61 protein-coding genes and 1 other annotated feature are annotated in these 57,671 nt (G+C 36.1%); of the genes, 56 read left to right on the top strand and 5 right to left on the bottom strand.

Annotated features, from left to right (window positions below):
- The first annotated feature begins 163 nt into the window (after window positions 1-163).
- From HNQ80_RS04440 to HNQ80_RS04395, 10 genes are all read left to right on the top strand, one after another.
- Window positions 164-1,396: a serine hydroxymethyltransferase gene (locus HNQ80_RS04440; protein WP_184308565.1), complete on the top strand. Its 1,233-nt coding sequence runs from the start codon at window positions 164-166 to the stop codon at window positions 1,394-1,396.
- A gap of 110 nt (window positions 1,397-1,506) precedes the next feature.
- Window positions 1,507-2,904, top strand: coding sequence for a sigma-54 interaction domain-containing protein (locus tag HNQ80_RS04435; RefSeq protein WP_184308564.1), 1,398 nt, complete (start codon window positions 1,507-1,509; stop codon window positions 2,902-2,904).
- A 244-nt stretch (window positions 2,905-3,148) separates the two neighbouring features.
- Window positions 3,149-4,195, top strand: coding sequence for a 2,4-diaminopentanoate dehydrogenase (gene ord / locus HNQ80_RS04430; protein WP_184308562.1), 1,047 nt, complete (start codon window positions 3,149-3,151; stop codon window positions 4,193-4,195).
- A 9-nt stretch (window positions 4,196-4,204) separates the two neighbouring features.
- Entirely contained in the window at window positions 4,205-4,513 is a 309-nt protein-coding gene (gene ortA, locus HNQ80_RS04425) for a 2-amino-4-oxopentanoate thiolase subunit OrtA (protein ID WP_184308560.1), read from the top strand.
- Window positions 4,506-5,921, top strand: coding sequence for a 2-amino-4-oxopentanoate thiolase subunit OrtB (gene ortB / locus HNQ80_RS04420; protein WP_184308558.1), 1,416 nt, complete (start codon window positions 4,506-4,508; stop codon window positions 5,919-5,921). Before ortA ends, ortB begins: the two co-directional genes overlap by 8 nt.
- Before the next feature lie 95 nt (window positions 5,922-6,016).
- Window positions 6,017-6,394 (top strand): ornithine aminomutase subunit alpha, encoded by a 378-nt coding sequence (locus tag HNQ80_RS04415; RefSeq protein ID WP_184308556.1) that lies wholly within the window; start codon window positions 6,017-6,019, stop codon window positions 6,392-6,394.
- Entirely contained in the window at window positions 6,394-8,607 is a 2,214-nt protein-coding gene (gene oraE / locus HNQ80_RS04410) for a D-ornithine 4,5-aminomutase subunit OraE (protein WP_184308554.1), read from the top strand. The genes HNQ80_RS04415 and oraE overlap by 1 nt, the downstream gene beginning before the upstream one ends.
- 16 nt (window positions 8,608-8,623) lie before the next feature.
- Window positions 8,624-9,982: a GlmL-related ornithine degradation protein gene (locus tag HNQ80_RS04405; RefSeq protein WP_184308552.1), complete on the top strand. Its 1,359-nt coding sequence runs from the start codon at window positions 8,624-8,626 to the stop codon at window positions 9,980-9,982.
- A gap of 54 nt (window positions 9,983-10,036) precedes the next feature.
- Complete coding sequence (gene orr, locus HNQ80_RS04400) at window positions 10,037-11,101, top strand: ornithine racemase Orr (RefSeq protein ID WP_184308550.1); 1,065 nt, start codon at window positions 10,037-10,039, stop codon at window positions 11,099-11,101.
- 112 nt (window positions 11,102-11,213) lie between these two features.
- Window positions 11,214-11,486: a DUF3343 domain-containing protein gene (locus HNQ80_RS04395; protein ID WP_184308548.1), complete on the top strand. Its 273-nt coding sequence runs from the start codon at window positions 11,214-11,216 to the stop codon at window positions 11,484-11,486.
- A 57-nt stretch (window positions 11,487-11,543) separates the two neighbouring features.
- Here HNQ80_RS04395 and HNQ80_RS04390 read toward each other — a convergent pair whose 3' ends face one another.
- The gene (locus tag HNQ80_RS04390) at window positions 11,544-13,067 is read right to left on the bottom strand and encodes a hypothetical protein (RefSeq protein WP_184308546.1); all 1,524 of its coding nucleotides are present in this window, start codon (window positions 13,065-13,067) and stop codon (window positions 11,544-11,546) included.
- A 186-nt stretch (window positions 13,068-13,253) separates the two neighbouring features.
- On the opposite strand from HNQ80_RS04390, the gene HNQ80_RS04385 reads away from it, so the two are divergent.
- Complete coding sequence (locus HNQ80_RS04385) at window positions 13,254-14,066, top strand: hypothetical protein (RefSeq protein WP_184308544.1); 813 nt, start codon at window positions 13,254-13,256, stop codon at window positions 14,064-14,066.
- Window positions 14,067-14,129: 63 nt separating this feature from the next.
- Here HNQ80_RS04385 and HNQ80_RS04380 read toward each other — a convergent pair whose 3' ends face one another.
- Window positions 14,130-15,623 (bottom strand): hypothetical protein, encoded by a 1,494-nt coding sequence (locus tag HNQ80_RS04380; protein ID WP_184308542.1) that lies wholly within the window; start codon window positions 15,621-15,623, stop codon window positions 14,130-14,132.
- Window positions 15,624-15,866: 243 nt separating this feature from the next.
- Here HNQ80_RS04380 and HNQ80_RS04375 point away from each other — a divergent pair, with 243 nt between their 5' ends.
- The 27 genes from HNQ80_RS04375 to HNQ80_RS04245 all read left to right on the top strand — a co-directional run bounded on the left by HNQ80_RS04375 (window position 15,867) and on the right by HNQ80_RS04245 (window position 43,327).
- Window positions 15,867-16,826 carry a glycosyltransferase gene (locus HNQ80_RS04375; RefSeq protein WP_207726856.1) on the top strand — a complete coding sequence of 320 codons (960 nt, stop codon included), beginning with the start codon at window positions 15,867-15,869 and terminating at the stop codon, window positions 16,824-16,826.
- Window positions 16,827-17,080: 254 nt separating this feature from the next.
- A complete protein-coding gene (locus tag HNQ80_RS04370) occupies window positions 17,081-17,845 on the top strand; it encodes a glucose-1-phosphate cytidylyltransferase (protein ID WP_184308538.1) in 765 nt (254 codons plus the stop codon).
- Entirely contained in the window at window positions 17,845-18,834 is a 990-nt protein-coding gene (locus HNQ80_RS04365; protein ID WP_330602759.1) for a GDP-mannose 4,6-dehydratase, read from the top strand. The genes HNQ80_RS04370 and HNQ80_RS04365 overlap by 1 nt, the downstream gene beginning before the upstream one ends.
- Before the next feature lies 1 nt (window position 18,835).
- A complete protein-coding gene (locus HNQ80_RS04360; RefSeq protein WP_184308536.1) occupies window positions 18,836-19,780 on the top strand; it encodes a hypothetical protein in 945 nt (314 codons plus the stop codon).
- 21 nt (window positions 19,781-19,801) lie between these two features.
- The gene (locus HNQ80_RS04355) at window positions 19,802-20,728 is read left to right on the top strand and encodes a hypothetical protein (protein WP_184308534.1); all 927 of its coding nucleotides are present in this window, start codon (window positions 19,802-19,804) and stop codon (window positions 20,726-20,728) included.
- Between the two features lie 199 nt (window positions 20,729-20,927).
- Window positions 20,928-21,377: an RrF2 family transcriptional regulator gene (locus HNQ80_RS04350; RefSeq protein WP_184308532.1), complete on the top strand. Its 450-nt coding sequence runs from the start codon at window positions 20,928-20,930 to the stop codon at window positions 21,375-21,377.
- Between the two features lie 17 nt (window positions 21,378-21,394).
- A complete protein-coding gene (gene nifS / locus HNQ80_RS04345) occupies window positions 21,395-22,576 on the top strand; it encodes a cysteine desulfurase NifS (protein ID WP_184308530.1) in 1,182 nt (393 codons plus the stop codon).
- Entirely contained in the window at window positions 22,573-23,013 is a 441-nt protein-coding gene (nifU, locus tag HNQ80_RS04340; protein WP_456298208.1) for a Fe-S cluster assembly scaffold protein NifU, read from the top strand. Before nifS ends, nifU begins: the two co-directional genes overlap by 4 nt.
- A gap of 75 nt (window positions 23,014-23,088) precedes the next feature.
- Window positions 23,089-24,192 (top strand): tRNA 2-thiouridine(34) synthase MnmA, encoded by a 1,104-nt coding sequence (gene mnmA / locus HNQ80_RS04335; protein ID WP_184308526.1) that lies wholly within the window; start codon window positions 23,089-23,091, stop codon window positions 24,190-24,192.
- Between the two features lie 97 nt (window positions 24,193-24,289).
- Entirely contained in the window at window positions 24,290-24,814 is a 525-nt protein-coding gene (locus HNQ80_RS04330) for a PRC-barrel domain-containing protein (RefSeq protein ID WP_184308524.1), read from the top strand.
- 35 nt (window positions 24,815-24,849) lie between these two features.
- Complete coding sequence (locus HNQ80_RS04325; protein ID WP_184308522.1) at window positions 24,850-25,029, top strand: YtxH domain-containing protein; 180 nt, start codon at window positions 24,850-24,852, stop codon at window positions 25,027-25,029.
- 135 nt (window positions 25,030-25,164) lie between these two features.
- Window positions 25,165-26,307 carry an AI-2E family transporter gene (locus HNQ80_RS04320; protein ID WP_207726855.1) on the top strand — a complete coding sequence of 381 codons (1,143 nt, stop codon included), beginning with the start codon at window positions 25,165-25,167 and terminating at the stop codon, window positions 26,305-26,307.
- A gap of 82 nt (window positions 26,308-26,389) precedes the next feature.
- Window positions 26,390-26,615 (top strand) — a binding site (T-box leader).
- A 90-nt stretch (window positions 26,616-26,705) separates the two neighbouring features.
- Window positions 26,706-29,345 carry an alanine--tRNA ligase gene (gene alaS / locus HNQ80_RS04315; protein ID WP_184308518.1) on the top strand — a complete coding sequence of 880 codons (2,640 nt, stop codon included), beginning with the start codon at window positions 26,706-26,708 and terminating at the stop codon, window positions 29,343-29,345.
- A gap of 185 nt (window positions 29,346-29,530) precedes the next feature.
- Window positions 29,531-29,788, top strand: coding sequence for an IreB family regulatory phosphoprotein (locus HNQ80_RS04310; protein ID WP_184308516.1), 258 nt, complete (start codon window positions 29,531-29,533; stop codon window positions 29,786-29,788).
- Window positions 29,789-29,800: 12 nt separating this feature from the next.
- Complete coding sequence (locus HNQ80_RS04305; RefSeq protein WP_184308514.1) at window positions 29,801-31,963, top strand: hypothetical protein; 2,163 nt, start codon at window positions 29,801-29,803, stop codon at window positions 31,961-31,963.
- Window positions 31,964-31,966: 3 nt separating this feature from the next.
- Window positions 31,967-32,917 carry an aldo/keto reductase gene (locus tag HNQ80_RS04300; RefSeq protein ID WP_184308512.1) on the top strand — a complete coding sequence of 317 codons (951 nt, stop codon included), beginning with the start codon at window positions 31,967-31,969 and terminating at the stop codon, window positions 32,915-32,917.
- A 17-nt stretch (window positions 32,918-32,934) separates the two neighbouring features.
- Window positions 32,935-33,354: a Holliday junction resolvase RuvX gene (gene ruvX, locus HNQ80_RS04295; RefSeq protein ID WP_184308510.1), complete on the top strand. Its 420-nt coding sequence runs from the start codon at window positions 32,935-32,937 to the stop codon at window positions 33,352-33,354.
- 10 nt (window positions 33,355-33,364) lie between these two features.
- A complete protein-coding gene (locus HNQ80_RS04290; RefSeq protein WP_184308508.1) occupies window positions 33,365-33,637 on the top strand; it encodes a DUF1292 domain-containing protein in 273 nt (90 codons plus the stop codon).
- A 104-nt stretch (window positions 33,638-33,741) separates the two neighbouring features.
- Window positions 33,742-34,467, top strand: a complete 726-nt coding sequence (sfsA, locus tag HNQ80_RS04285) for a DNA/RNA nuclease SfsA (protein WP_184308506.1) — start codon at window positions 33,742-33,744, stop codon at window positions 34,465-34,467.
- 359 nt (window positions 34,468-34,826) lie between these two features.
- A complete protein-coding gene (locus tag HNQ80_RS04280) occupies window positions 34,827-35,270 on the top strand; it encodes a Fur family transcriptional regulator (RefSeq protein ID WP_184308504.1) in 444 nt (147 codons plus the stop codon).
- 275 nt (window positions 35,271-35,545) lie between these two features.
- On the top strand, window positions 35,546-37,213 hold the full coding sequence (locus tag HNQ80_RS04275; protein WP_184308502.1) for a ribonuclease J: 1,668 nt from the start codon (window positions 35,546-35,548) through the stop codon (window positions 37,211-37,213).
- Window positions 37,214-37,360: 147 nt separating this feature from the next.
- Window positions 37,361-38,401, top strand: coding sequence for an endolytic transglycosylase MltG (mltG, locus tag HNQ80_RS04270; RefSeq protein ID WP_184308500.1), 1,041 nt, complete (start codon window positions 37,361-37,363; stop codon window positions 38,399-38,401).
- A 76-nt stretch (window positions 38,402-38,477) separates the two neighbouring features.
- Entirely contained in the window at window positions 38,478-39,143 is a 666-nt protein-coding gene (locus tag HNQ80_RS04265; protein ID WP_184308498.1) for an O-methyltransferase, read from the top strand.
- Complete coding sequence (locus HNQ80_RS04260; RefSeq protein ID WP_184308496.1) at window positions 39,131-40,372, top strand: peptidase U32 family protein; 1,242 nt, start codon at window positions 39,131-39,133, stop codon at window positions 40,370-40,372. The genes HNQ80_RS04265 and HNQ80_RS04260 overlap by 13 nt, the downstream gene beginning before the upstream one ends.
- Complete coding sequence (udk, locus tag HNQ80_RS04255; protein ID WP_184308494.1) at window positions 40,365-41,015, top strand: uridine kinase; 651 nt, start codon at window positions 40,365-40,367, stop codon at window positions 41,013-41,015. The genes HNQ80_RS04260 and udk overlap by 8 nt, the downstream gene beginning before the upstream one ends.
- 76 nt (window positions 41,016-41,091) lie before the next feature.
- Window positions 41,092-42,795, top strand: a complete 1,704-nt coding sequence (locus tag HNQ80_RS04250) for a peptidoglycan D,D-transpeptidase FtsI family protein (protein ID WP_207726853.1) — start codon at window positions 41,092-41,094, stop codon at window positions 42,793-42,795.
- 94 nt (window positions 42,796-42,889) lie between these two features.
- Complete coding sequence (locus HNQ80_RS04245; RefSeq protein ID WP_184308490.1) at window positions 42,890-43,327, top strand: sigma factor; 438 nt, start codon at window positions 42,890-42,892, stop codon at window positions 43,325-43,327.
- Here the strand turns inward: HNQ80_RS04245 and HNQ80_RS04240 are convergent.
- Window positions 43,264-44,913, bottom strand: coding sequence for a recombinase family protein (locus HNQ80_RS04240; RefSeq protein ID WP_184308488.1), 1,650 nt, complete (start codon window positions 44,911-44,913; stop codon window positions 43,264-43,266). The genes HNQ80_RS04245 and HNQ80_RS04240 overlap by 64 nt on opposite strands.
- 293 nt (window positions 44,914-45,206) lie before the next feature.
- Here HNQ80_RS04240 and HNQ80_RS04235 point away from each other — a divergent pair, with 293 nt between their 5' ends.
- From HNQ80_RS04235 to HNQ80_RS04210, 6 genes are all read left to right on the top strand, one after another.
- Window positions 45,207-46,127 carry a DNRLRE domain-containing protein gene (locus HNQ80_RS04235; protein WP_184308486.1) on the top strand — a complete coding sequence of 307 codons (921 nt, stop codon included), beginning with the start codon at window positions 45,207-45,209 and terminating at the stop codon, window positions 46,125-46,127.
- 173 nt (window positions 46,128-46,300) lie between these two features.
- A complete protein-coding gene (locus tag HNQ80_RS04230) occupies window positions 46,301-46,585 on the top strand; it encodes a DUF4183 domain-containing protein (RefSeq protein ID WP_184308484.1) in 285 nt (94 codons plus the stop codon).
- Between the two features lie 365 nt (window positions 46,586-46,950).
- The gene (locus HNQ80_RS04225) at window positions 46,951-47,424 is read left to right on the top strand and encodes an Lrp/AsnC family transcriptional regulator (protein WP_184308482.1); all 474 of its coding nucleotides are present in this window, start codon (window positions 46,951-46,953) and stop codon (window positions 47,422-47,424) included.
- Window positions 47,425-47,428: 4 nt separating this feature from the next.
- Complete coding sequence (locus HNQ80_RS04220; RefSeq protein ID WP_334297382.1) at window positions 47,429-48,154, top strand: AzlC family ABC transporter permease; 726 nt, start codon at window positions 47,429-47,431, stop codon at window positions 48,152-48,154.
- Window positions 48,151-48,486, top strand: a complete 336-nt coding sequence (locus tag HNQ80_RS04215) for a branched-chain amino acid transporter permease (RefSeq protein ID WP_184308478.1) — start codon at window positions 48,151-48,153, stop codon at window positions 48,484-48,486. Before HNQ80_RS04220 ends, HNQ80_RS04215 begins: the two co-directional genes overlap by 4 nt.
- Window positions 48,464-49,180, top strand: coding sequence for a flavodoxin family protein (locus HNQ80_RS04210; RefSeq protein ID WP_330602755.1), 717 nt, complete (start codon window positions 48,464-48,466; stop codon window positions 49,178-49,180). Before HNQ80_RS04215 ends, HNQ80_RS04210 begins: the two co-directional genes overlap by 23 nt.
- Window positions 49,181-49,636: 456 nt before the next feature.
- Here the strand turns inward: HNQ80_RS04210 and HNQ80_RS04205 are convergent, their stop codons facing one another.
- A complete protein-coding gene (locus HNQ80_RS04205) occupies window positions 49,637-49,816 on the bottom strand; it encodes a hypothetical protein (protein WP_207726852.1) in 180 nt (59 codons plus the stop codon).
- 22 nt (window positions 49,817-49,838) lie between these two features.
- Between HNQ80_RS04205 and HNQ80_RS04200 the strand changes: the two genes are divergently transcribed.
- The 9 genes from HNQ80_RS04200 (at window position 49,839) to HNQ80_RS04160 (ending at window position 53,796) form a co-directional block, all read left to right on the top strand.
- Window positions 49,839-50,069, top strand: a complete 231-nt coding sequence (locus HNQ80_RS04200) for a helix-turn-helix domain-containing protein (protein ID WP_184308474.1) — start codon at window positions 49,839-49,841, stop codon at window positions 50,067-50,069.
- 146 nt (window positions 50,070-50,215) lie between these two features.
- Window positions 50,216-50,824, top strand: coding sequence for a hypothetical protein (locus HNQ80_RS04195; RefSeq protein ID WP_184308472.1), 609 nt, complete (start codon window positions 50,216-50,218; stop codon window positions 50,822-50,824).
- Between the two features lie 56 nt (window positions 50,825-50,880).
- Complete coding sequence (locus HNQ80_RS04190) at window positions 50,881-51,087, top strand: hypothetical protein (RefSeq protein WP_184308470.1); 207 nt, start codon at window positions 50,881-50,883, stop codon at window positions 51,085-51,087.
- A 78-nt stretch (window positions 51,088-51,165) separates the two neighbouring features.
- Window positions 51,166-51,303 carry a hypothetical protein gene (locus HNQ80_RS04185; protein WP_184308468.1) on the top strand — a complete coding sequence of 46 codons (138 nt, stop codon included), beginning with the start codon at window positions 51,166-51,168 and terminating at the stop codon, window positions 51,301-51,303.
- 76 nt (window positions 51,304-51,379) lie between these two features.
- Entirely contained in the window at window positions 51,380-51,679 is a 300-nt protein-coding gene (locus HNQ80_RS04180) for a hypothetical protein (protein WP_184308466.1), read from the top strand.
- 1 nt (window position 51,680) lies between these two features.
- The gene (locus HNQ80_RS04175; RefSeq protein WP_184308464.1) at window positions 51,681-51,821 is read left to right on the top strand and encodes a hypothetical protein; all 141 of its coding nucleotides are present in this window, start codon (window positions 51,681-51,683) and stop codon (window positions 51,819-51,821) included.
- Window positions 51,802-52,002: a hypothetical protein gene (locus HNQ80_RS04170; protein ID WP_184308462.1), complete on the top strand. Its 201-nt coding sequence runs from the start codon at window positions 51,802-51,804 to the stop codon at window positions 52,000-52,002. The genes HNQ80_RS04175 and HNQ80_RS04170 overlap by 20 nt, the downstream gene beginning before the upstream one ends.
- 370 nt (window positions 52,003-52,372) lie before the next feature.
- Entirely contained in the window at window positions 52,373-52,597 is a 225-nt protein-coding gene (locus HNQ80_RS04165; protein WP_184308460.1) for a hypothetical protein, read from the top strand.
- Between the two features lie 635 nt (window positions 52,598-53,232).
- Window positions 53,233-53,796, top strand: a complete 564-nt coding sequence (locus tag HNQ80_RS04160) for a cysteine hydrolase family protein (protein ID WP_184308458.1) — start codon at window positions 53,233-53,235, stop codon at window positions 53,794-53,796.
- A 177-nt stretch (window positions 53,797-53,973) separates the two neighbouring features.
- Here the strand turns inward: HNQ80_RS04160 and HNQ80_RS26615 are convergent, their stop codons facing one another.
- Complete coding sequence (locus HNQ80_RS26615; protein WP_408626300.1) at window positions 53,974-54,444, bottom strand: CBO0543 family protein; 471 nt, start codon at window positions 54,442-54,444, stop codon at window positions 53,974-53,976.
- Between the two features lie 749 nt (window positions 54,445-55,193).
- Here HNQ80_RS26615 and HNQ80_RS04155 point away from each other — a divergent pair.
- The 3 genes from HNQ80_RS04155 to HNQ80_RS04145 form a co-directional block, all read left to right on the top strand.
- Window positions 55,194-56,258 carry an alanine/ornithine racemase family PLP-dependent enzyme gene (locus HNQ80_RS04155; protein WP_184308456.1) on the top strand — a complete coding sequence of 355 codons (1,065 nt, stop codon included), beginning with the start codon at window positions 55,194-55,196 and terminating at the stop codon, window positions 56,256-56,258.
- A 342-nt stretch (window positions 56,259-56,600) separates the two neighbouring features.
- A complete protein-coding gene (locus tag HNQ80_RS04150) occupies window positions 56,601-57,227 on the top strand; it encodes an HAD family hydrolase (RefSeq protein ID WP_184308454.1) in 627 nt (208 codons plus the stop codon).
- 227 nt (window positions 57,228-57,454) lie between these two features.
- Window positions 57,455-57,671: transposase (locus HNQ80_RS04145; RefSeq protein ID WP_184308452.1), on the top strand; the 217-nt coding region annotated here is incomplete at its 3' end.

The raw sequence follows: 57,671 nt of genomic DNA, 5'->3' as shown, positions 1-57,671 counted from the left end.
CGATGTAGAAGAAAATAGAAATGAAAGTAAAAGTTGCTATAAATGTTTTTTAAAAATATAATATAGTTAGGTAAAAAACGGGTATATTGACAATAGATCATTGAAAACCAATGACATATATGATTATTAAAACAATAATTTCCTTATGAAAGGGGAATGTAAGATGAATTTTGAACATTTGAAAACATCAGATCCAGAAATATTCGAGGCTTTAGACAAGGAGATTCATAGACAGCAAGATAAAATTGAATTGATTGCCTCCGAAAATTTTGTTAGCTATCCAGTTATGGAAGCTATGGGCAGTCAGTTAACAAACAAATATGCGGAAGGATACCCTGCGAAAAGATACTATGGTGGTTGCGAACATGTAGATATTATTGAAGATCTAGCTAGAAACCGGTTAAAGGAATTATTTCATGGGGAGCATGCTAATGTACAACCTCACTCAGGTGCCAATGCAAATTTGGCAGTCTATTTCGCCATACTAAATCCAGGGGACACTGTATTAGGCATGAATTTATCTCATGGCGGCCACTTAACCCATGGAAGTCCAGTGAATTTGTCAGGAAAGTATTATAATTTCGCAGCCTATGGTGTAGATCAATCTACAGGTCTCATTAATTATGATGAAGTAAGAACTACTGCTATCAATGTGAAACCGAAGCTAATTGTTGCCGGTGCCAGTGCATATCCAAGAAAAATTAATTTTAAGAAGTTTAGAGAAATTGCCGATGAGGTTGGTGCATACCTTATGGTAGATATGGCTCATATCGCTGGATTGGTTGCTGCAGGGCTCCACGAAAATCCTTGTGATTATGCCCATTTTGTAACAACAACAACCCATAAGACATTAAGAGGTCCTAGAGGTGGCGCAATACTCTGTAAGTCAGAGTTTGCTGAAAAAATAGATAAGGCAATTTTCCCAGGAATCCAAGGCGGACCATTAATGCATGTGATTGCAGCAAAGGCTGTAAGCTTTAAAGAAGCAATGGATGAATCCTTTATTGTTTACCAGAAACAAATCGTAGCCAACGCGGCTAAGCTTGCAGATGAATTGATAAAACATGGATTTCACCTCGTATCAGGCGGGACGGATAATCATTTGATGTTAGTTGATCTAAGAAATAAGGACATTACTGGTAAGGATGCAGAAAAATGCTTAGATGAAATTGGTGTAACTGTCAATAAAAATTCGATTCCATATGATCCGCAAAGTCCCTTTGTTACCAGTGGAATTAGAATTGGAACACCAGCTATTACGACTAGAGGCATGAAAGAGCCAGAAATGGTGGAAATTGCAGAAATTATTTCTTTGGCTATAGAAAATAGAGCCCCGATACAGGAAATAAAAGAAAAGGTCCAAAGATTGTGTGAAAGATTTCCTTTATATCGGTAAGCTGCTGAAAGATAAGGCTCTGAATAGATTTTTAATTCAGAGCCTTTCCTTGGAATATGGAAACTCAATATAAAAGTACAGGAAGTTAAAAATGAGAAGGGTGAGGACATATGCAACCATATATCTATGAGATTCTAAAGATTGTTTTACAGACAATAGATGAAGGCGTGCATGTAATCGATGAAAATGGCCGAACGATTATATACAATAAGGCCATGGCGGAGCTCGAGGGTATGGATGCAGACGAAGTGGTGAATAGGCCTCTTTTAGATGTTTTTCCCAGCTTAGATCAGGATAGCAGTACTTTGCTTCGCGTATTAAGAACGGAGGAAGAATTGATCGATCGACCTCAAACCTATTTGAATAATCATCATAAGGAAATAACGACCATAAATACTACGGTACCCATCTATTTTCAGGGAAATAAAGTGGGTGCCTTGGAAATTTCCAAGAACATTACGAAAATCAAACAATTGTCTGGGCAAATTATGACACTTCAGCTTCAGTTATCAAAGCCTGATAAAAAAGAGACAGAGAAAATTAGAAAGTTTACCTTTGAAAGTATCATAGGCAACAGTACCGAATTTATAAAGGCAATCCACTATGCCAAAAAAGCAGCGTACTCATCTTCAAGTGTCCTTATTTATGGAGAGACAGGCACCGGTAAAGAATTGGTTGCTCAAAGCATTCACTATGGAAGTCATCGGGCTGTAGAGCCTTTTATCCCTCAAAATTGCGCTGCTCTTCCTGAGTCTTTATTGGAGGGAATTTTATTTGGAACGTCAAAGGGAGGATTTACTGGCGCTATCGACCGACCAGGTCTTTTTGAACAAGCCAATGGAGGAACTATTTTTTTGGATGAAATGAATTCCATGGGACTACAGCTTCAGTCCAAATTATTAAGAGTATTGCAAGAAGGTTATGTTCGAAGAGTAGGAGGCATAAAAGATATTCCAATCGATGTAAGAATCATTGCCAGTACCAATCAAGATCCCTATGACGCCATAGATAAAGGAACCCTAAGAAAAGATTTGTTCTATAGGTTAAACGTGATTCCTATTATTTTACCTCCTTTAAGAGAGCGAAAAGATGATATTCGCTTGCTGTCAAGCTGGTTTATACAAAAGTATAACAGAAAGCTAAGCAAAAATGTACAAACTATTGATCCTTTAGTCTTGGATGCATTTCAAGAGTATCGATGGCCTGGAAATGTAAGAGAATTGGAAAATACGATTGAAGGTGCTATGAATATTATTGAAAAAGAAGAAATTTTAAGAAAAGAGCATTTTCCACCACAGACAAATGCAAAAATATTTGCACTTTACCAAAACCAAGATACTTTTCCTGTGGAGGATTTAACCAATACACTTACAAAAATAGAGAAGGATTTAATCCTTCGAGCCCTTAAAGACTGTAATAATAATATTAGCAGAGCATCTGAAAAGTTAGGAATTAAGCGACAAACCCTTCAGCATAAGTTAAAAAAATTTAATATTGATCTTTCATAAAGCGCAAAAATATTTGCACATCAATGCAAATATTTTTGCGCTTTTAGGCAATTTTTGCTATCTATTGTTTTTCTATAGATATTTTGGATTTAAAATGAGTATAAACATACATAACTACATCAATGTATGCATAAATTTTGAATAATTAATGGATATTTCCAAAGATCTATCAAAAAATATTGGCAGAGATTTTGCATATAAAGAATATGTTGATTAATTAAAATATTTTGGAGGTGTCCTTTCAATGAAGAACGTAAGAGTAGCAATTTGGGGATTTGGTGCAATGGGTAGCGGTATGGCAAAAATGCTTCTAAAGAAAAAAGGTGTTGATATCGTAGGTGTGTGCGATAGAAATCAAGCTAGAGTTGGAAGAAGCATGTATGATGTATTAGGCATGGAAAGAGGAGATCGTCCTGAGGTAATCATCAATCCAAATATTGATGAAGTTGTTACTGAGGGAAGCTGTGATGTATGTCTTTGTGCAACTGATTCATTTACAAAAAGTGCTTTTCCAAGACTTAAGACAGTATTAGAAAAGAAAGTAAACGTTATTTCAACAGCAGAAGAGATGGCTTATCCGCAAGCACAGAATCCTGAGTTAGCTGCTGAACTAGATAGAATCGCGAAGGAAAACGGTGTCTCTATTCTTGGAACTGGAATCAATCCTGGACTTATGATGGATTTATTGGTTGTTTGCTTAACAGGCTGCATGGTAGATGTAGAGCATATTGAAGCAAAACGTGTAAATAGTTTATCTCCATTCGGACCAGCTGTAATGGAAGAGCAAGGTGTTGGCATAACCGTTGAAGCGTTTGAAAAAGGTGTTAAAGATGGTACTTTAGCTGGACATGTTGGCTTTGCAGAGTCAATCAGAATGATTGGAGATGCCATTGGTTGGAAGGTTGAAAAATTCGAGCAGCAAATGAAGCCCATCGTTACGACTATAGACAGAAAGTCTCCTTATGGATTTGCAGCTGCAGGTAACGTAGCTGGCGTCAATATGACTGGCCAAGGTTATGTAGATGGGGAAGTTAAAATTGATATGATTCACCCTCAACAAATCGAGCCGGAAATGGAAGGTACAGAGACAGGTGATTATATCACAATTAAAGGAACACCAGCAATTCACATGGCCAATAAGCCTGAGGTTGAAGGCGGACTTGGAACCATTGCTATGTGTGTAAATATGATTCCTCATGTAATCAACGCTGATCCAGGATTAAAAACAATGTTAGATTTACCAGTGCCAAGAGCGATCATGGGCGACATGAGAGATTTAGTAAAAAGGTAGGCGAATTTTATGAAGGCCAAAAGAGGAGATTGGGTTAAAATTTATAATATTGTCCTGACAAGTGAGGAAAGAGCTCCTCAAGTCCCTGAAGATACTAGAAAAGTACCTTTAGAATCCTGGGTAAAGGGCTTTATTCAAACAGATGCCGAAATCGGTCAATCTGTTGAGGTGATTACGATTACTGGACGAAGTGTTGAGGGTGAACTTGTAGAAATTCACCCGGCATATACCCATAATTATGGGAAGTTCGTACCAGAACTTCTGCAAATAGGACTTCAGGCAAGAGCTATCTTAGCAGGAGGTGAAGTTCATGAGTAAAGATATGAGCTACCAAGGGCTGATGGCAAGAAGAAATGAGATTATGAAGCAGGCTGTTGGCATTGACTATGCTATATTTGAATCAGGCTCCATCGCTTTTGACTACGAAAAAATGATGAGAGAAACTGGATATACCCTTGAGGAGATGCAGAAAATTCAAGGTGCTACAGGAGTAGGAAATACACCTATTTTAGAGTTAAAAAACCTAACCGCTTTAGCAAGAAAGATGGCGCCAAAAGGCAAAGGAGCCAGAATCTTTATAAAAGATGAAGCGTCGAATCCATCTGGAAGCTTTAAAGCAAGACGGGCAGCAAATGCTGTATATCATGCCAAAAAACTTGGCTACAAAGGTGTTATTGCAGCAACCAGCGGCAATTATGGTGCTGCGGTCGCAAGTCAAGCGGCCATGCATGGGCTGAAGTGTATCATTGTACAAGAGTGCTATGACAGCAGAGGTGTAGGACAACCTGAAATCATTGAAAAAGCAAGAAAATGCGAGGCTTATGGGGCAGAAGTTGTACAACTGACCGTTGGTCCAGAACTGTTTTATACCTTCTTAAAACTATTGGAGGAAACAGGATACTTTAACGCTTCATTATATACACCATTCGGCATCGCAGGTGTTGAAACTCTTGGGTATGAATTAGCAATGCAGTTCAGAGAGAGGATTGGTAAGGACCCAGATGTTGTCGTATGTACCAATGCTGGTGGCGGTAATTTGACAGGTACTGCTCGAGGATTAATAAAGGCAGGTGCAGAGAGTGTAAGTGTTGTTGGTGCTAGTGTAAACCTACAAGGCCTTCACATGGCATCTGATGAACAGTTCAACAGGAAATCCTTCACTACAGGTCATACAGGGTTTGGCATGCCGTTTTCTACATGGCCAGATCGTTCTGACGTACCGAGATCAGCTGCTAGACCATTACGATATATGGATCGATATGTAACGGTATCCCAAGGCGAGGTATTTTATATGACAGAAGCTTTAGCACAACTTGAAGGCTTGGAGAGAGGCCCCGCAGGAAATACTTCCTTGGCCGCGGCTTTCAGTATTGCTCAGGAGCTAGATGAAGAACAGATTATTGTCGTACAGGAAACTGAGTATACAGGGGCAGGAAAGCATATTCAGGCACAGCTGTCCTTTGCCCGAGAAAATGGTATTGAGATTCGATTTGGAAATCCTGAGGAAGAGATCCCTGGAACAAGCATTATACTTCCTGAGCATCCAAGACTTATAAAAGCTAGAGATTTTGATATGAATAAAATCAGGAAATCATATATAAAGAATTGTCTAGAAATCCGTGAAATTGAAAAAATCACTGAAGCAGATATAGAATTTTTAGTGCAAGAAACAAAATCTTCTTATGATTTTGTGAAAGAGGTTTTAAAAGAAAGAAATATTGAATGATAGGTATATTGTGAATAGGTGAAGGGAGTAATAACAGAAAGTTATTTGCTCCCTATATCACTGACAAGAACTTACGAGAACTAGGAGGGAAATGAATGAAAGGTTATATTGTAAGGGAAGACGATTTCCAAGAGAGAAGAAAACACCTGGCCTCATTATCTGATGAAGCCTTAAAGCAAAGATTTTGGGAGCTTATGGAACAAGTCGTAGATCCATTGGTAGATTTAGCTAGAAAAAACACCACGCCAGCCATCGAACGATCTGTATTGCTTAGAATGGGTTTTTCAAGCTTAGAAGCAAAAGCAATTGTAGATGGAACTATGGATCGAGGATTAATGGGAAAAGGTGCTGGTCATGTTGTATACAAAGTTTCTAAGGAAAAAAATATTCCTCTTCGGCAGGCAGGTCTCGAACTAATGGAGGGTAAGCATTGGGACGAGGTTGTAAACATGTTTAAAGGAGGGGATAAATAATGGAGCAACTAAAAATTAATGAAAAAATCAATGTTAGAGAAGTCTTGAAAGATCTTGATAAATACACACCAAAAAGAAGGGGCTGGACTTGGAGAAAGAAAGTTAAAAATCTTCAAATGGGACCATTCACATATAATGATTGTTCAGAACCTTTAAAAAATTCTATCCCAATTCCATCAGCTGCCTATATGGGTAATATTGATCCTCAACCAATTTACACAATTACTACTGAAATTGCTTCAGGAAGATTTGAAGATGATATTCGTAGAATGAGAATGGCAGCATGGCATGGTGCGGACCATATCATGGTTATTCGAACTGCTGGACAATCCCACTATGATGGTTTAATTGAAGGAACACCTCAGGGAATTGGTGGAATACCTGTTTCAAGAAAAGTTGTAAGAGCCCAAAGAAAAGCCCTTGATTTAATTGAAGAAGAAGTAGGACGTCCTATTAACTACCATTCTTATGTAAGTGGTGTAGCGGGTCCTGATATTGCAGTTATGTTTGCTGAAGAAGGAGTTAACGGCGCCCATCAAGATCCACAATATAACGTACTATATAGAAACATCAATATGATTAGATCCTTCGTGGATGCTGCAGAAGCAAAAAGTGTGATGACTTGGGCAAATATGGCGCAAATTGATGGTGCTCATAACGCTAACGCAACAGCTAGAGACGCTTGGAAGGTTATGCCCGAGCTAATGGTACAGCACGGTATCAACTCCCTATATTCCTATAAGGTAGGAATGAAGAAGGAGAATATTTGCTTATCCACTGTACCGCCAACAGCTGCACCAGCTCCTAGCTTAAAGTATGATTTACCTTATGCTGTTGCCCTCAGAGAACTCTTTGATGAATATAAGATGAGAGCACAAATGAATACAAAATATATTACTTCGTCTTCGAGGGAAGCGACTGTAACTCACGTATTGAATATGCTCTTATCAAGATTAACAAGTGCTGATATTCAATCAACGATTACTCCAGATGAAGGTAGAAATGTTCCATGGCATATGTATAATATCGAAGCATGTGATACAGCCAAACAAACGTTAACAATTCTTGATTCCCTAATGGAAATGGTAGAATTGAGAAAAGAAGGCTTCTTAAGAGACAAGGTGAGAGAATTAAAGGAAAGAGCTGTGCTATACCTTGAAGAAATTATTCAAGAGGGCGGCTACTTCCAGGCTGTAGAAAAAGGATTTTTCGTAGATTCTGGTATGTATCCTGAAAGACATGGGGATGGAATCGGTAGAAAGATCGATGGCGGTTTAGGGTTTGGTAGTGTATTTGAAAGAGATGAAGATTACTTGGCACCAGTCACTGCTCACTTCGGCTATAACAATGTGGCCCAGTATGATGCAAGTGCTGTGGAAAATCCGTCTAAGCTAATTGATGGTAGTACCTTTGAGAAACCTGAAAAAATCGTATTTATTGATGAATTAGATGAAAGCGATAGTGTATATACAAGATTAGATGATTCTGAAAAGTACAGAGGAACATCCCTTATCAAACCTGAAGTTCAATGGTTGGGCGATGGTATTGTTCAAGTGGAAGTACTTTTACCAACATCAAGAAGGGTCGCTGAGTATGCTGCGATTGAGGTAGGTAAAAAGCTTGGATTAACCGATGTAGAAGTTATTCATATCGAAGAGATGCATCCTTCCGAAGCTACAAGAGTTCAGTTAAAAGGTACTGTTGGCTTTGATATTGACTTAAATACCATTGTTGTGCCTGACGAACCAGAAGTAATGTCCAATGAAGAATTATGGGAAGAAATTAATGGAAAGCCTATGAAGGTAGTTGCTGCCACTGTCGGAGAAGATGAACACTCCGTAGGTATGCGAGAAGTTATCGATATCAAGCATGGTGGCATTGAAAAATGGGGTATTGAGGTTGAATATCTTGGAACTTCATGTCCGATAGAAAAGCTTGTAGATGCTGCTATTGAAATAAATGCAGATGCAATATTGGCTTCAACGATCATCAGCCATGATGATATCCATTACAAAAACATGAAGAGAATTCATGACTATGCTGTAGAAAAAGGTGTCAGAGATAGAATCATGATCTGTGCAGGCGGTACCCAAGTAACGCCTGAAATCGCTGTGAAGTATGGAATGGATGCTGGGTTTGGAAGAGGAACAAAGGGAATTCATGTGGCGACATTCCTAGTAAAGAGAAGAAATGAGATATTAGCAAATAAGTAGGAAACGAGGCATTAACATGAAAATTAATGTATTAGTTGCTGAGATAGGAAGCACTACAACAGTAGTAAACGCTTTCGCTGATATTCATACGGATCACCCTAAATTTCTTGGTCAAGGCCAGGCTCCCACAACAGTTTTAGAGGGGGATGTGAATATTGGTCTGCAGGGTGCAATTGATGATCTAAAAAGAAAACTTGAAATAGAAGAAATATCCTATGATGAAATGCTGGCAACCAGTAGTGCGGCTGGAGGATTAAAAATGACAGTCCATGGTCTCGTCTACGACATGACAGTTCGGGCTGCAAAAGAGGCTGCTCTGGGAGCAGGCGCCATCATTCACAATGTTACTGCTGGAAAACTGAGAAGGACTGATCTTAATAAAATCAAGGAAATCCGTCCAAACCTCATTTTAATTGCTGGTGGAGTAGATTATGGTGAAAGGGATACCGCTCTCTATAACGCTGAGCTTATCGCTGATATGGATACCCATGTACCCATCATCTATGCTGGCAACATTGAAAACCAAGAAGAGATCAAAGAAATCTTTAGGAATAAACCAAATAAGCTATATGTTGTGGAGAATGTTTATCCTAAAATTGATCAGCTTAACATTGAACCAACCAGAAAGATTATTCAAGATGCCTTTGAGGACCACATCGTTCATGCGCCAGGTATGACAAAAGTTCGAGAATTGGTTACAGGACCTATCATTCCTACACCAGGTGCAGTGATGGAGGCGTCTAAACTTTTGAAAGAAGCCATTGGAGATCTGGTCACTCTTGATGTTGGTGGCGCTACTACCGATGTACACTCGGTTACTGCAGGCAGTGAAGAGGTGAATAGAATTCTGATCAGTCCCGAACCTGAAGCCAAGAGGACTGTGGAAGGAGATTTGGGTGTCTATGTAAATATGCCGAATATTGTGGAAAGAATTGGGAAGGATAAGCTTTCCCAACAAATGAACTGCGATATTGAGGAAGTAATGGGCAGGCATAAACCTATACCCGACACTGATGAATTGAAGCGATTTGTGGAAATTCTTACTTTGGAAGCAGTATTGACAGCTATGGATCGTCATGTAGGAAAATTCAGGCATCTCTATGGACCAGCAGGCAAGAAAACCCTTGCAGAAGGGAAGGATCTTACTGATATTAAGTGGATTGTAGGCACTGGTGGTGCCCTTACGAGATTACCAGGAAGAGTTGAGATTCTGAAACAGATTGCACAGCACAACAAGGGTGATAGCTTACTTCCTACAAAAAAAGCTCAGATATTGATAGATAATGATTACATCATGGCATCCCTTGGTGTATTATCGAAAAGATATCCAGAAGCTGCCCTAAATTTGATGAAGCAAAGTTTGAACATAGATTAACTGTTAGCCGGGATAAAATTCCCGGCTATAGATTTAGGATTAGGAGGAGATTGTATGCAGATTTGTCCAAGATTAGAGATTGATATCAATAAAATTAAGCATAACACCCTCACATTGACCAAATTATGTAAAGAAAAAGGAATTGATACGGCTGGCGTAACGAAGGTCTTTTGTGGAATTCCTGAAATTGCCCAAGTTCTTGTTGATAATGGGGTTACAATGCTAGCCGATTCCAGAATTGAAAACCTTGTAAAACTGCAGGGGATAAATGCTCAAAAGCTATTGTTAAGATTGCCCATGATAAGTCAAGCAAAGGAAACAGTACGATATGCTGATATAAGCTTAAATTCTGAAATAAAAACCATTGCTGCTTTGGATGCAGCCGCTAAAGAATTAGAAAGAATGCATAATATCATATTAATGATTGACTTAGGTGACCTGCGGGAGGGTGTATGGCAGGATCATATAGAGCATACCATTGGTGAAATATTAAAATTTGAAAATATTAATTTATTGGGTATTGGTACGAATCTAACTTGCTACGGCGGTGTCATCCCTAATAAGACGAATTTGAGTCGATTGGTTGAGTTTGGGGAAATCATTGAAGCTAAATTTGATATATCCTTAACCATTATATCAGGAGGAAATTCAAGCAGTCTTTACCTCTTGGAAAAAGGAGAAATGCCTGATAGGATTAATCACCTGCGATTGGGAGAATCTATTGTTTTAGGCAGAGAAACAGCCTATGGGGATCCAATACAAGATACGTATCAGGATGCCTTTACACTGGTCACAGAAATAGTCGAACTAAAAGAAAAGCCATCTGTACCTATTGGTGAAATAGGAATGGATGCCTTCGGTAATAAACCAGTCTTTGAAGATAAAGGATTACGGAAAAGAGCTATTCTAGCCGTAGGAAGACAGGATATGTCTGTTCAGAATATAATCCCATTGGATCCAAATATGACAATTCTAGGTGCGAGTAGTGATCATCTCATTGTAGATGTTACAGATTGTACAGAAAATTATGCAGTTGGAGATGAAGTTCGGTTTAATATCGAATATGGCTCATTGCTTCAGCTCATGACATCAGAATATATATATAAACATGTGAAATAGTGAAATAGCCTCGGGAATGCCCGAGGCTATTTCTATCTTTATTAATATATGTTCCTTATTACAAGCAGTCGAATAGTATGATAATAAAGAATGAACAAGGAGATGATTGCTTGTGCAGCATGAGGAAAGTTACATTTTCGTTTTTTCATCAAATTATCATGGATATTATATTGAAGAGCTCCTACGAAGACATAATATTAAAAGTACATTTAGAAAAGCACCAAGGGCTGTTGGCAAATCATGCAATACTGCCATCTATATCTCCGAAAAAGATTTAGACAGCGCGATCAAACTCATCAAGCATGCAAAGATCAACTATCAAGGGCTCTATAAAATATCTAAAACGGAAGAAAATAAAACAGAATATATAAAAGTGAACAGATAGGAGAATAAATGTGAAGAAAGGAATGTTATGTTTTCTTAATAACATTCCTTTTATGATTTAACTAAAAATCTTCCGAAAAAAGCCAGCCTGCTGAAGGGTTTCTACAGCTTCTCTCAACTCTTTATTCGACGTCAAACACTCCAAAACGTCCGATCTGTTTTTTTGTATTTCTTGTGAGAGCATCTCTAGTTTTCTTTTTAGCTCTGAGGTGTCCAGTTGAGACAATCTACTTTCAAAGATTTGATTATGTTGGTTTAAGAGCTCATGAAGCTTTTTATACTTGTCTGTAGTATCATTCAAAAGCTGGATACTTTTTTTATGCTGATCCTGAAGAACCCTTATTTCTTCCTTCATGAAGGATACTTCTCCTTGTAAAGATTTTACAAGACCTTGATTTATTTCGATCTGTTGATTTTTCTTAAACAATTCTGCTTTGTATCGAAGAAGGTCTTTGTTTTCGTCAGAATAGCTATCTAAAGACTCCAGATGATTTTTCTTTACAATATGATCTTGAATTTCCATGTTTTGATGATTAGTTAGTTTAATAAAATCATTTTTTGATGATTCCTCAATTTCATCTATCTGTATAGGACGATAGTCATCTTCAGTGCTTGTAAGTATGAAATTTGCTAAATAACCTTTTTTATTTCCCAAAGATCTATATAGTGTCAAATGGTCATAATCGAAGTCTAATTCTATCGGCTGTTGCCATTTTGAAAGCCCTAAAGTATTTTTTAACTGTTTAGAAGTTCTATAGACACGATCCTTTATAAAGCCATAGATATGAATAGACTGCTGTGACATGTAAAAATGACTCCATATAAGGGGCTCGGTAAATTCCATGATAATAGAGGGATTTGACTGGGTTCCTTTTAAGGATCCACGGTAGGTATATTTGATACAGTAGTTCTTTTTATACTTATCAATCCATATCAAATGAATCCCCCCAAGGGAATCAATCAAGGAATCCATATGAAAGTACTTAATAAATATACAATTGCTTAGGAAAATTGGATCAGACCATGTCTGAGATTGTTGATGAAACACTTTAAGGTTTATATCATATACGATATTATGATTACTTAAATACACAAGGTATAGATTGTCTTTTCTATCCTTTGTAATCGTATAGGGTACAACATTCGCACTTAAATATACTTTCGTAAGTATCGTTTTCTTCCAATTCTTCTCAATCTTCTGAAAGATGCTGATCGACCACTGATTTGAATTTGAATGACTGCGACTGGAAAAAATAACGATTGGATCGTTCATTGAAAATCGGATCCGCAGGTCCTTGATCTCTTCGAACAGAAGGTTAAAGTGATGTATATCATAGGTACTCCATTTGCGACCGTCATAAAAAAAATAATACAATTTTCCAGCATTGTCTAACAACGCCATGCCCAAATTCCCCTGTTCGTCCATATCCATATCGTATTCTATGATATTGCCATCAAATAGACTAACTGAGTTTTCATCGTCCATATTTCGGTATTCAACACCTTTGTGATTATGGGAAAAAAACTTCATGGTTTTCATAGATGAGGTTAAGATCATATCTAAATTATTCCACTGAATCATTCACATCACCCGCCTTAATTAAATATATTATTACAGGGAAGACAATATGTTAGACCAATTTACGAGAGAATTAAATTTTTTATCACCAAACAGATAAGCAATACATAATATACAATTAGAAAAGACAATTGTAACTGCTAAAGAGTGTGTTTTATCAAATTTTATTAAAAAGAAGGGGGAAAATGTATGTACAGACAAACTCCATCAGGTTGTGGAATTAGTTTATATACGCCTGGTGTTATTCCAGAAGAACTAAGAGAGCAGTTTGGAAATGCATGTGAACTTGTATGCGTTCAAATTCCAAAAGTATATGATTCTTGTCTATTAAGACTATGTCTAGTTGGCGATTGTGAACAAGAAGATCTAGACCAAGGAATAGTTTTCGATCCAAATCTTCGTTTTAGAATTGACTGCAGCGCTGATGACATTATTAATGCGAGAGTAGAAGGACTTGTTCCTGGATCATTCAGAGTAATTAGCCGAAGATCTATACCTGGCGATACAAATAGAAAATTAATCAGCTATACCTACCAGTTAAGAATCCTATATGATGTAGTATTTGATGATGGTACAGTATCTACAGATAATGAGCTGCTGTTAAGAAGAAGTGAAACTGTTGGTCCATTATACTGTCCAGAACCAGCTGCTATCATTAGGGAAACTGGCAGAGAAACTATTGATGAAGAAATCATCAAGTTAGAAATCGTAGCAAGAGTATTGGATGCAAGAGTAGCCAGAGAAGATTGCAACTCATGTGATGCATATGATCCATACGAAAATGTGTGCTGCGCTGAATTTACAGTAGGTATTTATAATGTTATCAAGTGTGAGCTAGAAGTACAGTTAGTTATCCCTGCATTTGGCTTCTGCCCACCGCCAGCTCCATGTGAAAGAAGACCAGACAGACCAGTATGCGAAGATTTCAACGAAGAATTGCCACCAGCATTCTTCCCACCACAACTGGATGACTTTATTACTGGACCTGGCATAGGCTTCTAAAAAAAAAAGATGTTCTCAATGAGAGCATCTTTTTTTTTACAAAACTCTTCGTAATTTTCGAAACTATTTGAACCAGCGAAATAGTCCCATTTTTTCACTGCGCATAGTAGTCATATCCTCTTTCAACTGAAAGCCTTGCTGATTTAAGGAAAATAGGATTGGCTCTATCTCCTCTATCTTCTCCGTTAAAAATGTCAACTGGCTATATATATTCTCAAGTCTCTCTTCTATTTCACTGATCTTTATCATTAAATCTTGTCTAGTATCTTTTATGCTATTTGACTCAAAAATTGTTTTTATAGAAAGATCGCTGAAAGTTTGTATTTCATTTTGAACTAAAACTTGAGATTTGTCTTTTTGACTTCCTGTGGATAGCAGCATCCTAGGAGATATCCGTGAAGTTGCTTTCGAGGGAAAATTGTCACCTGACCCATTTCGTATAGAGCGCTCTTCATCCAGATTTGGGTTTTCAGAGGAAGAAGGCTCATGATATAGATGACGATCACTAAGGAATGCGCTATCATTTTGTATGTCATCTAGTCCTAAAATATAGATATCTTTATCTCTAGCAAAGCCATATCCTAAAGTCAGTTTTACAGACTGATATAATTTGTATTTGCTGCCTATGACGGATATGAGAAAAAGTTTTCTATCAGGATCAGTAGACAGGAGAATAGGTGCATTTATCGTGCTCTCTTTGGAGTTGAGACTTCCTATATAATAATCATTATTTTGTCTCCACAAGATTTTTAATTCATCATTACGTTGTAATAAAAGGGGGTGGGTACAATTCGAATCTTCTGAAGTAAGGTTAGTGACTTCAGACCAAACAGATTTTATAGCAGAACTGTTTTGATGATGTCTATAGAGGATTTTATAGCTACCATTCTCCAAACAAGACCATACCAGATGTAGCCTATTTTCATGATCACAGAAAATAAAAGGATGATTGTTTTCTTGAGTAGAAATGTTTATTTTTTGCGGTGTACTCCACATATTATGTGCCATGTTAAATTTACTATAAAAAATCTGATTTTTTTCATTCTGTCTTGACTTATAAACAATATGAATATGATCATTCGTATCGATATCTCCTTGGAAAGGATTATCATATTTTCCACAGTTCATTTCACATACCTTTTTGTTATGCCATACCGTATTGTTCCAATAGTGGTGCTTTAGGATCCACTGTTCAGGATTTAATTCATTCGCTACAGCCAAGAGTATGTGAATCTTTTGATGACAAAGAAAAATCTTTAATCCCTTAAATTGATAAAAAGAACTATCATACTTTGTTAAAATTCTGTGATACCATTTTAATTCTTGGTTTTTCCAATACACTAGCTCTCCATTCATTGCTAGGCAAACAAGATGGAATATACCAAATTCATCTATTTCAACAGCAAACTCCATGACATTATCTGATATTTTCTTATTTGAAAACTCGTTATTATCTTTAAGTATCTTTACATATAATTCATTATCGATCCTATAAAAAACATAGACATATTCAGATGAGTGAAAATGAATATATTGATACACTGGGTTCTTCTTCACATCGATCACCTCAATTTATAATAGTGTCCCATTTATAATGTATAAAAGAAAAGTACAAAAAATAACTAGATTGTATCATTTCTGTTCAAATATCTTTAAAGTATTTATATTAAAAATAAGTAGCAGGATAAATTATTGTTTCATAGCTTAATATAAGGGATTCGTTTTATAATGAGAAGAATTAAAATCTTAATGAGATTAGGTGATTAAATGAAAGTATTGTACCAAATTCGAAAGGATTTTATGGATAATCTCGCTGGTGATAGTATTGTATTTCTAAATCTAAGAAAACACTTACAAGACCAAGGAATAAAAATTGATATCTGTACAGATGAAAACATCAATATAAAAAGTTATGACCTTGTCCATATATTTAATACTATTAGAACGCGGGAAAGCTACGGCTTTATGAAAAATGCAAAACAGCATAATAAGAAAGTTGTCTTGACTCCTATTTATTGGGATTTAAGAGACTATTTTACTCAAACCGATCAGATCGTAAAAAAAGAAGCGTGGGAAAAGAGTGAGGATAAAAGAAAATACTTATTTGAAAATTGCGATATGTACTTACCTCACTGTGAGGGAGAAGCAGAACTTATCAGGAATAACTACCGAGTAAACACAAAATATGTAATCATTCCCTATGGCGTCGATGAGAGTTTTAAGAACGGCAATAAGAATTATATAAGAGATAAATACGGTGTTGAGGAGTATATACTTTGCGTAGGAAGAATTCATCACCAGAAAAATCAATTGAATCTTATGAAAGCAATGTCTAATGAAAGAATCCCAATAGTATTGGTTGGATCAATTAATGATAAACGCTATTATCGGGACTGTATGAGTCAAAAGAAAGAAAATATCATGATTTTACAGGACGTAAAAAGAGAAGCATTAAAATCTATCTATAAAGGGGCATTGTTGCACGTACTTCCTAGTTGGATTGAATATCCTGGCTTAGTAAGCCTGGAAGCTGGTATAGCAGGTTGTAAAGTCGTATCGACTGAAATCGGCTCGGCTAAGGAAGTACTGGCCGATTATGCAGATTATTGCAATCCGTCCAATATTGATTCAATTTATAATGCGATTATGTCTGCACTTCACAAAACATCTACAACGGATTTACGCAATTATATTGAAGAAAATTACACATGGCATAAAATTGCTAAAAAGGCTATAGAGGCATATCACTCTCTTATATAACCTCAATTCTAAAAATTATGATACAGCGGTTTGATTGACAGGATAAAATTTTAAAAGACCTGTCAATTTTCTTTGAAAGGACATTTCTTGAAAGAATTCTCCTGGGTAGCTAGTTTTAACTTCTCTTGGATAAAAGTATAGATTTTTCAGTAACAAAAACTCACTTGTCTACATAATTTGAATTGAGAAGGTTGGACGAAGAATTGGTAGGAACGAATGTATTATTAAAAATGTCTATTGGGGGGAGTCTGTACATGAAAGTCGTAATTCTTTGTGGTGGAAAAGGTTCTAGAATGAGAGAAATCACGGATGATGTCCCTAAGCCATTAGCCATGATTGGGAATAAGCCAATCCTTTGGCATATAATGAAGATCTATGCCCACTATGGGTTTAATGATTTTATACTTTTGCTTGGATACAAGGGAGATAAGATAAAAGAGTACTTTATGGACTATGCCTGGAAGAATCATAATTTTGTACTAAACAGCGGCACAGGTCAATATGAATTATTAGAGCAGCCTGAACAATGGAAAATAACATTCATTGATACTGGTTTTGAGACCATGACGGGCGGGAGAATTAAGAAGGCTCAACCCTATATTGAAGGTGATTCCTTTATGCTAACCTACGGTGATGGTTTGGCAAATATCGATATCAACAAATTGGTGGATTATCACAAACAAAGTGGACGCATCGCAACCGTTACGGGTGTGCCTAGAATAAGCCAATATGGCACAATGGTTGCAGAAAACGGGATAGTCCAGATTTTTCAAGAAAAATCACAAACAGAAGGAATCATCAATGGCGGTTTCTTTGTGTTCAATAGGAAAGTATTTGACTACTTGGAGAATGACAGCAGTTGTATTCTTGAGCAAGAGCCCCTGCGTAAGCTCACAGAAGCGCGTCAACTCAGTATCTATCTACACGACGGATTTTGGACTGCTATGGATACCTATAAAGATATATTGACTGTAAATGAAATGTGGGAAAGTGATCATTGTAAATGGAAGGTATGGTGATGGAAATGAAGGTCGAATTCTGGAAGGGAAAAAATGTATTGGTGACAGGATGTACTGGTTTTCTAGGCAGTTATCTTGCAAAAGAACTTGAAAACAGAGGTGCTAATGTTGTGGGGTTGGTTCGTGATCTCGTACCAAACTCCAATTTATATAGTGAGCCTAAAATATCAAATATGTGCATGGTCAACGGATCTCTAGAGGATTTGGAAATTATAGAGAGGGCATTAGGAGAGCATGAAATTGACACTGTATTTCATTTAGCAGCCCAAGCAATTGTGGGTGTTGCCAACCGGAATCCTATCTCAACCTTCAAAGCAAATATTATGGGAACATGGAATATCTTAGAGGCCTGTCGAAGAAGTCCTTTGGTAAAACGTGTTATTGTGGCTTCCAGTGACAAGGCCTACGGGGATCAAGAACAACTGCCTTATGATGAAAACATGCCACTACAGGGCAATCATCCCTACGATGTTTCAAAAAGCTGTGCAGACTTGATTGCACAAGCTTACTATCATACCTATGGTTTACCAGTGTGTATCACAAGATGTGGAAATCTATATGGTGGAGGAGATTTGAATTTTAATCGAATTATCCCCCAAACAATTAAGTCCATTCTTGGAGGAGAAGCACCCATCATACGGAGCGATGGCACCTTCATCCGAGACTATTTTTATGTTGAAGATGCAGTATCCGCATACCTTTTGTTGGCTGAAAAAATGGAATCATTGCAGTTGTTTGGAGAAGCATTCAATTTTAGCAATGAAATTCAGATGAATGTTAAAGAACTTGTTGAAATGATTCTTCATCTCATGAATAGCGACCTAGCACCTGTTATTTTAAACAAAGGTGAAAATGAAATTAAGCATCAATACCTATCGGCGAAAAAAGCCCGAGATCTATTGGATTGGAGTCCTAGTTTTAGTGTCGAAGAAGGTTTGAAAAAAACGATTAGGTGGTATGAAAATTTCCTAGATAAAGGATTGAGATAATATGGATATGCAGTCCGCAGCAAATCAAAATTCAAATCATGCATACTGTATGATATTAACAAAATATCGAATATACCAGGGTGTAGCACTATATCGATCTTTGATTCACAATGCTGGTATATCAAGGGTTTTTATTTTATGCATGGATGAAGAAACAGAAAGCGTTTTAGGCCAAATGGATCTACAAGGAGTTACTCTGATTCCAGTAAATGCCCTAGAAGATCAGTTTGTTCTATCTTTAAAATCTATAAGAAGGATAAATGAATACTGTTGGACCCTAAAACCTTCTTTCTTATATTTTATTTTGAGTAATTTTTCCAACGAAATACAGCGAGTTACTTATATGGATGCAGATGGGTGTTTTTTTGCAGATCCAAAGGTCATATTTGAATCACAAAAGGATTGCTCTGTATTATTATCAAAGCATAATTATAGTCGCAATTTAAAATTTGTAGAAAAGGACGCAGGTATATATAATTCAGGATTTATCAGTTTTTTAAATGATGACAACGGAATAAGTACCCTTACATGGTGGCGTGATCAGTGTCTTCATTGGTGCTATGACAGGGTGGAAAAAGGCAAGTTTGGAGACCAAAAGTACCTAGAAACAATGCCTCAAATATTTAAAAATGTCTGTGATATTACAACGCCAGGTGTAAATATTGGTCCTTGGAATGATTTTTCATATACGCCCCATATTACCGATGGCAAAGTGTATTTAGACAATGATCCCCTTATATTGTATCATTTCGCAGGTCTACGTATTACAGATGCGCAAGAAATATTATATGTGCTAAACTTTAACAAAACACTTAAGGAGCCTGTTTATAATCCATATATTAATGTACTGAAGGCGGTCATCTGCGATATTCAAAAAATTGATCCCAACTTTTCTGGTTTTTATAATCGCAATGAGTTAAATAGAAAAAAATATAAAAAGCTGTAAAATAAAAAAGGGGAAGGGTTAATGGACAGAATTCACTTTTCTACAGTTGTATCTTGCAAATATATTTTTAAATTTGTTGTTATGTATCAAAGTCTCATTTATCATTATGATAACTTTCATATATATGTGCTGTGCATTGATGACTGGACCTTTCGGATTCTCTCTGCTATAAATTTCGATAAGGTTACTCTTTTAGGATTAGAGGATATTGAAAATGAAGACTTAAAGAGAGTGAGAAAGCAAAGAATTTTTCATGAGTATGCATGGACAGTAAAGCCGGCAGTACTATATTATGTAATGACAAATTTTCCTAGCGCTTTATATTTTGCTCATATTGATGCTGATTTATGTTTTTTCTCCAGTCCGTTTGATCTTTTTTCTGAAAATCCTAATGCGAAGTTATTTTTGACAAAGCACCACTATTCACATATGTTTTCAAACCATATTGACGGGGGTATTTATAACACAGGCTTTGTTGGCTGTAGTTCACAACCTGAAGCATACCAAGCTATTGCGTGGTGGCGGAAAAAATGCATCGAGGACTGTCCCCTGAAGATAAATAAAGAAAAACAGATCTATGGTGACCAACGGTATGTGGAGGATTGGGAAACTTTATTCGGTGGGGTACATGTAGTGCAGTCAAAAGGTGCAAATGTGGCTGTTTGGAACATTGATAGCTATGGTCTATCGATAAGAGATGAGGAATTATATGTAAATGATGATAAACTAATCTTTTATCATTTTTCTCACTTCAGCATCTATGATAAAAGAGCCTTTAATCTAACAAATTTTCATAAACTTAGCGATCAAGTGATTCAATTTATCTATACACCCTATATGATACTCATATCGAAGGCAATCGAAAACATTCATAGGATATGTCCAGAATTCAAAGATGGGTATGTCTCTCATCATAGAAGATCAGGCAATCAGTACCATGAAATATAGATTTGATCTAAGAACAGTATAGAAGAGCTCGGTTATGGGGAAAGTAACTGGGCTTTTGTTTTTTTGTTTTTAGTTCTAATATTTTTGTGACAAAAATAACAAAATATAATTATTTTGAATGTTGACAAAAATAGTGGGGTATAATATACTTAAATTGAATTCTGAGCAAATTACTTGGAATTTTGAAGGGAGTGACGAAATGAGACTTTCTACAAAGGGAAGATATGGGCTTAAGGCGATGTTCGATTTGGCACTTAATGTGGGAGAGGGACCCGTAGCATTGAACAGTATCGCCGAGCGTCAAAATATTTCAGTACACTATTTAGAACAATTGTTTTCAAGCTTAAGAAAGGCTGGACTTGTAAAGAGTGTTAGAGGTGCTCAAGGCGGATATATTTTATCAGATCAACCTCATAACATCACAGTGGGTGATATCATCCGAACTCTAGAAGGTCCTTTAGCACCTACAGAATGTGTTTCCAGTGAGGAGAACAGTGAGTGCTCTAAAGCTGACTGTTGTGTGACAAGAACCATTTGGGAGAAAATTAGGGATAGCATCAATAATGTTGTGGATTCGATAACCCTTCAGGATATGTTGGATGATTATAAAAAGCTGCAGGATAGCGATTCTTTTATGTACTATATATAATTTAAGGAGATGATTGGATGAACCAAAGAGTATATCTCGACTATTCGGCTACTACTCCAATGAAGCAAGAAGTATTAAATGAAATGCTTCCCTATTTCACAGAGAAGTTTGGAAATCCTTCTAGCATACATGCATATGGTAGAGAAGCAAAGCAGGCTGTTGATGTAGCTAGAGATAGACTAGCAAAGGCAATGGGAGCAAAACAGGATGAAGTTTTTTTCACTGGCGGTGGTTCAGAAGCTGATAATTGGGCGATAAAAGGTATTGCCTATGCCAACAAACAAAAAGGAAATCACATCATTACGACAAAGATTGAACACCATGCTGTATTACACACATGTGAATATTTGGAAAAAAATGGTTTCGAGGTTTCTTACTTAGATGTTGACCAATATGGAATGATTGATATTAATCAGTTGAAAAACGCGATTACAGATCGGACCATATTAATTACATTAATGTTCGCAAACAATGAAATTGGTACCATTCAGCCTATCAAAGAAATCGGTGCCTTGGCAAAAGAAAAAGGTATTTATTTTCACACGGATGCGGTACAGGCATTTGGTAATGTAAAAATAGATGTAAATGATTTAAACATAGATCTTATGTCCATATCTGCTCATAAAATCTATGGTCCAAAGGGTGTAGGTGCATTATATATTCGTAAAGGTGTAAAAATCAACTCTCTAATCCATGGGGGAGCTCAGGAAAGAAGAAGAAGAGCAGGCACAGAAAATATACCTGGTATCGTTGGTTTTGGAAAAGCAGCTGAATTAGCTATGGAGACCCTGGAGACCCATATTTCTCATACAACAAGCTTAAGAGATAAATTGGTGAAGGGAATCATGGAGAAAGTGGATTATGTAAGACTTAACGGTCATCCAATCCATAGACTTCCTGGCAATGTAAATTTCGCATTTGAATTCATCGAAGGTGAATCCTTACTACTTAGCTTGGATATGCTCGGTATTTCTGGTTCCAGTGGATCTGCGTGTACTTCAGGATCTCTAGATCCTTCCCATGTACTTATGGCTATCGGACTTAGCCATGAAATAGCCCATGGATCACTGCGTTTAACCATTGGTGATTTCACCAAAGAAGAAGATATTGATTATGTAATTGCTGAATTACCAAAAGTTGTAGACCGCTTGAGACAAATGTCACCGTTGTATGAAAAGGTAAAGGGAGGACTAAAATAATGTACAGTGAAAAAGTAATGGATCATTTCATGAATCCTAGAAATGTCGGTGAAATAGAGAATGCTGATGGTGTAGGCCAAGTAGGTAATGTAAAATGTGGAGATATCATGAAAATGTATCTTAAAATAGAGAATGATATAATTGTCGATGTTAAATTCAAAACCTTTGGTTGTGGTTCAGCTATCGCTACATCAAGTATTGCCACTGAAATGATCAAAGGAAAAACCGTGCAGGATGCATTAAAATTAACAAATAAGGCTGTTGTTGAAGCGCTTGACGGTTTGCCTGCTCAAAAAGTTCATTGTTCTGTTTTAGCAGAGCAAGCAGTAAAGGCTGCTTTGTTCGATTATTCAAAGAAGCAAAACATCGTTTTGGAAGGGCTTGAAGATTTCAATCCAGACGAAGATCACCATGATCATGAAGAAGACCATGAATAAGCCTAGGATGTCCTAGGCTTTTCCTTATGGATTTATCTGATCAATTTTTGCACATAATACAAAGTAGGTGGAATAATGACAAACTTAGATAAAAATAAAGTTGTGATTGGAATGAGTGGCGGCGTAGATAGTTCTGTAGCAGCTTACATTCTAAAGCAACAGGGCTATGAGGTCATTGGTGTTACCATGAAGATATGGTCTGATACAAACGAAGATTCAGACGATGATACGGGTGGATGTTGCGGCCTGTCGGCTGTAGATGATGCAAGACGAGTTGCAAATCGATTAAACATACCTTTTTATGTAATGAATTTTAAAGAGCAGTTTGAGGAAAAGGTAGTTCAATATTTTATAGATGAATATATAGAGGGAAGAACACCCAATCCTTGTATTGCATGCAATAAGTATATGAAGTTTGATGAATTACTCAGACGTGCCCATGGGCTTGGTGCTTATTATGTAGCTACTGGTCATTATGCGAAAATTAAACAAGACGATGGATCAGGAAAATATGTGATTGAGAAATCAAATGCGATATCAAAGGATCAAACCTATGCCCTGTATAATTTTACTCAAGAGCAGCTTAAGCATACACTCATGCCCTTAGGTGAATTTTCGTCCAAAGAGGATGTGAGAAAAATTGCCACCGAATTGGGTTTATCAACAGCAACTAAGCCAGATAGTCAAGAAATCTGTTTCGTGAAAGACAATGATTATGGAAAATTTATTCAGGAAAGAACACCTGGAAAGATAAAACCTGGTTCATTTATTGATATCCAGGGTAATGTGATTGGGAGTCACCATGGGATTACCAACTATACCATAGGCCAAAGAAAAGGCTTAGGCATTGCCATTGGAAAACCAGCCTATGTGATAGATATTATTCCAGAAAAAAATGAAGTTGTGATTGGTGAGAACAGTGATGTTTTTGGTTATGAATTGCTGGCTGACGATGTCAATCTGATTAATCCAGTCTCTTTTTACAATGGTATAGAAGTAGAAGCTCAGATAAGATATAATGCAAAGCCTTCTAAAGCAAAGATATATACAAGAGACGATCATCAAATTCATGTTGTTTTTGAAAATCCTGTAAGAGCTATTACACCCGGACAAGCTGTTGTATTCTATGATGGCATGCGTTTACTGGGTGGTGGAACTATTATCAAAAAAGTAAGATAATTGAAAATGCACCCAAGGGTGCATTATTTATTTTTGGGTGTGGAATAATAAATAAGAAGTAAACTACCTTTGTTATAAAGTGTGGTGACTTAATTTGATGAAAAGAGGGTATGACATTATTGGCCTTCCGGTGATATGCCTAGAAGAAAGTTGCAAGAAGATCGAAATCAAAGACATTCTTTATGACAAAATGGAATTAAGAGCTACTTGTCTATTGATACAAGAAGGTGGGTATTTTAGAGAACAAAAAGTTATAGCTCTTCAGAATATCAAAAATATAGGCTCAGACGCAGTTGTGATACAAAATAAATCAGTTATAGAAGAAAGCCCATACCAAGATCATATACAAAGCTATCAAAGTTTAATAGGCATGGAGGTCATAACTTATGGAGGTCAAGATGTTGGCATCGTCCAAGATATTCTGTTTGATGTAAACTCAGGTAGATTATCTGGGTTAATCCTCTCTGAAGGACTATTTCATGATTTAGTGGAAGGAAGATCTATTTTACCTTTGAAAGATAACCTTAAGCTCGACACCAATACAATTATTATAAGTAATTCAGAAGAGAAATCCATTTTGTCAAATACAGGCGGTTTGAAAAGACTATTTTCCTTGGAATAATTAAGTCAAAAGCCAATCCTAAAGGAGTGTTCACAATGAGAGATAAATTCATGACAGGTATTATTGCTGGTGGTATTATCGGTGCTACTGCAGGGTTGTATGCTTTCAACAAAATGTCGCCTAGACAAAGAAGAAAGCTTATGAAAAGAGGCAGCAGGGTTATTAAAAATGCTTCCAATATGATCGGTATGACAAGCCCTATGAATATGTTTTAAATGAAAGCAGCTAATTTATTAGCTGCTTTTCAACAAATTGAAAAGGGGATTTTATCAGTGAATAATAGTCTTAATCTTATGAATATAATATATACAAAACCGTTATTTTACTTGTTTTTAAGTATTTATATAATCATGTATATGCTGTTTATTGTATTGCTGTGCTTCACACTCTATTATCTTATTCATATTGGCAATAGATTTATTCACGAAAAGAATAAACTTACATTAAAAAAGAAGCATCTCTTTTATTTAATTGTTTCTTTTGGTGCCATCCTCCTTGTGATGATTGTTCATCAACAAGGAGATATAATTTTCCAATTACTACGTCCTGTGGTTTGGGCTATAGTTATTGCGTACCTTTTGAGCCCTATGGTGCATTTTTTAGAGAGAAAAGGGGTTAAAAGAACTTTGGCTGTGATTTTGCTTTATACCACGGTAATCATAACAATTATTCTTTCATCGATCACCATAACGCCAAAAATTACAAAGGAAATTAGCAACTTGATCGAGCTGCTGCCTCAATACTCTCAACAGGCCAATGAGTTTGTTAATCAGATCTATATTAGAATAAAACAGTTAGATGATATCTCTCCTCAGCTGACTGGCGTCAAAGAAGCAATTGAAGATAATATTGTATATATCGAGTATACGATCATTGATGTATTCAAAAAAGTGACAAACAGCATAATCAGTACGTTCTCCCATATCATTTCCCTTGCACTAATACCGATTTTCTCGTTTTATTTTATAAAAGATGCCGATTATTTTAAGAAAAAAATAATCTTTCTTATCCCAAAAACTTGTAGGGAGGAATGTATTGATATCGGAAGGGATATCGACAAACTTTTAAGTAAATTTATAAGAGGTCAAATCATTGTAGCAATGATTGTTGGGATGCTAAGTACAGTCGCATTACTTATATTAGAAATAGATTTTGCGTTTCTAATAGGATTTATCGCTGGAGTTTCCAATATTATTCCTTATGTCGGTCCCATCATAGGAGCGATACCTGCTGTAGTGATTGCATTATTAGATACACCAATGAAAGCCATATGGGTGGTGATTGCATTTACAACCATACAACAAGTAGAGAGTGCTATTCTATCTCCTAAAATCGTAGGAGACAGTGTAGGCTTACATCCCGTTGTAGTAATCTTATCTCTGCTAGTTGGCAATGAATGGTTTGGAGTCATAGGCATGCTTTTTGCGGTGCCTGTGGCAGCAAGTATAAAAATTATTGGAAAACATATCATAAATCTAATTGTTAGAGTTTAGCAAATAAGAGGAGTGTCTAAAAATAATACTTAGTGATTGACATATAAATGTAATTTTTATATAATTTTCTAAAGTAAATATTGAAAAAGCTATGATGAAGAGGAGTATATAGATTTTTTATCTTCAGAGAGGAGATCCATTGCTGAAAGATCTCTGATAATAATCTATAGAAGCAGCTTCGGAGTACTGAGCTTGAACCTAAGTAGAGCGCAGCGGTTGTGACCGTTATATTGCATGGTATTTTACTGAAAGAGTGACCAATCAATTGGTAAGTAGGGTGGTACCGCGAGCATGCTCTCGTCCCTATATTTGTGTAGGAGCGGGAGTTTATTTTTTTGTAATCTATATGTTAAAAATTAACAATCAATAATATGATAAAAATTTTGGAGGATGATACAATGGATAAAATGAGTTTGAACGAAATACGAAGTAAATTTTTAAGTTTTTTTGAGAGCAAGGATCATTTCGTAAGATCTAGCTTTCCTCTAGTGCCTCAAAATGACAAGAGTCTATTGCTGATTAACTCTGGTATGGCACCTTTGAAGCCCTACTTCATGGGTGTTGATACACCACCCAAAAAGAGAATGGCTACCTGCCAAAAATGTATTCGTACTGGAGACATTGAAAATGTAGGAAAGACTGCACGTCATGGAACTTTTTTTGAAATGCTTGGTAACTTTTCATTTGGTGATTATTTTAAGAATGAATCTATCCAGTGGGGCTGGGAATTTGTCACAGAATACTTAAGAATGCCTGTTGAAAGATTATGGGTATCTGTATATGAAAATGATGATGAAGCCTATGAAATTTGGGACAAGAAGATTGGAGTACCAACTGAGCGTATCGTAAGACTGGGTAAAGCTGACAACTTCTGGGAAATTGGTTTAGGTCCATGCGGTCCATGCTCTGAGATCTATTTTGATCGAGGTGAAAAATACGGTTGCGATTCACCTGATTGTAAACCTGGATGTGATTGTGATAGATATGTTGAATTTTGGAATCATGTATTTACTCAGTTCGATAAAGATGACCAGGGCAATTACAATCCATTGCCAAAACCGAATATTGATACGGGTATGGGACTTGAGCGTGTAGCATGTATCATGCAAGATGTGGATTCAATCTTTGAAGTAGATACGATCCGATATATCTTAGATGGTGTAGTTGAAATCTCTGGACAAGATTATGGCGTAGATCCTAAGAAGGATATTTCTATACGTATCGTCACAGATCATATACGCTCAGTAACCTTTATGGTAAGCGATGGTATCATGCCAAGCAATGAAGGTAGAGGCTATGTTTTAAGGAGACTATTAAGGAGAGCAGCAAGGCATGGAAAGCTATTAGGCATTAAAGATAATTTCTTAAATATTCTCGTTGATCGTGTAATCAAGGTGTCTGGAGATGGATATCCGGAGTTGAAAGAAAAAAGCGAATATATCAATAAGGTGATTGCCATCGAAGAGGAAAGATTTCATGAAACCATCGATCAAGGCAGTGAAATTTTAAAAAGCTATATTGAAGAATTGAAACAGAACCAGCAGACAGTGTTGTCTGGTGAGCAAGCTTTCAGATTATATGATACCTACGGTTTTCCTTTAGAATTGACAAAAGAAATATTAGAAGAAGAGAAAATGATTGTAGATGAAGCTTCGTTCAAAATTGAAATGGAAAAACAAAGGGAAAGAGCCAGATCCGCGCGTCAGGATATGGAGGGTGAAGGCTGGAAGGAGGATGTATTTAGTCAGCTTGATCAACAGATCAAATCAAGTTTTAATGGCTATGATGCGCTGACCCTTCCTGCAACTGTTCTCGCCATGGTGAAGGGCAGTGAAATCATCAATGAAGCTAGCACAGGAGATCATATTACGATTATTCTGGATAAAACACCATTTTATCCAGAAGGTGGTGGGCAAATAGGTGACAAGGGAATCCTATGGAATGAAGCTTGTAAAGTAAAGGTTACTGATGTAAAAAAAGGGCATAATGATCGTATTCTGCATATATGTGAGATCCTTGACGGTATGATCGGCACAGGTGTCATCGTAAATGCAGAGGTTGACCAAGAAATACGTATCAGTACTGCAAGAAACCATACGGCTACTCATTTGCTTCATAAGACATTAAAGAGTATATTGGGCCAACATGTTGAACAAGCAGGCTCCATGGTGACTCCTGAGCGGTTAAGATTCGATTTCTCACATTTCCAGCCCCTGACTGATGAAGAGGTTGAAAAGGTAGAAGAGATTGTAAATATGAAGATATTAGCGTCTCTACAGGTAGATGCAACGGAAATGAGTATAGATGAGGCAAAGAAGAAAGGTGCCACTGCTCTATTTGGAGAAAAATATGGTGATCGAGTTAGAGTAGTTTCTATTGGTGACTATAGCATGGAGTTGTGTGGAGGTACCCATGTTCACAGTGTTAGTCAAATCGGTTTGTTTAAAATTTTGAGTGAAAGCGGCGTGGCTGCTGGTGTACGTAGGATTGAAGCGGTGACAGGTTTGAAGGCGTATCAGCATATTAAAGAAAAAGAAAATAAACTTAAAGAGGTTTCCGCACTTCTTAAAACCAATCCAAAGGAAATCATGATCCGTGTAGAAAACTTATTAAATGATTTAAAAGCTGTCCAAAAAGAAGCTGAGACTTTGAAAAATAAGATGGCCTCTGGTTCTATTGAAGAGATTTTAGGAAATGTGAATCAAGTTAAAGGTATCAAGGTAGTGACCCATAAGCTTGTAGGCCTAGATATGGATAGCCTGCGCAACTTGGGAGATCAGCTTCGAGATAAACTAGGATCTGGACTCATTGTTCTTGGAACTGACTGTAATGACAAAGTGAACTTCCTTGCCATGGCTACCCAAGATGTGATTGATCAAGGGGTGCATGCAGGAAATATTATCAAGGAAATAGCAAAAATTGCTGGCGGTGGCGGCGGTGGTAGACCTAACATGGCCCAGGCCGGTGCCAAGGATGTAACTAAGATTGATGAAGCTTTAAAGGAAGTAGCTGTTTTGGTTGAAAGGCAAGTAAAATAATCAAATTTATTGTAGGCGGAGGATAACCATATCCTTCGTCTATTCATTCAAAACAGTTTTCTTTTGTTTTCAAGGCTTTAGCGTTACAATATGTGAAAGAAGCTTTCAAATAATTAAAGGATTGTGTATAATTGTAGAGAATATATGAAATATATTAAATAGAGAGGAAAGGAGAGAGTGTAAGCATGAGTGAAAAGTTTAATTTTACAATGAAATTTAATGTAGATAAAGAAAAAATAAATGAAGCTGAGGAAATATTGGTGAATGTGTATAAGGCTTTAAAAGAAAAAGGTTATAATCCTATCAATCAGCTAGTAGGTTATATCTTGTCAGGTGATCCCACTTATATAACGAGCCACAATAATGCAAGAAGCCTTATTCGTCAGTTAGAGAGGGATGAACTCCTAGAAGAATTGATTAAAAAATATCTAGAAAATAAGTAGGTGGAACTGATCTTGAACAAATCGTTTGCAAGAATACTTTTCGTGTGGCTTATTTTACTTACTTTTCTTTTTCCTGCCTTCTCATATGGAGCGGAAAATAAAAAGGTGCTACTTATAACACTCAATGAGATGAGCTTTGAAGATTTATATAGCATGAACTCCGTTAGAGATATGATTGACAACGGTTCTATCGCATTGATGAACAATCGAACCTCAACCCGGGCAAATAGCTTTAAAGCTTATGCTACCATTGGTGCTGGGGTGAGGGCGGAAGCTTCCATAGATACTGCGGCCTTTGAAGATATCAACAAAGAAAATATTTTGATCTATCAAAGAAGATTTGGTCCCATGGAAAAAGCCCAAGGAATTATTAACTTAGAAATGGCCAAGCTTAGCATGTTAAATTTAGAAGGTGAGTATGGCGCTATTCCTGGAGCCCTAGGAAAAGCATTACATGGTATTGGTTTGAAAACAGCTGCCATTGGTAATGGTGATACCAGCGAGAATCAAGTTCGTCTAGCTCCGTTAATTGCGATGGATGATCGTGGATTTGTAGATTATGGCTCTGTAGAAGAGAAATTGATCCTTAATGATCCCAAATATCCTTTTGGTATTAAAACAAACTACGAAAAATACAAAGAGATTATCGACACTGTTTGGAGCGATTCAAATTTTATATCAGTAGATCTTAGTGACATTAGTCGTTTAGAGAGATATAAGAATCATATGACTGAAGAACGTTATGTGCAGCACAAGAATATTGTCCTTCAGGAAATGAATCAATTCTTAAATGAATTATTAAGCAGTCTATCTCTTGAAAACACAAGAATCATATTGGTTACGCCATATCCTTCCGGAGAGAATATTAAAAGTGGAAATAAACTTACACCAATCATTATGTTTGGGGATGGCGTAGAGCAAGGGATCATGACATCGGATACTACAAGGAGAGAAGGAATCGTTGCCAATGTTGACGTAGCACCTTCTGTACTGGCCTATTTTGGAATTGATTCTGATGATATGACGGGTAGATCCTTGCGATTTATCCCTAAGGAAGATAATTATAACCATATCCTTAAACTAAATAGGGATACCGTGGCTACTTCAAACTTTCGAGTTCCTGTATTGTCAACCTTTGCTATATTTGAAATTATAGTTTCTATGTTGGGTCTAATCATTATTTTAATTCAGCATCGGTTAGATGCTAAGTGGGTGAATCGTTTTAGAAATGTTTTGCTAACTACCATGACTGCACCTTTTGTATTATTGATACTTCCTATTTTTGTGAAAACCAATCTATGGATGACTTTTACACTACTCATTGGTATAACAGCGCTAATCACCTATATGACAAAGTATATTCGAAAGGAAACGATAGATAGTGTATTTTTTCTTTCACTAATTACTACTGTAGGATTACTTATAGATGTTGCCACCAATGGTACGCTAATGAAAAGTTCTTTACTTGGATATGATCCGATTATTGGAGCAAGATATTACGGAATTGGCAATGAATACATGGGCGTTCTCATTGGAGCAACCTCGGTTTTTGCTACTTCCCTCCTAGATCGATTCAAAATAAATAAGATTTGGTGTCTAATGATATTTTTTATTACGATCGTAATTATTGGATATCCAGGTTTTGGGGCAAATGTTGGTGGGACGATGACAGCCGTTGCAGCCTTCGTCTTCGTATCTTTAAGACTATTTAAAGTTCGTATTGGTATAAAGCAGCTTTTCTTCATAGGTACAGCCATAGTAGCTGCAGTAGCATTCATGGCATATATAGATATCTATTTGCTAGGAAGCAAAACCCATCTTGCTGGTGCAATCCAGCAAATAATTACAGAGGGTCCCAGCATTATTTTTCTCATCATACAGAGAAAAATAACCATGAATTTAATGCTTGTGGGTGTTACCATATGGAGTAAAGTCTTACTTAGTGCCATTATTATACTTGGTATATTGATCTATCGTCCTGTAGGCACACTGTATAAGCTTACAGAGCTTTATCCCAACTTAGCCATGGGTTGGTCAGGTATTGTCGTTGCCTGTATCGTAGGGTTTCTTGTAAACGACTCCGGCATTGTAGCATCGGCCACGGGCGTTATCTTTTTAGTTATGAGTATGCTATATTTAGCTTTTTATGTTCCTGAGGAAGAGAATAGGGTGTAGCGTATGGAATACAGATTCTTAGGTAATACAGGTATTAAGGTATCAAGATTGTGCTTTGGTGGATTAACTGTAGGACCCCTGCAAGCAAATCTTAACCCAGAAGTTGGGGGAGAAGTCATAGCAGAAGCCTTCCGACGGGGGGTAAATTTTATTGATACCGCCGAACTGTATGGAACATATCCTCATATCAAAAGGGCCCTGTCTATTTATAAGGGTGGTCCCATTATTGTTGCTACAAAATCCTATGCCTATGATGAAGAAACTGCTAAAAAAAGTGTAGACTTGGCATTAAGTGCTATGGATTTGAATCAGATAGATATATTTTTGCTTCATGAACAGGAAAGCGAACATACCTTAAGAGGACATGCTGGTGCACTAAAATATTACTTAAAGATGAAGGAACAGGGCATAATAAGAGCAGTGGGCATATCTACCCATACTGTAAAAGCAGTAAAAGCTGTGGCAAATATGGCTGAAATTGATATTATTCATCCCATCGTAAATAAAGCAGGGCTTGGTATTCAAGATGGATCTGTCGAGGATATGCTAAGTGCTTTGGAAATTGCCAAAATGAATGGGAAGGGAATTTATGGCATGAAACCATTAGGTGGCGGCAATTTGATTCATTCCGCTGATGAATGTTTTCAATTTGTTCTGAATTTGCCCACACTGGATTCTATTGCCGTAGGTATGCAGTCGAGAGAAGAGGTCATGGCCAATATTATGGTTTTCAATGGTGAAGAAGTCCCTCTATCAGTACAGAATAAAATTTCTACGCGTATTCGAAAACTACACATCGATTTTTGGTGTGAGAAGTGTGGTAAATGCGCAGATCATTGTCAACATGGTGCATTAAAATTAGAGGAAGATCATATCCAAGTGAATCGCGATCAATGTGTGCTGTGTGGCTATTGCAGTAGTTATTGTCCTAATTTTTGCATAAAAATTGTTTAGAGATGAGGAAGTTATACATGAGGATCATGGGCTTAGACGTAGGCGACAAAACAATTGGAATTGCTGTGAGTGATGCTCTGGGTTGGACTGCCCAAGGGGTAGAAACCATCAGAAGAACTAATATTAAAGAAGATCTAAAAAGATTAGAAGAATTGGTAAAAGAAAAAGAAGTTCATAAGATGATTGTCGGCTTACCCAAAAATATGAATGGCACTCTTGGACCCCAAGGAGAAAAAGTATTGGAATTTGTAGAAAAGCTAAAAAAACGTTTCAATACTCTAGAAATTATTCTTTGGGATGAGAGACTGACTACCGTTGCTGCTGAAAGAACCCTTATCGGCGCCGATGTCCGTCGAGAAAAGAGAAAACAAGTTATAGATATGGTGGCCGCCACATATATTTTACAAGGCTATTTAGATGGCCACAAAACTAAATGAGGTGATAAAAATGGAAAATGATAACATTGTAACACTCCTTGATGAACATGGAAAGGAAACTGAGTTTGAAGTTATTGCTACATTAGAGGTAAATGAAGCTGAGTATGCAATCCTCTTGCCATTAGATGCAGAAGATGAAGAGGCATTTATTTTCAAAATGGTAGAAGAAGACGGAAAATACACTTTAGAATGCGTTGAGGATGATGAGGAGTTTAATGCTGTTGCTGCAGCCTATGAAGATTTACTTGAAGATGAAGATTACGATGATGAAGAGGAAGAATAAAATTTAAATCAAGGATCTAAGGGAGAGAATTCTTTAAACAAGGGATTCTCTCTTTTAAATTTTGGTATAATAAATAATAAATATTAAATAATGGAGGCATATTTTTGAAGGTACACATAGAAGGCATGCTGCATGAGGCAATATTTATAAAAAGAATTAATCGCTTTTTAGCTGAAATCCAATGGAATGATAGCATTCACAAAGCCCATGTGCCCAATACGGGACGTATGAAGGAACTCCTCTTTGAAGGAGCAAGGGTTATAGTCAGATCTATAGAAAATGAAAAAAGAAAAACAAAATTTGACCTGCTGATGGTATATATGGATCAAGGATTGGTGGCGATTGATTCAAAGCTACCCAATGTCATTTTAGAAAATGCTTTTCGTACGCATGGGATAGGTCACTTATGCAAATATGATTTCTTCAAAAAAGAGGTACAATATGGTAATAGTCGTATTGATCTTCTTCTAAATAAAGAAAAAGAGCTGGCTTTTATAGAAGCCAAATGTGTAACCTATGTGCGGGATGATCATGTTGCTTCTTTTCCGGATGCGCCTACTGAACGAGGTAGAAAGCATGTTATCGAACTAATGAATATTGTAAAAGAAAATATGAGAGGAGTCGTAATCTTTGTTGTGCAACGGGAAGATGCCCTTTATTTTACACCGAATCAAGAAAGAGATCCTGCTTTTGCAGCAGTGGTAGAAGAAGCTGCAGCGGTAGGGGTAGAGTTCTATGCCTTTACATGTAAGGTTTCAAAGAATGAGGTTAAAATTGATAAGGAAATCCCAGTAGTATTGACACACAGAAAGAATAATGATAACATATAATTGATAATAGATATCATTAGAAAACAGCTTTTTTAGAATTTATTTTTAATTATGAAATGATTCTATTATAATTTCAATTGGGAGATGAAACTATGAGCCTTATTTGTAAAGTCTGTGGCAACAAAATAGTAGATCCTCAAACCCAAAGATGCCCTAGGTGCTATAGCATAGTAAAACAGCCACCTAAATGTGGAGATTGTAAAGGGTGTGGGATAGGTTTAAAGAATTGTAATAAATAATCATATTTCTGTTCATTTCGATAATTCTCACTTGAATTCTAGATTCATCCTTGACTTTACTAATTTTTACAATTAAACTATTAAGTAAGATGCTTTATTAATTGAAAAAGAGGTGTGACAATGTCAGAAATGATGGAAAGTTTAAAAGATAAATTAAAAGAAAAAGGTTATAAGCTTACGCCTCAAAGAAGGGCTACATTGGATACAATTATGGAAAATCAAGGAAAGCACATGAGTACTGAGGAAATCTATGATCTCGTGAAGGAAAAATGTCCTGAGATAGGGTTAGCAACAGTATATAGAACCCTTCAGCTCTTAGATGAATTAGGTGTGATTTCTAAAATTAACTTCGATGATGGCTGTAGCAGATACGAATTAAATAACCATGAGGAAGATCATCAACATCACCATTTAATATGCTTAAAGTGTGGCAAGGTTATTGAAGTAGAGGTGGATTTACTGGAGCCCCTTGAAAATGAGATTGAAGAGAATTATAGCTTTGAAATCAAGGATCATAAAGTTAAATTTTTCGGATACTGTAATACTTGTAAGAAAATCCTGTAACGCTTTGTACAGGGTTTTTTTGATGGGCAGAAGCTGAAATGGATAGAAATATATTCCATAAAAGAATTCGATATTTTGATGCAAACTAGGTTTACTTATGATGAAAATAGCAATAATAAATGATAAAGGCAGTAATGGTGCTGTAATGCTTTTATATTGCTAAGATATGCCAAATACAGTATAATAAACTTAATGCAATCTGTTCGTTTGATTTCTTTTTTGGGATACATTTAGGCCGGATTAGTATACATAGTTGAGATAGGGAGAGTGATTACGTGGCACGTAAAATAGCAAAAATTAAAGTAATTCCTTTAGGTGGGCTAAACGAAATCGGGAAAAATATGACGGCCTTTGAATATAAAGATGATATTATTGTCATAGATTGTGGTATGAGTTTTCCTGAAGATGAAATGTTAGGGATTGATATCGTAATACCAGATATCACATATTTAATGAAGAACAAGGAAAAGGTTCGTGGAATCGTATTAACTCATGGTCATGAAGATCATATAGGTGCATTGCCTTATGTACTGAAAAAACTAAATGTTCCGATTTATGGAACAAAACTGACCTTGGGCTTGGTAGATAACAAATTGAAGGAACACAAGCTCAGTGGTAGCGTTGAAACTCATATCATCAAGCACGGTGACACAGTGAAACTAGGTGAATTTAAAGTTGAAGCCATTCGAACAAGCCATAGTATAGCTGATGCTGTCGGATTAGCGATTCATACCTCTTTAGGGACCATATTTCACACAGGAGACTTCAAGATTGACTATACACCTATTGGAGGAGATGTCATAGATTTCCATAGGTTAGCGGAATTAGGACAAAAAGGCGTATTGCTGATGATGGCTGACAGTACGAATGTAGAGCGTCCAGGTTATACCATGTCTGAGAGAACTGTAGGAGTAACTTTTGAAAACATCTTCAGAAATGCAAATCAGAGAATTATCGTAGCAACCTTTGCTTCAAATGTTCATAGAGTACAACAGATTGTGAATGCCGCTCATAAGTTTAATAGGAAAGTATCTTTCTCAGGGCGAAGCATGGTCAACGTTGTGAATGTTGCCATGGATTTGGGATATCTAAATGTGCCTGAAGATATCCTTATCGATATCAATGAAATCAACAGATATCCAGACAATGAAATTGTCATCGTCACTACAGGCAGTCAGGGAGAGCCCATGTCAGCTTTATCTAGAATGGCCAACTCCGAGCATAGAAAATTAGAAATACAACCTGGAGATATGGTTATTCTTTCTGCAACACCCATCCCGGGAAATGAAAAAACTGTTGCTCGCGTCGTAAATCAATTGTTTGAAAAAGGCGCAAATGTGATTTATGAAGCATTGGCCGATGTTCATGTATCTGGTCATGCTTGTCAAGAAGAACTAAAGTTGATGCATTCTTTGATCAAGCCCCAGTTTTTTGTACCGGTTCATGGAGAATATAGACACCTTCGACAACATGGTAAGCTTGCCCAAACTTTAGGTATGAATAGTGAAGACATTTTCATTTTAGAAAATGGTCAAGTTTTAGAAATATCAAAGGAAGGTGCAAAACAAACTGGCAATGTAACAGCTGGAAATATTCTGGTTGATGGCTTAGGTGTAGGTGATGTAGGGAATATCGTATTAAGAGATCGTAAGCATTTATCTGAAGATGGCTTAATGGTAGTGGTTGTAACTATTACCAAGGAAAACGGACAGATTATTGCAGGTCCAGATATCATATCTAGGGGATTTGTATATGTAAGAGAATCAGAGGATTTGATGGATGAGGCCAGAGCTGTTGTGAAGAATGCACTACAGTCATGTCAAACAAACAATGTAAGAGAATGGGCATCTTTAAAGTCAGCGATAAAGGATAGTCTAAAATCTTTCTTATATGAAAAAACAAAAAGAAGTCCTATGATTCTACCGATCATTATGGAAGTTTAAAAATTCGCATGTTGTCAATGGCAACATGCGAATTTTATTTTAAGAATTCTGTTAGATTCTGATGAAATTTTGACATCCATAGAGTTGTAAAGTTCTGTAGAGAATTGTATAATTGTATCATATGAATACAAACTTGGAGGTAGAATGATGAAATATTCTACGGCAGAAAAATCTTTTTCAAGGAAAATCCTTCGACTGATGGCAATCCTTATTTCCTTAGCAATATTCTTAGGCATAGGAGGAATTATATACTACCATCAATCCATAGGCCCTGTAAATGTTCAAAATGGAGAGCTGGTGGTTATTGAGATACCCAAAGGTGCATCTACCCTAAAAATTGCAAGCATTTTAAGAGAGAATCATTTGATAAAAAATGATCTGAGCTTTAGAATACTCAGTAAACTGTCCAAGGCTGAGGGAAAAATGCAAGCCGGAAGATATCAAATGAGTACAAGCATGAATGCCAGAGAAATTATCGACAATCTGATAAAGGGAAGCATCTTTAAGGATGCTGCTAAATTTACAATACCAGAGGGGTTTGAACTTAAACAGATTGTGGACCGTCTAGAAAGCTTGGGTTTAATAGACCGAGAAAAATTTATGGAACTCGTTAACAATGGCGATTTTCAATATGAATTTTTAAAAGAAATTCCCAAGGGTGAAAATAGACTAGAGGGATTCTTGTTTCCAGATACCTATGAGATTGCTAAGGGTGCCACAGAGGAAGAAATCCTTACAAAAATGTTAGATCGGTTTGATGAAATATTTACCGATGACTACTACCATCGTACAAAAAAACTGAATATGACAATTCAAGAGGTGGTTACCTTAGCATCTATTATTGAGCGAGAGGCACAACTTGAAAAGGAACGACCTATCATTTCTGGAATTTTCCACAATCGCTTGAACAAGGGTATGCTATTACAGTCTTGTGCCACAGTTCAATATGTATTGGGAGAACGAAAAGCAAATCTAAGCCTTAAAGATATCGACATTGATTCACCTTATAATACCTATAAAAATATTGGATTGCCGCCAGCGCCTATTGCATCACCTGGTAAAGCATCCTTAGAAGCCGCCTTATATCCAAGTGAAACCGACTATTATTATTTTGTCGTGAAAAGTGATGGGGAGCATTCCTTTAGCAAAACATATGAAGAACATTTGAGAGCAAAGAATGGTAATTAATTTATAGGGAAAAATAATACGTGGATAGATGCCACGTATTCATTTTTGCCTTATTACGAAAAAGGAGTTGCTGCATTTGAACAATATTGTAAATGAAGCAGTAGAAGCTTATATCAGAGATGTGCTGCCAAAGAGTAAAGGCGTCTTAAAAGAAATGGAAGCCTATGCAGAAGTCAATCATGTACCGATTATCCACCCAGAGGTTGCAAAGCTTCTTGAGGTTTTAACAAAAATTCATAAGCCACAACAGATCCTAGAGGTAGGTACTGCCATCGGTTATTCTGCCATGATTTTGTGTAATGCCTCAGATCAAGGCCAACTCATCAGTATTGAACGAAGAACGGATATGATTGAAAAGGCAGCGTCTTATATTCAGCGTGCTGGGCTGGAAAACCAAATACGTATCCTTTATGGCAATGCAGAAGAGATACTGCCAACAATAGATCAGAAATTCGATATGATCTTTCTCGATGCAGCGAAGGGGCAGTATATGGAGTTTCTATCCTCATGCATCCATCTTCTTCGAGAGGGAGGTATATTGATTTCAGATAATGTACTATATAAGGGAATGGTTGCATCCAATGAGTATGTAATTCGCAGAAAAAAGACCATTGTTAAGCGTATGCGAACGTATCTGGACTATATCATGGATCATACCAGTCTTACATCTTGTCTCTTGCCTGTTGGAGACGGAATAGCAATCAGTTATAAAAATACGGAGGTGAACCTATGCAAAAAGTAGAACTTTTAGCACCCGCAGGGGATCTGGAAAAATTAAAAATTGCATTTATTTACGGTGCAGATGCCGTTTACATAGGGGGACAAACCTTTGGGTTACGAGCTAGTGCCAGAAATTTTTCCTTTGAAGATATGGAGGAAGGAATCAAGTTTGCCCATGAGAGAGGCAAAAAAGTGTACGTAACACTGAATATCATTCCCCATAATGAGGATCTTCAAGAATTACCTGGGTATTTGCAGCAGCTAAGTTCATTAGGCATCGATGCTCTCATTTTGTCTGATCCAGGGACTTTGATGTACGTAAAGCAATATGCGCCTGATTTGGAAGTACATCTAAGTACACAAGCTAACAATACGAATTTCATGAGTGCTCGTTTCTGGTATGAGCAGGGTATTCGAAGAATTATTTTAGCCCGGGAGCTTTCTTTCCAAGAAATTAAAGAGATAAGAAACAATATTCCTGAGGATCTGGAACTGGAAGCCTTTGTCCATGGCGCAATGTGTATTTCATACTCTGGGAGATGCCTACTCAGCAATTACATGGTGAATCGAGATGCGAATAGAGGAGAATGCGCCCACCCATGCCGATGGAAATACTATCTAGTAGAAGAGAAAAGACCTGGAGAATATATGCCTGTCTTTGAAGATGAAAAAGGTACATATTTCTTTAATTCCAAAGATTTATGCATGATTCAATATATACCTGAGCTCATTGATTCAGGGCTGTCTAGCCTAAAAATTGAGGGTAGAATGAAGAGTGTCTATTATGTGGCCAATATTGTCAGAGTTTATCGGGAAGCCATTGATCAGTATTATAAAATGGGTACCAGCTATCAGTATAACCCTGAGTGGCTTGAAGAAATCAAAAAAGCCAGCCACCGTGACTTTACTACTGGGTTCTATGTCGACAAGCCTGGCCCACAAGAGCAAATCTATGGAACCAGTGCATATGTCAGAGAATATGACTTTGTAGGATTGGTTATTGACTATGATGAAAAGACCCAAATTGCCGTTATCGAGCAAAGAAATAGGATATTTTTGGGAGATGAACTGGAGATTATCGGTCCTGACATGAAGATATTTACGCAAATTGTAGGGCAGATGTGGAATCAAAATAACGAAGCTATAGATGTGGCACCCCATGCCCAACAAATTATCAAAATGAAGATGGAAAAACCTGTGAAGAAATTTGATATATTAAGAAAAGATAGGAAGGATGATCGGGTTGAGTAGACCTATATTGATTGGAATAACAGGGGGGACTGGGTCTGGTAAAAGCACCATAGCAAAAGCTATTTTTGAATGCTTACCCGAGAAGAATATTACTATTATTGAGCAAGATTCCTACTATAAGAACCAAAACCATCTTTCTCTAGACGAAAGAGTACATACGAATTATGACCATCCCTTGGCCTTTGATACAGAATTGTTGATTGCCCATTTAAAAGATTTACTGGATGGGCAGACTATACAAAAGCCTATTTATAATTTTTCCATACACACAAGGAAGCAAACAACGGAGATTGTTGAATCGAAGGATATCATCATTTTAGAAGGGATTATGATTTTAGATGATGAAAAGCTAAGAAGTTTGATGGATATCAAAATCTTTGTGGATACAGATCCGGATGTACGAATTATTCGTAGAATCTTGAGAGACATTAAGGAGCGTGGAAGAACCTTAGATTCCGTTGTTGATCAATATTTAAATACTGTACGTCCTGCCCACCAACAGTTTATTGAGCCCTATAAGAAATATGCCGATATCATTATTCCTGAGGGCGGATATAACAAAGTAGCCATTGATATCATGGTGGCTAAGGTAAGATCCATTATATATGAAAAGCAAAATGGAACCAGTATAGAACTTTTATAACGTATACGCCTTTCTGAAGTTGGAAAGAATTAAGATATCCAATTTACTCAGGAAGGTGTTTTTTTTGCAAACAAGAATGGAAAAGAAAAAGCAAGAACAGTGGGCATCTCTTGAACCAAAGAACCAAAATAGATTATTTATTATAGGCGTATGCTTTACACTAGTGATTCTTGTACTTATTGGCAGATTAGCATTTATTCAAATTATTAATGGGGAGGAATACCAAAAAAAAGCAATGAGCCAATGGTTTAAAGAGCTTCCTACAGGCATGGATAGAGGGAAAATTTTCGATCGAAACTTAATCCCTCTCACTAATAGGAAGACGACGACTAATTTAGTTATTTATCCAGAAAGCTTTCCCAAAAGTGATACAAATATTAAACTTCTTAGCGAGTTAACGAAGTTATCAATCTATGCGTTGAAATATGAAGAGTTAACAGGCAATAGGCCTGTCCAACTGGAAGTAAAGAATTATGATACAGAATTGATCAAAAACGCATTGACGATTAAAGGTGTGTATTCCATGGATAGCGATGAAAGATATAGTCGCACCAATTTAGCTGCTCATGTCATAGGATATATAAACAAGATCGATAATGTAGGTAATAAAGGGATAGAGAAACAATATGATCAAATATTAAAAGAGTATAGATCCAACGCCGTAGGGGCTATTGTGGATGCCCAAAAACGTGTGATACCAGGGTTTGGTTATAGGTCAATGCCAAAAGATTATAGCGGAATCGAAAAAAATGTTGCACTTACTCTTGATTATAATATACAGAAAATCATCGAAGAAGAATTTGATAAACGTTATGAAAAGGGCAGTATTATCGTGCTAGATATAAAAAGCGGAGATATATTGGGATTAATGAGCAGACCCAATTATGACCAAGACAATGTAGCTAAATACTTAGAGAGCAATAACAAGGAGCTTTTCAATCGAGGTATTCAAATCGGTTATCCTCCGGGATCAGTCTTTAAAATCGTAGTTGCAGCTGCTGCTTTGGAGAATAACTTAATCCATGACGATACAATTTTTCATTGCAGAGGCTTTGAAGAAATTGATGGGGTAGTTATTAAATGCAGTAGTTTTGACAAAGGAGGTCATGGTGATATAAATTTTGAACAGGCTTTTGCTGTTTCCTGTAATTCAGCTTTCATTCAACTGGGGCGGCAGGTTGGAGGGAAAAAAATTCTTGAAATGGCTCAACGGCTGGGACTGGGTTCTTTAACAAACATTGAACTGCCAGAAGAGATCCCTGGAAAATTACCAACAGAAGATTATATAAAAGGAGCCGGTATAGGAAATATTTCTATTGGTCAGGGTACTTTGGAGGTTACACCATTGCAGATTGCAAGAATGACTTCCGTAATTGCTAACAACGGAATTTTACAGGACGTAAGCATTGTAAAAGAAATCATAGATGAAAATAATCAACGCATAGGAGAAAGGAAGCAAAAGAATAGCAAAGCTGTTTTATCTGAAGAAGTGAGTAAAAATATTCAAACTCTGATGGAAAAGGTTGTAACAGAAGGGACAGGTTCTAAAATCCATATGGAGGATTTAGGCGGTGCTGCTGGAAAAACAGGCTCCGCAGAAGGATCCTCTGAGGGAAGAAATGTGGTGCACGCATGGTTCACCGGGTATTTTCCTGTTACTTCTCCCAAGTATGTAATCACCATCCTTGTAGAAGATGGTGGTGGAGGCGGCAGCGTGGCTGCACCTTTATTCCATGAAATCAGCAGACGAATTGCAGCTATAGATCATATGAAAGAGTGATCTTCCAAAAATCCTATTTTACAAAGACATGCACATTTCTATCTTTTTTTACATATAATTTTAAATGACCTAAATTTAGGAGGTGGATAGTTACATGTGGGCTACCTTTATCACATTGTCTGCGGTACTGGCAAAGCCATTAATGGCCCTTGTATCCTATGTTTCTACCAACAACTCATTTCCCAAGCCTTTGACTCCAGAAGAAGAAAATCATCAATTGGCCCTTTATGAACAAGGAGATGAAGAAGCAAAAAATATTTTGGTCGAAAGAAATCTACGACTTGTGGCCCATATCGTTAAAAAATATCATAATACCGGGAGAGAAGTAGATGACCTTATTTCCATCGGTACCATCGGATTGATTAAAGCAATCACTACCTTTGATCGTCATAAGGGCACGAGATTGGCTACCTATGCCGCAAGATGTATTGAAAATGCTATCCCTCCATTGTGGAAACATAATACCTCCTACATTGGCGGCATTTGCTTTTTTTCTGAATTCGCTCCAAACATTACTACTTCAGCATTTTGACCATCCCATACAATTTTATCAACTATGCTTTTGATGAAGGTACGCTTGGCCTCTATATCTACAGTATCAATGCTATCGTTAAAAGCTGATAACATATCTTTCATAACATCTAGACTATTTCCTTTTGATTGGTTCATTTCTTCCGATTCCTTAAGGATAAATAGTCTTTCTTTCATTTTAGCAGTTTGTTCGTCTAGTTCATCAATTTGTTTAATAATATATTTCGCAGCTGAAGTATTCTGTCCTTGCGATAGCGATGTTACAAGATGTTGGATAGCTTGCTCATTATTTTTTATATTTGATTCCATCAACGCTATTTCATTTTGAATTGCATTTTGAGAAGTCATGAGGTTCAATCTATCGCTCTTAATATTATCATACAGGTTAGAATCTGACATAGCCATTTTTTTGATTTCATCGATGATCATCTGATCTAGATCATTACCCTTCACATTGTTCATGTTGCATTTTGTTTTTTTACTTTTTTCCTTCATTTCGCACATATAATAGAATAATTGAATTCCATCGCTGTTTTCTCTTCCCATCTTAGGTCTCATATAACTTCCGCAGTTACCACACCGAAGAATCCCAGATAATAGACAAATAGAGTTTTTTACTTTTCTAAAGGCCTTTGACTTGTTTCCTAATAAAAGCCTCTGGGTCTTAATCCACTGACTGCTTTCTATTATCCCTTCATGAGCTCCTACAGCAATAATCCACTCGGAAATGTCCCTAATTCTCCCTGACGCGTTTTTTTTATCCTGCTTGGTCTTGTTGTATGCCATTACTCCATATTCCCCTGTAAACTCATTTTTATGACTGTAGATTTCATAACCATTTTCACTCATATAATCATATAGTTTTTCGTCAGCTATAGCATAAACAGGATTGCTAAGCATAGCACGCAGAGAATATCTTCTAAAGTCTGCATCATTTTTACTTTTTATGTCGTTCATGATACAAAACTGTTCAACTTTAGTGAGAGATTTTAGTTCAACATATTTATCAAATATGAGTTTCACGACTTCTAACTCATCAGAAATAGGGAAGAGGCGAAACATTTTTTTCTCTTTGCCAGATGGATCAGAATAGGTGACCTGTTCGCTAGTATAGCCAGTTGGAGCAATTCCACCTAACCATCTTCCTGTCTTAGCAAGCTGCATCATATTGTCGCGAATACGTTCTGCAATGGTCTCACGTTCTAATTGAGCGAATACAGAGGCTATGTACATCATTGCGCGACCCATAGGGGTAGACGTATCAAATTGTTCTCTCATGGATATGAAAGCAATATTTTTGTTTTGTAGGATTTCTATTGTATCTGAAAAATCAGAGATATTTCTACTGATCCTATCTAGTCTATAACACATCAAAACATCAAATTTGCCTTTCATGGCATCCTTCATCATTAATTGAAATTGAGGTCTATCTGTAGTACCTCCAGAGAAACCTTCATCTTCATAGATTAAAAATTCATTAGTATCAAAATGTTTATTAGCATATTCTTTACACAGTTCAATTTGATTGTCTATAGACTCACCTTTACCAGTAAACTTGGATTTTCTTGAATAGATAGCTATTTTCATGAGATCACCCCAACTTTTAAAATATAGCGTAGTACTATTATATAATTTTTACTGCAAAAAAGAAAAGCTACTATATAAGTAGCCGTATTTTTATAATGGTGGCTTATAATTTCTACAAATATTCAATGTAATACATATTTAATGAACTTAATTTTAAAAGAGATACAGTCGTCAAGTGGAAATTGGAACAGAATCTTTGAATTTCACTGCTATTATTCTGTGATAAATTATATTTAAACTCTGTAACTGTAACAGCTCATCCACATAGAATGTAGTGGAAAGGAGTGATTGCTGTGCCAATACTAATGCTAACACCTATAGACGCAACAATTGTATCGCAACTACAACCCAATCAGAACTTTGGACCACAGGAGAATCTTTTCGTGGGTCGAACTGTAACTCCAAATGATGTATATAGGAGTCTACTAAAGTTTGACCTATCTGCAATACCACCAGCGTCTATCATTACAAATGCAACATTAAGGCTACTATTTTTTCAAAAGATAACACCTGGAATACAACCGCTCACAGGCTTTAGGTTATTAAGTGATTTTTCCCAAGATACAGTGACATGGAACACTCAGCCACCAGCAGGTGAACCTGTACTTGAAACTCCTCTAAATAGCGATCTTGTAGGAAATTATATTTATTTGGATGTAACGCCACTGGTACGGATCTGGTATAACGGATTCTTTTCTAATAATGGAATCTTGCTTACCACCTTTGAGAACCAAACCAGCTTGATGGGATTTAAAGGATATGATGATGGTATCGTAGCAAATTGGCCAACCCTCATTGTAGAGTATGAATCTGCTATTGGACCAACTGGACCAACAGGTCCAGCAGGAGCAACGGGAGCGACAGGTCCAGCAGGAGCAACAGGACCTACCGGTGCTACAGGACCACTACCCGAAATAACTATTGTCCCCTTTATTAATAGGTATTATTATATTGTGGAATCTGATTTGATTTCACCAGACCCAATAAATATCCCAGCAAATTTATTCAAAGACGACTCAGGAGATTTCACTAATCTTTTTTTGGGTCTCGGCCCGAATAGTTATAATAATTTATTTATAAATGGGATATTGCAAATAGGCAAAACATACAGTATAAGTCCGAATACATTGACTTTAAATACCGAAGGTACCACTATCTATAGAGGTACGCCAATAACTTTAGAAATCATTCAGTTCTCAGTTTTGACCTCTTAACAGTGAAGCAGCGAAATTTACCATTTTCATTTCAGTAATTTCTTACATTATTTTGGTGTTCGCCTACATTTCTCTTCTTTTTTACAAACAATTCTTTTTAATAATTTATGCTAGATTGTCCTTACATTTTTGTACCTAACTGAATATATTAGAGGTGAAAGGGGGTGAGAAAAATGCCGATAGTTACACCGTACCAAAACAGTAGAAGATTTATTTCAACAATTGGTGCTGGGACAGGAACCGGAGCAACATTTGCAATTGCCGCTACGGCTTTTACAGATGATACGGGTGCGGCAGCAACAGCATTTCCGAGCACATTTAATTATTACAATTTATTTATTAATGGAATACTGCAAACAGCTGATACGTCAACTGTTACCACAACAACGATAACTATTCCCGGAGGCGATGTTCTGGATCCCGGGACTCCTGTTATTGTTCAATTTGTCGTCTCTTAATCCACATGTCGCATAATTCTCGTGGGGTAATTACTCCTAAGTAGAGTAAATATGCTATTGTAGAGCAATTTTGTAGCATGTACTTTCTAAGATTGAACACTGAGAAATCAAGAAGCATCATCATACGATGGTGCTTTTTGTTATGCATAAAAAAGTTCTGACTTGCATATTTGTAGACTAAAAGTAACGCTCGTAGGATTAGTTGATATTATACCATTATAAAAGTGAATCTCTTATGAGATTCACTTAGTTCTTTTAAAAAAGAATTTAATTTTCTGCTTTTATTTACTATTGATATTTAATGTGATATTATAACTTTTATACAAAATATAATTCATTGAGCTATAAGAAAAGGAGCGTTTAGTATGGCAATTATTCTTGATAATACGGATAAAGCAATTTTAAGAGAATTACAGGAAGACGGTTCAATCTCAAATTTAGACTTATCAAAAAAAATAGGCCTTTCACCATCAGCTTGCCTTGCAAGAACAAAGAATTTAGTAGAGGCTGGTATTATCAAAAAATTCGCTGCGATTGTTGATGAGAGAAAAATAGGAATGGAGGTTCTTGCATTGGTTCTTGTTAACTTATCACCTCTAAATAGAGAAACAATACATTCATTTTTAGAGGATGTAAAAAGATTTCCACAAATTCAAGAGTGTTATACACTTACAGGAAGCCACGATTATCTCCTTAAGATTGTGGCAAAAGATATGGAGAGTTATAGGGATTTTATCATTGATTCATTAATGCAGAATACTACTATCAGCAGTCTCGAAACTAGTATGGTTATGGGGATAGAAAAAAGAACTATCAATGTACCAATTGATGAAGTTTAGTGGGGTGGTAAATTTGGAAGATAAAATAAGAGCATTAAAGGCAGCTTTTCCCTGTACGATTCCTGTACTTACTGGATTTACTTTTTTGGGTATTGCATATGGGATATTGATGAGCAGTAAGGGTTATGGCGTAGGATGGACAGTTTTGATGAGTCTTATGGCGTTCGCAGGTTCAGCTCAATATGTGGCAATTACTTTTCTTACATCAGTTTTTAATCCTATATATGCATTGCTAATGACGCTAGTGGTAAACGCCCGGCATTTATTCTATGGTATTTCAATGCTTGATAGGTATAAAGGCGCTGGTAAGCTAAAACCATATCTTATCTTTGGCTTGTGTGATGAAACGTTTTCTATCGTGTGCTCAGCTGAGCCTCCAGAGGGTGTAAATAGGAATTGGTTTAGTTTCTTTATTACACTCCTTAACCACAGCTACTGGGTGTTAGGTTCAGCTATTGGCGGGATGTTGGGTTCTATGGTTTCATTTAATACAAAGGGTCTTGATTTTGTGCTAACCGCCCTTTTTGTTGTGATATTTGTGGGACAATGGAAAACCCAGAAAGATCATAAACCTGCAGTAATCGGTGTTTTATGTTCTATTATATGTTTGGTTGTTTTCGGGCAAAGTAATTTCATTATTCCTTCCATGATTGCTATACTGGCAGTATTGATGATATCCAGAAAAGAGTATATGGAAAAGAAAGAACTAATAGAGGAGATAGTACAATGACTTTAACACCTATTCAAACTTTTATTATTATTTGCATGGTAATGATTGGTACCATGATAACAAGGTTTTTCCCTTTTATTCTATTCCAAGGTACTAAGTCAAGCAATTCATATATCGGTTATCTTGGGCAAGTTTTGCCCTATTCTGCTATTGGTTTGTTGGTTGTATATTGTCTTAAAGGCGTTAGCTTTAAAAGTGCTCCATATGGGATTCCAGAGGCAATAGCGATCATTTTCATAAGCGTGCTTCATTATTGGAAGGAAAATACCCTTTTGAGTATTGGGGCAGGTACGGGTATCTACATGGTACTTGTTCAAAGGGTTTTTATTTAAGAATAGATTAATAGGCTTTCTAAATCTAGACGCATTCTTTATTCTTGGTATGAAGTATTGCTTTGGGGTGCGTATTTTGCTTGATGTATTTATCAATATATGGGGGGATAAAATGAAATATTGTATTCTTATAGGTAGCCCGCGGAAAGATGGAAATACATTTAAATTATTAAAGCCCTTTATTGAAGAGCTTGAACTTCATCAAGCTCAATATGATTTGATTTGGCTTTATGATAAACATTTAAAGCCTTGTACTGCTTGCCGGAACTGTCAAAAAGACTGGACAATTTTTGGATGTCCTCATGCTGATGATATGCAAGAAATTTTTGATAAAATATATGATTGTGATGTCGTTATTTTAGCGACACCCATTTATTCGTGGTATTGTACACCACCTATGAAATCGATGCTGGATCGGTTGGTGTATGGAATGAATAAGTATTATGGTGATGAAAAAGGTCCTTCTCTTTGGAGTGGCAAAAAATTAGCTATCATAACCACTTGTGGATACAGACCAGAAAATGGAGCTGATTTATTTGAAGAAGGCATAAAGCGGTATTGTAAGCACTCTCAATTAAAATATGCTGGGATGCTTGCTGAAAGAGATTTCGGTTATAAATCTGAGTTTATAACGGATGAAAAAATTGAGCATTCAAGATCATTTGCGATACAGCTAGAAAATAATAAAGGGTAATCCGATATGATTTTTGATTCATAGTGTACTTTTATTACAAAATACCTATTTGCAATAAAACAAGAGCAGAATTAGAATCTGCTCTTGTTTTATTGCGTGCAACATATATTTAACAGCATTTTCCACGACTTCTTTCAACCTTCAAAATTCAGCTCTTTCGAAACTAAAAAGCTACTTAACTTTTTTCAGCTTAATAATATCAGCTGTATTCTTAGCTGTATTAACAACCAGCACATCTATATCAGTTTGTAGACTCTTTACGTCATCAGAGACGATCTCTAACTTTCCGTTTATTTCTGCTCTAAATTTAGTAAGATCAGAAGTTTGCTAAAAAACAGAATCTAATTTGTTTTCGATCCTATCTACTTTTTCATCAAGCTTCGTAATCTTTTCTAAAGTCTGTTCCATTAAGTGCTCCAAAGAAAACACTCCATTTCATTGTCTATTTCCAATATATTATTTAATCTGCTTAACCATCATTGAAATGCCTTCAAGCATATTAACAACTTGTTTGCTGTTAAGACCATATTTAACTGCATTTTCAGCTACTTCATTCCAACCTTCATCATTTAATTCTTTAGAAGCTAAAAAGTTCTTATATGTAAGAATTGATAATAGTACAATTATAACGTTCAATATTTTCAAGGAGGTGATTACCTTGAATAATTACAAAATAGAAATATCGAATGTAATTAAGGAAGCTAGAACCACTAAAAAATACTCTCTGAGGAAATTAGCTAAACTTACAGGTCTTTCTCATAGTTTTCTAGGAGATATTGAATCTGGTAGAACTAGACCGAAATATGAAAATTTAATAAAAATCATAACAGTTTTAGACATACCATTAGAAGAAATTTTTTTACCTCAAAAGTACGTAAATAATGAATAGTTAAGAAACTAAAGCGTTATACGTAAAACAGGTTACAGTAAAATAAATAACCCATATTGATTATATCAATAAGCGATCAAATACAGAATGGTCAAACAGTTCCGAACAAGCACCGAACAAAAGTACATATTAGGGGGGAGATTACGGTGACTATGCAGTTGTACATCGAGGCTGCTGTGAAAAGTGCTGGGATACCCATATATGAGGTGGCAGACAAAACCCACATATCTGATAAAACGCTCTATAAGATCAGAAGCAGGCAACAACAGGTATCTCCTGATAAAACAGCATTATTGGCAGCAACACTTAGGAGGCCAGAACTAGTTAGATATCACTGTCAAAATTTTGAAATAGGCAGAAACTTTCATCTAGTCTATCTGGACGGAAGAGTTAGGGAAGAAGGCCATGCCATCTTATTAAAGAGCATGAAGGAAATTGAAGAATTTATGGTTCACTTTCAGGAGGCTATGGATATCATGAACAAAAACGTAGATGCACAGGATTACACATCAGAAGAAAAATCATTAGCTAAGAAAATTTTAAGAGAAGCTCTGGATGTAAGGCATTGTATCGAAACTCTTGAAATGTGGTATGCAAAGACTTTTGGAATTGATGAGCTTACAGAAGAGATCAAAGAGCACAACCAGAAGTGCATTGATAGGAAATACGTCGGAAATAGGAGAGTGATACCTCTAAGCAGAGAGATAGCAATAGAAATGTATGATACTTTGAAAAAAGTGTGCCTAATACTTTGAAAATTTTTGGCATAGGACAATTTTTGCATCACATAGATATCAATAGGGGTGGTGATATGGCGAAACAGTCTAATATTGGAATTAGAATTACTGGAATTGAAACAAAAGCTGACAAAGAAGCATTTGTGCAAAAATGTGGAGACTTTTGGATGAGTATAATTTCAGAAAAAATCAACGAACTGTCCATAGATCACCAAAGAAAATTGAAATTTGCAGATGATGTAATTTGTGAAATACATAGACGTGCCGGGCTTAATGGATAGCTGAGGCTATCTTTTAAGAAAAGATTGGACAAGCAGTTTCTAGATTAAATAAATGTTTTGCGAAAGTGAGGTGTTTTCTTGAAGTCCAAGCATAGAACCTGCAGAGAGTGCCAGGGGATGTATTGGAATCTATATGGATACTTAAGCTGTCCTGTTGAAATGACGGAAGAAGATTTCTACGCTATGAATGAAAATGACTACCCAGCAGCTGCATAAGTAGTCAGACAAAAAATACTAGTTACCTGTATCATATCAGATTTACTCTGATTTATACAAGATGGAGGACCAGGCAATGGAGAATAAACAAATTCAGTTCATCGAGGCTTACAATCCTTCCAATGGCATTAGAATCTATGCGCTAGGAGATATGATATTTAATTCTAAAGTCGGAGGATTTAGGGATATAACAATCCCTTGCGTGAAACACACAGATCTTGTCCTAGATGAAAATGAAGATAAGATTTTTACGGCTATAGGGACGGAGATTATACCGTTCTACGATACGAAGTACCTCGAACGGAAACGTAAAGCTGAGTTAGATAATAAGCAAAGATTAGTAGGAAGTACAAAATTACAAATGAGGTGGGGTTAGAATGGTAAACAAAATTATCAGCTTTCAAAATGTTGTTACCCTAAGAATCGTTGAAGCAGATCATCCAGGAATGATCGAGTGTTACAGAAGAAATATCTCATACAGAGAGCTCAAGGAGGAAGATGAAGATAGAAAATACTAGAGATTTACAACCAGTTCAGCAAAGCATATCTATCATAGATAGTATAGACGTTGGAGCAATCCAAGAGACCATGAAGAAAATTGCAATGCTAAAGGCGGTCGTACAGCAAACGTTAAAGCAAGGTCACGATTTCGGAATAGTGCCAGGAACCAATAAACCAACACTACATAGATGGAAATGAGATTGTGGTAATGGTGAGAGCGAAGAGAGACTGGATTATTGATCGATTCAAGCAAGGAGAGTTTATGAGCATTTGAATTATAGAATCATTCAGGAAGGATTCCTCTATATTTCTTTGATTTTTACAGATGATATCAATATCTTTTAATTCATTAAGAAAATTATAAAATTCGTTTTCTCTTAAATAAGTAGATAGAAAAGTCAATACTAACACCCCTTAAATTGCATGATAATTACAATTGTAAGTTGTTTGAGTGGTGAAATCAATGGTTTAGCTGACAATTAATATTAAAATAGTACGTCCATTTAGATTTAAAGACTTATATTAGAGTGAAATAAATATTTAGCACAGTAGGAAAGGGGAATATGAAATGTCATTAAAAATTATGAAAGTAATATGTCCGAAATGCAAGAAAGGAGAGTCTGAAGGGCTAAGAGAAAATTGTGTTTGTAATGTTTGCGGTTCTAAGCTAAGTGACGATATCATTAAATACAACTTGGATAAAGCGTGGGAAGAACCATATATCGACATATCCCACGCTGGATTTGAATTTGCCCAATGGTGGGATAGTGATGCTGGTTTTTCACTAGAATAGTCGATAGAATAAGATTTTACAAATAAAAATACGAAACACCTTAGGTTTCGTACTTGCTTAAGTATAGTCTATGATATTCGGCTATCTCTAGATTGAGTATCCTGCTAGCAGATTGGACGTTTGAATCTAAAAGATCATAGTCTGTTTCTTCTAGTAAGTCATGCAATGCACCTCGTATAACTTCTATATGATTAGAAAGCTCGATTAAGCTGGACATTAAATTTAATCACCCCCGGCCATTATAATTCTATGCGTAGTTAGGAAGTTATATACAGAAATGGAATTTAAGATAACGAAAGATTTATGCTTTAATAAAAAGCTACCCACTATATCGGATAGCAAAAAAGAAGGGGAAAAATGTAGGACAAAGGGGATTTGTCCCATTACATAATATACAACCTATATGAAATGGTTACAGAATTGAGGTTTAACGCAAGATGGTTATATTTCAACGTTAAGATGAAACAGAAAAAACAGTAATGATCTTTGAAAACTGAATAATACGGTATTTTGGAAATGGAAATATTTAATTTATATTGAAAATTTTGGGATAATAATGTAGGAATTATGATATAATTTCCTTGTTAGTTAAGTCAAAAATGTGGAAGATGGCTTAAGAAAGCAGGAGGTAAGTAATGGAAGAAAAAGAATGCCCAAAGCCACAAAAAGCGCTATTAGTAATAGACATCCAAGAAGATTATACTGGAATAACTGCAAAATCTCCATTTCCATACAAAGACTCTGAGAGATTAATTACAACTGTGAATAAAATCATAGAGGATGCATCTAAAAAGAATATGCCTATAGTGTATATACGACAAGAATTTGATGGTTTTTTGGGTAAGATAATATCGAGAGTTGTCGGTCATGGAACAGCTATCAAGGGGAAACCAGGAACTGAGCTAGATAAACGGATCACGATAATGTCCAACCACTTTTTTTCAAAGCCGATGCCAGATGCGTTTTCCAATCCCAAACTTGAAGCTTTTTTAGCTGAACAACAAGTAAAAGAACTATACCTTGTTGGATTAGATGCAGCAGGATGTGTTTATCATACAGCAAAAGGTGCCTTGAAACACGGATACAATGTTTCAATTTTCAAAGACGGAATTGTATTACTTAATGAAAATAAGTGGGATAGTTTACTAAATAAGTTTGAGCAGGATAGTGTTACCCTCATATCGAGTAATGAATTTTAGGAACTCAATGCAAAGACAAGATGTTAATTTGCATTCTTCACATTAATGGCCTAACTATTAAGTAATACAAACTCTTTAGAATACCGTATTATTCAGAAATGAAGCATACGGTATTTTTACATTTAAGTATAAATGATATGTTAATATACTAAATTTACATTTAATTCTTTTAATACATTAGTTTATGGACCTGTTAGATTGAAGTTGATTGTAGAATTTATGATGGATATAAAAAATTAGGAAAAGAATCCAATCGGCAATATATGAGTATCTCATATTCCACCATAATCCATATTTCATGGCGTGTGTCTTTATGGCTATAAATTCGATTGAGATAGCTAAAATAGACCAGAAAAAAATATGTCTAGCTATAGATAAGCGAGTTTCATCTTTGGGAAGGGTTTGCAAAAACAAGTATGTAGTCACAAAATATACTCCGAAATCATCTGCTAAATGTCTATTTATACAATGAGATTCACTTGAGGAAGGGTAGTTCCATAAAGGATAATGGTGAATAAGCAAGTCGGTTGTAAGGCCTAAAATAAGAGCCAGATAACATGTTGATAGAAATCCTTTAAGCTTCTTCTTATCAGCAAAGATAAAAAAACATAACCAAGAGATAATAAATAGAATTATTGAAAATGTCATTAATAACTGTCCTTCTTTCAACTGTTGAATTCCTACAGGAATAGTATTTGCTTACTCAGATAATTTAAGCATGTATTGGTTGTAGGGCAAGTGAATTTAAAATAAAATGCGCTAAATATAAGATTTCCGAGGATCCTAACATACTACATAAATCTATGACTCCTGTCCTGAACTCGGCAGGATGGGAGTCCAAGGGGGAAAGCTTATGACAGAAGTGAAGTGCGAGAAATGCGGTAGAACCCTATGTGAATTAGAAGGTAAGTTTAAGATCAAGTGTAGAAAATGCGGCCTTGGAACTACATAACGATAGCGGACCAAGCGTCCCAGTGTATAGCTTTTGATAAAATAGCATCTTTTGAAGTAAATGAATATGATGTAGAATAACTTATTGCAGGAGCTTAGGCTCCTGCTTTTTTTCACAGAAATTTTATTTAGCGAAACTCATTAGAGTTAAAACTTCTAGCCAACGTGTAATGCTATAACCCATTCCCATAAGATGGAATTACATTGTATGCCAATGTCCACATAATAAAAATAAGCTAAACTATAAAATGTTAAATACTACCAAACATTTACATCATATGATACACTAAATTTAGTTGCTGATTTTATATTTGCAAACTATTTTTATTGGTAGACTTTAATATATCGATAGCATTATCCTATTTGGTTTCTGCATGTAAAACAATTTACCTTTATATGTGAGAGATTATTAAATAATGAAATCTAATAACTGGGAGGGTACATAAATGCGAACGCCTTATATTACAATTGATACTTATAAAATTGAGCAAAATACTAGAGCAATTGTTAATCAATGCAAGAAATATGGAATACAAGTAGCAGGAGTTACAAAAGGAACACTTGGAATGGTTGAAGTAGCTCAGGCTATGATTCGTGGAGGTATTAATTGGATTGGTGAATCGCGTTTAGATAACATTGAGCGTTTAAGAAAAAGTAATATCCATACGCCTATACTCCTAATGAGATCACCGCATATGTCAGAAATCGAAAGAATTATTTCACTTGCTGATGTTAGCTTGAATTCTGAATATGAGATTATTAAGGCTTTATCTAAAGCGAGCTTATCGAAAGGGTTAATACATAAAATAATAATAATGGTTGATCTTGGTGATTTACGTGAAGGTGTTTGGCCTAACGAGTTACTCCCTCTAGTTAAAGAACTAATTACCATGAAAGGAATCGAAATCATTGGTCTAGGAACTAATTTAACTGATTTAAACGGAACTATACCAACCTACGAGAATAATAAACAGTTAGTTGATTTGGCTGAAGAAATTGAAGAAAAATGCAAAATAGAACTTCAATATTTATCCGCAGGAAATTCCAGCTCCCTTAAACTATTGGCCTCGGGAAAAATACCAAAGCGAATTAACCATTTTAGAATTGGAGAAGGAATACTTTTAGGGAGAGAAACTATAGGTAGAGAAGCATGGCCTGGCACATCTCAAGACGCTTTTACGTTATATGCAGAGATAATTGAGAAGAAATTGAAACCTTCCTTGCCTGTAGGAGAAATAGGACAGGATGCATTTGGTAATATTCCTGGAATAGAGGACAAAGGAATGATGACAAGAGCTATTCTGAATATTGGTCGCCAGGATACAAATATTGATGGTATAATGCCTAAACACTCAAATATTGAAATACTCGGGGCCACAAGTGATCATTTACTAATGGATTTAACGAAAAATCAAAGTTTAAAACTTGGCGATACTGTCGCCTTTGATCTAAATTATGGAGCTTTACTAGCATCTATGACTTCTCCTTTTATAAATAAAGTAGTGCTATAACAACAAAAAAGGTAATTCTCCTTCTACGATAATTACCATATAAAAGTTCATTATTATGTGACTCAATTTCTCATATGAATGAATACGTTTATTTATGGAACGGTGGCAATTATGTGCATAGGCACCGATCGCTCTAATAGATACCTATTTTTGATCCTTGAAACATATTCTGTATGCGTAAAATGTATCTTTCGAATGAAATAAGAAATCTATTTCATTAAAGGAATTTAATTGATAATATAGAATTAAATAACAAAATTTTCATGTCGCAGTCGTAGAACATTGTTTAACTAGTAACTTTATTGTATAATACCAATTATATTCTACTTAAGGAGATTTAAGATGATTAAATTAATAATTTTTGATTATGACGGCGTGATTGTGGATTCTTTTTCCAATGTTTACGATGTATATAAAATCATTTGTGACGAACTGGTCGTAACATTACCTGATACAGTCGAAGAATTTAGAAAGATCTATGGATATGATTTCCGAGAGTGTTATAAAAATCTTGGTTTGTGCTCAGAGAAACAAAAGAGAGCGATGGAGATTTTTGAAAAAGAAATCATTACAAAAAAGCCGGATATTTTTGATGGTGTCAAAGAGGTTTTAGAGTGGGCTCGTGAGCGTTATACTTTAACTTTAGTTTCTTCTAATTTTTTAGAAGAAATTTCGAAAAAACTTAAAAGTTATGACATTGAAAATTATTTTTCTATGATAGTTTCCAGCGAAATGGATAAGACAAAGGAATTTATAACTATACTTGAGAAATACAATCTTAAAGGCGATGAAGTTATAGTAATCGGCGATAGAATATCAGACTATGATTCAGGTAAAAAGGCTGGAATTGAACATATTCTTTTAGTTGAATACGGTTGGGGATATGATAAGCATAAATTTCCTGAGTGTAAATTTATAATAAATGAGCCTCTGCATTTAATTGATGCAATTAGAGAAATTGACAAATAACCTACTACGTTTTCTTCTTATATTGCGAAATACACAATTACTGATATGGCAGGTGATATCCTGTCTTATTTTATTGCATTAAATGTATATTTCACATAATAAAAAAGTAGGGTATTAATACCCTACTTGAGACTGTTGACAAAGTCCACCCGAAAGGGTGGATATTTTTTATGTGTCAAAAAGGGATTACGAAGTTAATGTAGAATATATAAAGTGAGGTGATGAATATGCTTACTAAGTCTAAGGATAAGCAAACTTCTTATGAATTCGTTATGCTCGAAGAGCTGGTCAAAGAAGACCATTTATTAAGGAAAATAGATAAATACATAGATTTCAGCTTTATCTATGGTGAAGTAGAGGATTTGTACTCTTCAGATAATGGACGCCCATCCATTGATCCTGTAGTTCTTTTTAAGATGACCTTGTTGCAATACTTATACGGTA

It is taken from the genome of Anaerosolibacter carboniphilus (assembly GCF_014205875.1).
GTDB lineage: Bacteria > Bacillota > Clostridia > Peptostreptococcales > Thermotaleaceae > Anaerosolibacter > Anaerosolibacter carboniphilus.
This window is presented reverse-complemented; position numbering and strand designations above follow the sequence as displayed.

What these genes read in the sequence shown, in the direction of transcription:
- HNQ80_RS04385 (WP_184308544.1), top strand. Translation starts at nt 13,254, where the DNA reads ATGTACAGACAAACTCCATCAGGTTGTGGAATTAGTTTATATACGCCT.
- HNQ80_RS04150 (WP_184308454.1), top strand. Translation starts at nt 56,601, where the DNA reads ATGATTAAATTAATAATTTTTGATTATGACGGCGTGATTGTGGATTCT.
- HNQ80_RS04160 (WP_184308458.1), top strand. Translation starts at nt 53,233, where the DNA reads ATGGAAGAAAAAGAATGCCCAAAGCCACAAAAAGCGCTATTAGTAATA.
- HNQ80_RS04225 (WP_184308482.1), top strand. Translation starts at nt 46,951, where the DNA reads ATGGCAATTATTCTTGATAATACGGATAAAGCAATTTTAAGAGAATTA.
- HNQ80_RS04180 (WP_184308466.1), top strand. Translation starts at nt 51,380, where the DNA reads ATGGAGAATAAACAAATTCAGTTCATCGAGGCTTACAATCCTTCCAAT.
- HNQ80_RS26615 (WP_408626300.1), bottom strand. Translation starts at nt 54,444, where the DNA reads ATGACATTTTCAATAATTCTATTTATTATCTCTTGGTTATGTTTTTTT.
- HNQ80_RS04290 (WP_184308508.1), top strand. Translation starts at nt 33,365, where the DNA reads ATGGAAAATGATAACATTGTAACACTCCTTGATGAACATGGAAAGGAA.
- HNQ80_RS04355 (WP_184308534.1), top strand. Translation starts at nt 19,802, where the DNA reads ATGGACAGAATTCACTTTTCTACAGTTGTATCTTGCAAATATATTTTT.
- HNQ80_RS04165 (WP_184308460.1), top strand. Translation starts at nt 52,373, where the DNA reads ATGTCATTAAAAATTATGAAAGTAATATGTCCGAAATGCAAGAAAGGA.
- HNQ80_RS04240 (WP_184308488.1), bottom strand. Translation starts at nt 44,913, where the DNA reads ATGAAAATAGCTATCTATTCAAGAAAATCCAAGTTTACTGGTAAAGGT.
- HNQ80_RS04330 (WP_184308524.1), top strand. Translation starts at nt 24,290, where the DNA reads ATGAAAAGAGGGTATGACATTATTGGCCTTCCGGTGATATGCCTAGAA.
- HNQ80_RS04230 (WP_184308484.1), top strand. Translation starts at nt 46,301, where the DNA reads ATGCCGATAGTTACACCGTACCAAAACAGTAGAAGATTTATTTCAACA.
- ord (WP_184308562.1), top strand. Translation starts at nt 3,149, where the DNA reads ATGAAGAACGTAAGAGTAGCAATTTGGGGATTTGGTGCAATGGGTAGC.
- HNQ80_RS04245 (WP_184308490.1), top strand. Translation starts at nt 42,890, where the DNA reads ATGTGGGCTACCTTTATCACATTGTCTGCGGTACTGGCAAAGCCATTA.
- orr (WP_184308550.1), top strand. Translation starts at nt 10,037, where the DNA reads ATGCAGATTTGTCCAAGATTAGAGATTGATATCAATAAAATTAAGCAT.
- HNQ80_RS04190 (WP_184308470.1), top strand. Translation starts at nt 50,881, where the DNA reads ATGGCGAAACAGTCTAATATTGGAATTAGAATTACTGGAATTGAAACA.
- HNQ80_RS04215 (WP_184308478.1), top strand. Translation starts at nt 48,151, where the DNA reads ATGACTTTAACACCTATTCAAACTTTTATTATTATTTGCATGGTAATG.
- ortA (WP_184308560.1), top strand. Translation starts at nt 4,205, where the DNA reads ATGAAGGCCAAAAGAGGAGATTGGGTTAAAATTTATAATATTGTCCTG.
- mltG (WP_184308500.1), top strand. Translation starts at nt 37,361, where the DNA reads ATGAAATATTCTACGGCAGAAAAATCTTTTTCAAGGAAAATCCTTCGA.
- HNQ80_RS04175 (WP_184308464.1), top strand. Translation starts at nt 51,681, where the DNA reads ATGGTAAACAAAATTATCAGCTTTCAAAATGTTGTTACCCTAAGAATC.
- HNQ80_RS04310 (WP_184308516.1), top strand. Translation starts at nt 29,531, where the DNA reads ATGAGTGAAAAGTTTAATTTTACAATGAAATTTAATGTAGATAAAGAA.
- alaS (WP_184308518.1), top strand. Translation starts at nt 26,706, where the DNA reads ATGGATAAAATGAGTTTGAACGAAATACGAAGTAAATTTTTAAGTTTT.
- HNQ80_RS04300 (WP_184308512.1), top strand. Translation starts at nt 31,967, where the DNA reads ATGGAATACAGATTCTTAGGTAATACAGGTATTAAGGTATCAAGATTG.
- HNQ80_RS04435 (WP_184308564.1), top strand. Translation starts at nt 1,507, where the DNA reads ATGCAACCATATATCTATGAGATTCTAAAGATTGTTTTACAGACAATA.
- HNQ80_RS04415 (WP_184308556.1), top strand. Translation starts at nt 6,017, where the DNA reads ATGAAAGGTTATATTGTAAGGGAAGACGATTTCCAAGAGAGAAGAAAA.
- HNQ80_RS04280 (WP_184308504.1), top strand. Translation starts at nt 34,827, where the DNA reads ATGTCAGAAATGATGGAAAGTTTAAAAGATAAATTAAAAGAAAAAGGT.
- HNQ80_RS04325 (WP_184308522.1), top strand. Translation starts at nt 24,850, where the DNA reads ATGAGAGATAAATTCATGACAGGTATTATTGCTGGTGGTATTATCGGT.
- HNQ80_RS04375 (WP_207726856.1), top strand. Translation starts at nt 15,867, where the DNA reads ATGGATAATCTCGCTGGTGATAGTATTGTATTTCTAAATCTAAGAAAA.
- ortB (WP_184308558.1), top strand. Translation starts at nt 4,506, where the DNA reads ATGAGTAAAGATATGAGCTACCAAGGGCTGATGGCAAGAAGAAATGAG.
- HNQ80_RS04360 (WP_184308536.1), top strand. Translation starts at nt 18,836, where the DNA reads ATGGATATGCAGTCCGCAGCAAATCAAAATTCAAATCATGCATACTGT.
- HNQ80_RS04390 (WP_184308546.1), bottom strand. Translation starts at nt 13,067, where the DNA reads ATGATTCAGTGGAATAATTTAGATATGATCTTAACCTCATCTATGAAA.
- HNQ80_RS04440 (WP_184308565.1), top strand. Translation starts at nt 164, where the DNA reads ATGAATTTTGAACATTTGAAAACATCAGATCCAGAAATATTCGAGGCT.
- HNQ80_RS04405 (WP_184308552.1), top strand. Translation starts at nt 8,624, where the DNA reads ATGAAAATTAATGTATTAGTTGCTGAGATAGGAAGCACTACAACAGTA.
- HNQ80_RS04250 (WP_207726853.1), top strand. Translation starts at nt 41,092, where the DNA reads ATGGAAAAGAAAAAGCAAGAACAGTGGGCATCTCTTGAACCAAAGAAC.
- HNQ80_RS04170 (WP_184308462.1), top strand. Translation starts at nt 51,802, where the DNA reads ATGAAGATAGAAAATACTAGAGATTTACAACCAGTTCAGCAAAGCATA.
- ruvX (WP_184308510.1), top strand. Translation starts at nt 32,935, where the DNA reads ATGAGGATCATGGGCTTAGACGTAGGCGACAAAACAATTGGAATTGCT.
- HNQ80_RS04320 (WP_207726855.1), top strand. Translation starts at nt 25,165, where the DNA reads ATGTATATGCTGTTTATTGTATTGCTGTGCTTCACACTCTATTATCTT.
- HNQ80_RS04350 (WP_184308532.1), top strand. Translation starts at nt 20,928, where the DNA reads ATGAGACTTTCTACAAAGGGAAGATATGGGCTTAAGGCGATGTTCGAT.
- oraE (WP_184308554.1), top strand. Translation starts at nt 6,394, where the DNA reads ATGGAGCAACTAAAAATTAATGAAAAAATCAATGTTAGAGAAGTCTTG.
- HNQ80_RS04370 (WP_184308538.1), top strand. Translation starts at nt 17,081, where the DNA reads ATGAAAGTCGTAATTCTTTGTGGTGGAAAAGGTTCTAGAATGAGAGAA.
- HNQ80_RS04155 (WP_184308456.1), top strand. Translation starts at nt 55,194, where the DNA reads ATGCGAACGCCTTATATTACAATTGATACTTATAAAATTGAGCAAAAT.
- HNQ80_RS04260 (WP_184308496.1), top strand. Translation starts at nt 39,131, where the DNA reads ATGCAAAAAGTAGAACTTTTAGCACCCGCAGGGGATCTGGAAAAATTA.
- HNQ80_RS04365 (WP_330602759.1), top strand. Translation starts at nt 17,845, where the DNA reads ATGGAAATGAAGGTCGAATTCTGGAAGGGAAAAAATGTATTGGTGACA.
- mnmA (WP_184308526.1), top strand. Translation starts at nt 23,089, where the DNA reads ATGACAAACTTAGATAAAAATAAAGTTGTGATTGGAATGAGTGGCGGC.
- nifS (WP_184308530.1), top strand. Translation starts at nt 21,395, where the DNA reads ATGAACCAAAGAGTATATCTCGACTATTCGGCTACTACTCCAATGAAG.